46 protein-coding genes (1 of these 46 running past the window's edge) are annotated in these 57,671 nt (G+C 38.7%); 27 read left to right on the top strand and 19 right to left on the bottom strand.

Going from position 1 to position 57,671, the window contains the following annotated elements; translation table 11 throughout:
* The 10 genes from G626_RS0103420 to G626_RS17230 all read right to left on the bottom strand — a co-directional run.
* Window positions 1-130, bottom strand: the 5' portion of a protein-coding gene (locus G626_RS0103420) for a DUF4163 domain-containing protein (protein ID WP_022931397.1). The gene continues 587 nt to the left of window position 1, outside the view; 130 of the gene's 717 nt are visible here — the first part of the coding sequence; its start codon is at window positions 128-130; its stop codon lies beyond the left edge, outside the window.
* A gap of 7 nt (window positions 131-137) precedes the next feature.
* Window positions 138-1,562, bottom strand: a complete 1,425-nt coding sequence (locus G626_RS0103415) for an MFS transporter (RefSeq protein WP_022931396.1) — start codon at window positions 1,560-1,562, stop codon at window positions 138-140.
* Complete coding sequence (locus G626_RS0103410) at window positions 1,559-2,221, bottom strand: TetR/AcrR family transcriptional regulator (RefSeq protein ID WP_022931395.1); 663 nt, start codon at window positions 2,219-2,221, stop codon at window positions 1,559-1,561. The genes G626_RS0103415 and G626_RS0103410 overlap by 4 nt, the downstream gene beginning before the upstream one ends.
* The gene (locus G626_RS0103405; protein WP_022931394.1) at window positions 2,221-3,711 is read right to left on the bottom strand and encodes a DUF6937 domain-containing protein; all 1,491 of its coding nucleotides are present in this window, start codon (window positions 3,709-3,711) and stop codon (window positions 2,221-2,223) included. Before G626_RS0103405 ends, G626_RS0103410 begins: the two co-directional genes overlap by 1 nt.
* A gap of 17 nt (window positions 3,712-3,728) precedes the next feature.
* Window positions 3,729-5,375, bottom strand: coding sequence for a glycoside hydrolase family 36 protein (locus G626_RS15280; protein WP_022931393.1), 1,647 nt, complete (start codon window positions 5,373-5,375; stop codon window positions 3,729-3,731).
* A 116-nt stretch (window positions 5,376-5,491) separates the two neighbouring features.
* The gene (gene rlmN / locus G626_RS0103395; RefSeq protein WP_022931392.1) at window positions 5,492-6,511 is read right to left on the bottom strand and encodes a dual-specificity RNA methyltransferase RlmN; all 1,020 of its coding nucleotides are present in this window, start codon (window positions 6,509-6,511) and stop codon (window positions 5,492-5,494) included.
* Between the two features lie 14 nt (window positions 6,512-6,525).
* Window positions 6,526-7,689, bottom strand: coding sequence for a tetratricopeptide repeat protein (locus G626_RS0103390; protein WP_022931391.1), 1,164 nt, complete (start codon window positions 7,687-7,689; stop codon window positions 6,526-6,528).
* Between the two features lie 32 nt (window positions 7,690-7,721).
* Window positions 7,722-8,078, bottom strand: coding sequence for a hypothetical protein (locus G626_RS0103385; protein ID WP_022931390.1), 357 nt, complete (start codon window positions 8,076-8,078; stop codon window positions 7,722-7,724).
* 161 nt (window positions 8,079-8,239) lie between these two features.
* The gene (rsmD, locus tag G626_RS0103380; RefSeq protein ID WP_022931389.1) at window positions 8,240-8,782 is read right to left on the bottom strand and encodes a 16S rRNA (guanine(966)-N(2))-methyltransferase RsmD; all 543 of its coding nucleotides are present in this window, start codon (window positions 8,780-8,782) and stop codon (window positions 8,240-8,242) included.
* 7 nt (window positions 8,783-8,789) lie between these two features.
* Window positions 8,790-9,926: an ankyrin repeat domain-containing protein gene (locus G626_RS17230; RefSeq protein ID WP_156003156.1), complete on the bottom strand. Its 1,137-nt coding sequence runs from the start codon at window positions 9,924-9,926 to the stop codon at window positions 8,790-8,792.
* A gap of 258 nt (window positions 9,927-10,184) precedes the next feature.
* On the opposite strand from G626_RS17230, the gene rpsF reads away from it, so the two are divergent.
* From rpsF to dnaB, 5 genes are all read left to right on the top strand, one after another.
* A complete protein-coding gene (gene rpsF, locus G626_RS0103370) occupies window positions 10,185-10,478 on the top strand; it encodes a 30S ribosomal protein S6 (protein ID WP_022931387.1) in 294 nt (97 codons plus the stop codon).
* A 32-nt stretch (window positions 10,479-10,510) separates the two neighbouring features.
* Window positions 10,511-11,002, top strand: a complete 492-nt coding sequence (locus G626_RS0103365; protein WP_022931386.1) for a single-stranded DNA-binding protein — start codon at window positions 10,511-10,513, stop codon at window positions 11,000-11,002.
* 24 nt (window positions 11,003-11,026) lie between these two features.
* Window positions 11,027-11,353: a 30S ribosomal protein S18 gene (rpsR, locus tag G626_RS0103360; RefSeq protein ID WP_022931385.1), complete on the top strand. Its 327-nt coding sequence runs from the start codon at window positions 11,027-11,029 to the stop codon at window positions 11,351-11,353.
* A 136-nt stretch (window positions 11,354-11,489) separates the two neighbouring features.
* Entirely contained in the window at window positions 11,490-12,032 is a 543-nt protein-coding gene (gene rplI, locus G626_RS0103355; RefSeq protein WP_022931384.1) for a 50S ribosomal protein L9, read from the top strand.
* 91 nt (window positions 12,033-12,123) lie between these two features.
* Entirely contained in the window at window positions 12,124-13,449 is a 1,326-nt protein-coding gene (dnaB, locus tag G626_RS0103350) for a replicative DNA helicase (protein ID WP_022931383.1), read from the top strand.
* A gap of 30 nt (window positions 13,450-13,479) precedes the next feature.
* Here the strand turns inward: dnaB and G626_RS0103345 are convergent, their stop codons facing one another.
* The 3 genes from G626_RS0103345 to G626_RS0103335 form a co-directional block, all read right to left on the bottom strand.
* A complete protein-coding gene (locus G626_RS0103345) occupies window positions 13,480-15,096 on the bottom strand; it encodes a P83/100 family protein (protein ID WP_022931382.1) in 1,617 nt (538 codons plus the stop codon).
* Between the two features lie 153 nt (window positions 15,097-15,249).
* Window positions 15,250-17,022 carry an outer membrane protein assembly factor BamB family protein gene (locus G626_RS0103340; RefSeq protein ID WP_022931381.1) on the bottom strand — a complete coding sequence of 591 codons (1,773 nt, stop codon included), beginning with the start codon at window positions 17,020-17,022 and terminating at the stop codon, window positions 15,250-15,252.
* 14 nt (window positions 17,023-17,036) lie between these two features.
* A complete protein-coding gene (locus G626_RS0103335) occupies window positions 17,037-18,257 on the bottom strand; it encodes a class I SAM-dependent RNA methyltransferase (protein ID WP_022931380.1) in 1,221 nt (406 codons plus the stop codon).
* Window positions 18,258-18,312: 55 nt separating this feature from the next.
* On the opposite strand from G626_RS0103335, the gene G626_RS0103330 reads away from it, so the two are divergent.
* Both G626_RS0103330 and pcnB read left to right on the top strand, forming a co-directional pair.
* Window positions 18,313-19,257, top strand: a complete 945-nt coding sequence (locus G626_RS0103330; protein WP_022931379.1) for an alpha/beta fold hydrolase — start codon at window positions 18,313-18,315, stop codon at window positions 19,255-19,257.
* Between the two features lie 23 nt (window positions 19,258-19,280).
* Complete coding sequence (gene pcnB, locus G626_RS0103325; RefSeq protein ID WP_022931378.1) at window positions 19,281-20,423, top strand: polynucleotide adenylyltransferase PcnB; 1,143 nt, start codon at window positions 19,281-19,283, stop codon at window positions 20,421-20,423.
* Between the two features lie 100 nt (window positions 20,424-20,523).
* Here pcnB and G626_RS0103320 read toward each other — a convergent pair whose 3' ends face one another.
* A complete protein-coding gene (locus tag G626_RS0103320; protein WP_022931377.1) occupies window positions 20,524-21,414 on the bottom strand; it encodes a P-loop nucleotide/nucleoside kinase family protein in 891 nt (296 codons plus the stop codon).
* 9 nt (window positions 21,415-21,423) lie between these two features.
* Entirely contained in the window at window positions 21,424-22,392 is a 969-nt protein-coding gene (locus G626_RS15270) for a pseudouridine synthase (protein ID WP_022931376.1), read from the bottom strand.
* 97 nt (window positions 22,393-22,489) lie between these two features.
* On the opposite strand from G626_RS15270, the gene G626_RS0103310 reads away from it, so the two are divergent.
* The 9 genes from G626_RS0103310 to G626_RS0103270 all read left to right on the top strand — a co-directional run bounded on the left by G626_RS0103310 (window position 22,490) and on the right by G626_RS0103270 (window position 31,156).
* Window positions 22,490-22,981, top strand: coding sequence for a divergent PAP2 family protein (locus tag G626_RS0103310; protein WP_022931375.1), 492 nt, complete (start codon window positions 22,490-22,492; stop codon window positions 22,979-22,981).
* Between the two features lie 12 nt (window positions 22,982-22,993).
* Entirely contained in the window at window positions 22,994-24,379 is a 1,386-nt protein-coding gene (locus tag G626_RS0103305; protein ID WP_022931374.1) for a hypothetical protein, read from the top strand.
* Window positions 24,376-25,680, top strand: a complete 1,305-nt coding sequence (locus G626_RS0103300; protein ID WP_022931373.1) for a 4Fe-4S dicluster domain-containing protein — start codon at window positions 24,376-24,378, stop codon at window positions 25,678-25,680. The genes G626_RS0103305 and G626_RS0103300 overlap by 4 nt, the downstream gene beginning before the upstream one ends.
* Before the next feature lie 11 nt (window positions 25,681-25,691).
* The gene (locus tag G626_RS17225) at window positions 25,692-26,789 is read left to right on the top strand and encodes an RnfABCDGE type electron transport complex subunit D (RefSeq protein WP_022931372.1); all 1,098 of its coding nucleotides are present in this window, start codon (window positions 25,692-25,694) and stop codon (window positions 26,787-26,789) included.
* Window positions 26,786-27,259, top strand: a complete 474-nt coding sequence (locus tag G626_RS0103290; RefSeq protein ID WP_022931371.1) for a hypothetical protein — start codon at window positions 26,786-26,788, stop codon at window positions 27,257-27,259. The genes G626_RS17225 and G626_RS0103290 overlap by 4 nt, the downstream gene beginning before the upstream one ends.
* A gap of 3 nt (window positions 27,260-27,262) precedes the next feature.
* Window positions 27,263-27,880, top strand: coding sequence for a hypothetical protein (locus G626_RS0103285; RefSeq protein ID WP_022931370.1), 618 nt, complete (start codon window positions 27,263-27,265; stop codon window positions 27,878-27,880).
* On the top strand, window positions 27,877-28,440 hold the full coding sequence (locus G626_RS0103280) for a hypothetical protein (protein WP_022931369.1): 564 nt from the start codon (window positions 27,877-27,879) through the stop codon (window positions 28,438-28,440). The genes G626_RS0103285 and G626_RS0103280 overlap by 4 nt, the downstream gene beginning before the upstream one ends.
* A complete protein-coding gene (locus G626_RS17220) occupies window positions 28,437-29,042 on the top strand; it encodes a 4Fe-4S binding protein (protein ID WP_022931368.1) in 606 nt (201 codons plus the stop codon). The genes G626_RS0103280 and G626_RS17220 overlap by 4 nt, the downstream gene beginning before the upstream one ends.
* A 116-nt stretch (window positions 29,043-29,158) precedes the next feature.
* Entirely contained in the window at window positions 29,159-31,156 is a 1,998-nt protein-coding gene (locus G626_RS0103270; RefSeq protein ID WP_022931367.1) for an alpha-amylase/4-alpha-glucanotransferase domain-containing protein, read from the top strand.
* Window positions 31,157-31,259: 103 nt separating this feature from the next.
* Here G626_RS0103270 and G626_RS15255 read toward each other — a convergent pair whose 3' ends face one another.
* Both G626_RS15255 and G626_RS0103260 read right to left on the bottom strand, forming a co-directional pair.
* Complete coding sequence (locus G626_RS15255; RefSeq protein ID WP_022931366.1) at window positions 31,260-32,726, bottom strand: pyridoxal phosphate-dependent decarboxylase family protein; 1,467 nt, start codon at window positions 32,724-32,726, stop codon at window positions 31,260-31,262.
* A gap of 195 nt (window positions 32,727-32,921) precedes the next feature.
* Window positions 32,922-34,271 (bottom strand): diaminobutyrate--2-oxoglutarate transaminase family protein, encoded by a 1,350-nt coding sequence (locus G626_RS0103260; RefSeq protein WP_022931365.1) that lies wholly within the window; start codon window positions 34,269-34,271, stop codon window positions 32,922-32,924.
* A 284-nt stretch (window positions 34,272-34,555) separates the two neighbouring features.
* Between G626_RS0103260 and G626_RS0103255 the strand changes: the two genes are divergently transcribed.
* On the top strand, window positions 34,556-43,009 hold the full coding sequence (locus G626_RS0103255; RefSeq protein ID WP_156003152.1) for a hypothetical protein: 8,454 nt from the start codon (window positions 34,556-34,558) through the stop codon (window positions 43,007-43,009).
* Window positions 43,010-43,081: 72 nt separating this feature from the next.
* On the opposite strand, the gene G626_RS15250 is transcribed toward G626_RS0103255, so the two are convergent.
* A complete protein-coding gene (locus tag G626_RS15250; protein ID WP_022931363.1) occupies window positions 43,082-43,594 on the bottom strand; it encodes a hypothetical protein in 513 nt (170 codons plus the stop codon).
* Between the two features lie 206 nt (window positions 43,595-43,800).
* Window positions 43,801-44,808 (bottom strand): Rpn family recombination-promoting nuclease/putative transposase, encoded by a 1,008-nt coding sequence (locus G626_RS0103245; RefSeq protein ID WP_022931362.1) that lies wholly within the window; start codon window positions 44,806-44,808, stop codon window positions 43,801-43,803.
* Between the two features lie 171 nt (window positions 44,809-44,979).
* Here G626_RS0103245 and G626_RS0103240 point away from each other — a divergent pair, with 171 nt between their 5' ends.
* The 10 genes from G626_RS0103240 (at window position 44,980) to G626_RS0103195 (ending at window position 57,558) form a co-directional block, all read left to right on the top strand.
* Window positions 44,980-45,621, top strand: coding sequence for a lactate utilization protein (locus G626_RS0103240; RefSeq protein ID WP_022931361.1), 642 nt, complete (start codon window positions 44,980-44,982; stop codon window positions 45,619-45,621).
* Entirely contained in the window at window positions 45,622-47,142 is a 1,521-nt protein-coding gene (locus G626_RS0103235) for an OmpA family protein (protein WP_022931360.1), read from the top strand.
* Window positions 47,143-47,152: 10 nt separating this feature from the next.
* Window positions 47,153-47,860, top strand: coding sequence for a hypothetical protein (locus G626_RS17215; protein WP_022931359.1), 708 nt, complete (start codon window positions 47,153-47,155; stop codon window positions 47,858-47,860).
* Between the two features lie 8 nt (window positions 47,861-47,868).
* Window positions 47,869-48,780 carry a hypothetical protein gene (locus tag G626_RS0103225; RefSeq protein ID WP_022931358.1) on the top strand — a complete coding sequence of 304 codons (912 nt, stop codon included), beginning with the start codon at window positions 47,869-47,871 and terminating at the stop codon, window positions 48,778-48,780.
* A gap of 74 nt (window positions 48,781-48,854) precedes the next feature.
* Window positions 48,855-52,199 (top strand): type I restriction-modification system endonuclease, encoded by a 3,345-nt coding sequence (gene hsdR, locus G626_RS0103220; protein WP_022931357.1) that lies wholly within the window; start codon window positions 48,855-48,857, stop codon window positions 52,197-52,199.
* A gap of 9 nt (window positions 52,200-52,208) precedes the next feature.
* Window positions 52,209-53,738, top strand: coding sequence for an ATP-binding protein (locus tag G626_RS0103215; protein WP_022931356.1), 1,530 nt, complete (start codon window positions 52,209-52,211; stop codon window positions 53,736-53,738).
* 12 nt (window positions 53,739-53,750) lie between these two features.
* Window positions 53,751-55,166, top strand: a complete 1,416-nt coding sequence (locus tag G626_RS0103210) for a class I SAM-dependent DNA methyltransferase (RefSeq protein ID WP_022931355.1) — start codon at window positions 53,751-53,753, stop codon at window positions 55,164-55,166.
* A 3-nt stretch (window positions 55,167-55,169) separates the two neighbouring features.
* A complete protein-coding gene (locus G626_RS17210) occupies window positions 55,170-56,399 on the top strand; it encodes a restriction endonuclease subunit S (RefSeq protein WP_022931354.1) in 1,230 nt (409 codons plus the stop codon).
* A gap of 1 nt (window position 56,400) precedes the next feature.
* Window positions 56,401-57,117 carry a hypothetical protein gene (locus tag G626_RS0103200; protein WP_022931353.1) on the top strand — a complete coding sequence of 239 codons (717 nt, stop codon included), beginning with the start codon at window positions 56,401-56,403 and terminating at the stop codon, window positions 57,115-57,117.
* A 201-nt stretch (window positions 57,118-57,318) separates the two neighbouring features.
* The gene (locus G626_RS0103195; protein ID WP_022931352.1) at window positions 57,319-57,558 is read left to right on the top strand and encodes a hypothetical protein; all 240 of its coding nucleotides are present in this window, start codon (window positions 57,319-57,321) and stop codon (window positions 57,556-57,558) included.
* Window positions 57,559-57,671: the final 113 nt, after the last annotated feature.

The following is a 57,671-nucleotide window of genomic DNA, read 5'->3' as shown; positions in this document are numbered from 1 at the left end:
CTGTAATTTCAACTGTTTTATAGGCATATGTAACTTTCCCAGAATCCTTATTGCCAGGAAGACTGGCACAAGAAATAAATAAGTAAGACAACAATAAAGTAAAAAGCCCATAAAACAGTTTATTTTTCATTCTTTAATTATACTCCACTTTCAACTTTTGCGATAGTAGACATTACTTTCTTTTCATTAAAGAATGCCATAATAATACCACCGATAATACAGCAGACAGAAGCAACAAGTGCAACAACACGATAACCAAGAGTAGAACCGGCAGCAGTTTCTTTTGTTGCTGCGGCAGCTTGTCTGAATGCGGCCTCAGAAACACCAATTGTTGCAAGTGAAGTAAACATCAGCATGGCAAGAGACTGTCCAAGCTTCATGGCAAAGGTACGCGCAGCATAGAACATTCCGCTTCTTGATTCGCCTGTTTCAATTTCATCTTCAAGGGCAATATCAGCAACTATAGTCTGTGGAATGATTCCAAAGATTGCCTGTGGGAATGAACCAAGAACTACAATAATTACAGCCTGAACTGCAACAGGGATGAAGGCAAGTTTTTCTCCGGATATAGCTGTGAAGCCAAAGGTCAGAATAAAACCGATAAAAGCGGCAATCAAAAGCTTTTTCTTTCCCCATTTTGCAGCCATTTTTGTTACAAACGGATAGTAGGCAAGTGAAAGAAGGGTAAGACCACCAAACATAATTGTTGTCATACTTTCAGGCAGCTGAAGAAGACTTGTTACAAAGAATGGTAAACCTGTCTGGAACATAGCAAGACCAAAGAAGTAAATGATATCCTGTCCAACAAAGATTCTGAAATCTTTATTCTTAAAAGTCTTTCCAAGAGAAGAAATCATGTTTGAACTTGATGGAGTAGCCTCGCAATAATCTTTTTCATTAATACCAAAGGCAGGAACCAGCATAAAGATTGTTGCGATAACAGAAAGAATAGCAAATGTAATTCTCATTGCAGGAATTCTTGCCATTCCGCCATTAATTAAAATTCCCCAGATTACAGGTGCAGTATAACCAATACAGGTACCAACAATAAATGTAAGGGAAATACACATTGAAAGGTTAAGCTTTTCTTCCTGATTATGAGGAAGTTCAGCAAGCAGGGAAGTATAAGGGGTACAATAACAGGTAATCAAAAAGTAATAAGCAAGTACGGTTACAAAAAGCCACACTGTATTGACTGCGCTTATATGAGAAACCGGTGCACAGAAAACAAGAACGAATACCAGTCCAAGTGGAATTGCGGCCCAGCGCATAAAAGGAATACGACGACCAAGCTTATGATTACAGCTGTCAGACCAGTTTCCTACAAGAGGATCTGTTACTGCATCAAATATACGTCCAACTGCAGTTACAAGACCAATAAATGTCAGAATACCAAGAACGACTCTTCCCTGAGGAATAAGAGAAATCATACCATCGTTAATGGCTTCCTGATTTGGCTGATAAAAATATACCAGCCATGAACCGATTAATCCGCTGATGATAGACCAGCCTAACTGACCTATTGCATAGCACCACATTTTGCCTTTTGTTAAAGTTTTCATTTTATGCCCCCTAATAATATCTGGCCCAGAAGCTTAAGCTGCTGGACCCCATCATTACTTTCATCCATTTTCAGCATTTTACCGCTGAGACTTAATTTCTGAGAAACTGAAAAGAAGGTATGCATCAAAGAAAAATAAAGCTGATTTTCACAATCTTTAAATTGCTTTGAAATAGAACCATCTTCCAGTCCCTTGTGAATTGCATTTCCAATAACTTTTTGAACGGACTGAATTATCTTTTGATACGCTTCGAGCCTGTCCGGAGATATTTTCTGACAAACAATATAAGCATCAAAAAAGTAAATATAACGGAAAAAGTCTGGTTCATTCTGATAAAGCTTACAGAATAAATCGAAAATCTGTGAAAGCTGTTCCCTTCCTGATTTTGAAAAATAATTACTTCCATTCAAAATTGGTAAAATCAGATTTTCCTGACTTTCCCAGGCCCAGATTGCCGTTCTTATAGCAATTTCATCTTTTGTTTCAAAATAGCGGTATAGAGAAGCAACACCTATTTCTGCTTCCTTAGCAATATCTGTCATTGCAATTGCATCAAATCCCTTGTGTGAAAAAAGAGAAAAAGCAGCTAAAAGAATTCTTTCAATACGAGCATTCTTCTGACCGTCTCTTTCTTCTGCAAGTTTTTCCTGAGCTGTCATTATAAGTCTCTCCCTGATTTAATTCCTGCTGCAATTTTTACAGCTTTATAAGCTCCGTCATAAGTTCCAATTTTTTTCTGTGCAATAATGTTGTTACACATACCTTCAATAAGACTTGGCTGTTCAATCAGCATTTTTACCATAGCCGAAGCATATTCTGGAGTTTCACATTCCTGAGTACCGTCACCAAGTTCTGCAGAATGTATAGCTCCCCACATTTCATGACCGCCAATTCGGCGAATAAATAATTTTGGAACAGGATAGAAGGCAAGTTCACTTGGCTTTGTAATAAGAACATCACTTGCACGCATTAAAAGATTTGTGATATAAACAGCCCCAAAAATATCTTTATTACAGAAGGCATGAATACCAGAACCGCTTTCTGTCTCAAGTCCTTCAATAGCAGAATTGGCGAATTCAAGTTCCTCCTTCCAGTCATTAAAATGTTTTGTTACAGGAAGTGAACCATCAGCAAATTCCGGAATCATCTTCTGCAGCATGTTCCATACATTTTCATAATCTCCACAGTTGAGATATATGCAGGCCTTATTTTTCTTTACATAAGGAATAAGAGTTTTTATGATAGAAGCAAAGAATTCTCCCTGAGCTCCGGCACCACCAATGGTGAAGAGGAAACGAAGAGGTTTTCCTTCTTTTGTTCTAGTAATTCTGTTGGCACAATCAGCTTCGATATTGCTTACAAGCTCATGGTCAATATAATGTCCAATCCAGATAAGGTCACCGTCTCCCATAGGATTTAAAATCTTTCCATCTTCAAATCCATTGAGCATTCTATAACCCCAGTATGAATTAAAAGTCTGTACAGTATGAATTGCCCCTTCGCTAAGATGTAAAGCCATAGGCCAGTTATCTGGAATTGCATTTACAACATTTTTCATTCCAGCATGAATTGCAGCCTGACTAGGCCATACATGAGTTGCAATAAAAGGAGTTTCCTTTGGAATTTCGCGGAAGAGAGGAGTCATAAGTTCTGCAGTTTTCTGGTCTCCTGCGTTATATGAAAGTTTTTTAAAACCTTCGTAATTCATTGGTTCCCAGAAAAGTTTATTAAAGAGAGAGAACTTTTGAGACAAACGGCTTCCCATTGAATATAAATTATTCTGATATGAAATGATTTTTGTACAGGTTGTTTCAGGGAAAGAGTTTAAGTCAAACCAGAGAGGAGTGTAGCCGAGAGATTTCGCTGCACTGGCCATTGCCATAGAGATTCTATAGTGTCCAAAGCCCATACGGATGTTACCGATAATAAGAGGCTTTTCAGGAAGCTTTTCTGCAAAAGAATCAGTACCAGCAGTCTTGTCTGTTACAATTGTCTTGCAGCCAAAGGGTGGAGTAAGAACTTCATTATCTACAAGAGAAAGATGATATTCTGTATTTCTGTCATCACCAAATTTTCTTATGAATTTCTTTTGTGTTTTTACGGCTTTATTGTAAACACTCTCTTTTATATCATTGTTAAAAATCTGCATTAAAATACCTCCAGAATTTATTCTTTAATGCTTATCGCAACTTCATCATTTTTAAGATTTATAAAACCTGTATATTTACCAGATTTTGTATAAAACTCGTAGAAATCTTCTTTGATCTTTGTTAAACCGTATTCTTCATTTTCAAATTTTTCTGAATAATCAAGAAATAATTTTGTCATTTCTTTTTCTTCATCACCAGCAAGCCCCGGATCATCAGAATACATAAGCTGACTTCCAAACATGCCGCCAACTCCGGCAATAAGGAATTTTTGATTATCTGTAAGACTACAATTTTCCTTACGAATGAAAATTACGTCAGGATCATTTAAGAAAATTGTTTTATTCCATAAAGCATGTCCCAGTGTATCTACAACGTTAAGGTATGCTTCATTTCTACCGTTCCAGTTAATAAGATGCATTAGTGGATTTTTCCATTTTTCGTATGTGTCACAACCAATTCTTGAAAGCGGCAGATTTTTGAAAGAGAGCTCAAAAGGAACACCACAACCAAGATAAGCAACAGGGCTGCCGTCTTTTGTATTTGTAATTGTTGTAAGTGTTTTGATTGCTCTTGAGTAAATTTTATATGAAGCAGTTTTTTGACTGTAATTTCCCCAGAGCATTCCAGCATACAAAAAATCAAGCTTAATATATCTGAAGCCCCATTTATTGATTATTGTTTCCATTAAGGAATTGAGGTGTTCAATTACATCATCTCGGCTTAAATCTAAACAGTAGAAAGTTCCATTTTTTCCCCAGAGAGGATTATAACCTGCAGGTACCAGTTTTCCATTTTCATCGTGTAAAAGCCAGTCGGGATGCTGGCCGGCTGTTTTACTTCTTGAATCAATAATGAATGGCGCAATCCACAGACCTGGTATATATCCTGATGCTTCAATATCTGAAACAATTTTATTAAAGCCATCCGGGAATCTGTCCTGGCGCACCTGCCAGTCTCCCAGAGCCTCTTCCCAGCCGTCATCTATCTGGAATATTTTTGAAGTATTTAATTCGTTATTAACAATATTTGAGGATTTAGTAAGATTTTTTAAATCTTCATAAATCAATGTTTCATTTATATCTGTGTAATGATTATACCAGCTTTCCCAGCCGGCAGGTTTTGTTCCCAGAAATTTAACAGATTTGAAATGGTCATTTCCAAAAATTGAAGCAAGCTTTTCCTTACAGTCAAAAAAAGAATCTGCGGTAAATATTTCTATCCTGGCAGTAATATCGTCTTTTTTCCAGTTATTACCTTTATCGCAAATTTCAATACTTACAGTGTTTTCTTTACGATTAAAAATAAACTGAACAGGAGGTAATAAGCCTGTAGCATTTCCAACAGAAGCAAAAACAAGATAAAAATTTTCCCAGCGGAGGTAACTTACAAATTGTCCTAAAACAAGGTTTTTTGAAGGTTTAAATTTTGTCTGGGGAAAGACAAGATATGAATTCCACTGATGAATAAAATGACAGGTGAGTGAAGGCTGCTTTTTTCCGGGAAGAACATCTGTAGAAGGGTTCCAGCTCTGCCAGCCTCCGATATTTATGAAAGCATTATCAACACGATATTTTGCTGCATCTACAAAGTTTTCAAGATTTAATACATCAATAATTGAATTTTCATTTGCATAATAATCTTCATGAACTGTATAGGTTTTCATATTCCCACCTCATGTTATAAATATTCGTTCACTCAATGTGATAGTGTTACTATCATATTGATATAATAATAACATAAGAAATGGAAATGTCAAACGTTTTTTATAAGAACTTTTTCTTATTTTGTTTTTCCTAACTGACCGCAGGCTCCGCCGATTTTTCTCCCTCTCTTTGTTCTGAGGGTTACGTTTAAGCCAGCTTTTTCAAGTTTTTCTACAAAGCGGAAAACTTCATTTTTTGATGGCTCTTCAAATGGAAGACTTGAAACAGGATTCCAGGGAATAAGATTTATATTTACATCAATACCGCGTGCAAAGCTAATCATATTCTGAGCACTTTCTTCATCTGTATTTTTATCATGAAGAAGGGCCGCTTCAAGAGTAACACGTCTGCCGGATTTTTCGGCATAATAGGAAATTGCTTTTCTTAATTCCTGCAGATTATTGTCTTCTCCACGGGCAACCGGCATGAGTTCTTTTCGTAAATCTTCATTTGCTGTAGTCAAAGAAACTGCGAGTCTTATAGCAGGTCCATTATCAGCTAAATCATAAATACCTTTTACGATTCCACAGGTACTCAAAGTTATGCGTTTAGAAGAAAGGGCCCGGCCGTCCTTATGACAGAGGATTTCTATAGCACGACGGATTGCACCAAGATTCTGCATTGGTTCACCCATACCCATAAAGACTATGTTATCAAGTTTTCCGGCAATGCTTTCGAGGTATAAAAACTCTTCTACAATTTCGCCGGCTTCAAGATTGCGGGCAAGTCCCAGAGTTCCTGTCTGACAAAAGGCACACTTCATGGCACAACCGGCCTGGCAGGAAACGCAGGCAGTTTTACGGCCTTCGCGGTCTGTGAGTAAAACAGTTTCTACGGCATTTCCGTCATGTAAAGTAATCTGGAGTTTTATTGTTCCATCAGGATCTTTTAATACGTTACTTACAGTTGAAGAACGGAGAAGGGCTTTTTCTTTAAGACTGGCTCTGAGATCTGCGCAAAGATTTGTCATAGCATCAAAGTCAGTTACACCGCTGCCAATCCATTTAAAGATTTGAAGTCCCCGGAATTTTTGCTGCAGCTCAATCTGCTGGCAAATTTCAGCGGGGAGAAGTCCTGTTAAAACAATCTGATTCATAGGAAGGAATCTTATTAGTTTCTCTGCAGTTTTTCAAGAGTGTTACGAACCGCAGTATTTCTGCTGTCCATCTTCATATAATCGCTGAGAACTTTAATAGCATCCTGTTTGCGGTTCATTGAAGTATAACATTCAGCAAGGTCAACATAGAGACGACCATTGCGAGGGTCATTCTTAATAAGATTTTCAAAGCGCTTTGCAGCCTCTTCGTTATTACCTTCACCTTTACAGATAAGGGCAAGACCAATTGCTGCATAAATATCAAAATCAATTTCAAGAGCTTTGTTGTAGTAAGTTTTAGCTTCCTCGTAGTTTCCGGTTGTACGGTAAGCATCACCGGCACGAGTAAGAATTACCTTGTTTTTAGGATCAATCTCGAGAATCTTGTTCCAGTAGAAAATTGATTTAAACTGCTGGTTCATTCCACGATAGCAGTCTGCAAGACCAAAGAGGGCGTAGAAGTTTGCTGGTTCTCTTTCGAGGGCCATTTCAAAATACTTTGTTCCTTCTTGGAAAGTCTTGAGTTTTCTGTGGCAGTTACCAATTGCGGTAAGAACACGAATATCTACTGTATCTTTATTGTTAAGTTCGTAAATGCGGGTCCAGTAATAAAGGGCTTCTTTATATTCCTTAAAGTCGTAGTTCAAATGTCCAAGACCAATAAGAGCATAAGCATTGTCTTTTTCCATTTCAAGAACTTTAAGGTAAAGATCCTTTGATTTTCTAAAGTCATGAATCTTGCGATAAGCATCTGCAACTCGGGTAATTACAGTAATGTTTTTATCATCATGAACAAGATATTGCTGCCAGATATCAATTGCCTTAGCATACTGATTTAATGCTTTATAACAGTCTGCAAGACCAAAGAGGGCATAGTTATTAGCAGGGTAGAATTCAAGACATTTTTTGTAGTAAGAAATTGCATCATTAAAATGATTTAATTTTCTTTCTGTATCTCCAAGACCAACAAGTGCATAGTTGTTATTCTCTTCGATTTCCAGAATTTCATTAAAAGCTTTTTTAGCTCCCTGAATGTCGTTTTCCTTTATAAGCTGATAACCCTTTTTTGAAAGATCTGAAATTTTATTTGTAATTTCATCAGGCTTACTGTCAGGACTTGAAGATTCTGTGAATGATTCGGGCATCATAATGTCTTCTGTCTGATTGAACTTATCCATTTTTAAACTCCATTTTACGTTCGTTTTTTTTCTCAATCATTTATTAATGTAGAGATTACTTTTGCCAGATTTTCATAAATCGGTTCAGCGTCTCTTTTATTATGTGCAAGATAGTAAGCTTTTAAGGCTTTTAGACTTTCGTTTTTGTTCATATAATAATCACCCACACGGGTAAGTCCGTCTGAGTAACCTGTTGTAATGTAGATTCTTCTGGCATCTTCTACATTACCATTATTGAACATCATGTTAGCTTTGCGGTTTAGAATAACTTTCTGTTCTGAATTAAGACCTTCAACCGGATTGTCGGTTACTTTTATGAAACCATCCGGTATCTTTTGTTCTTGAACTGCATCAGTAAATTTTTTTTCTAAACTTTTTCTATCTTTCATAATTTCAAAAATTTATATATAAAATTATAACACATAAATTTGATATGTCAAAGTAATTAAATTTAAGGGAAACCTCTTATTTCATTCAGAAAAATAACAAAAAGTTATAAAAAAATGAGTCAAGACTTTAAGCGAAGTTTGCCTTGACTCGACTCATTTCATTATTCATATTTATAAAAATCCACAATAGAACGTCCATATACACGCTGGTCAATTCTTTTTAAGCGGCCAATAGTATCCGGCATAAAATGTTCTGCCGGGCGGTGAACAAGAATAGTACCTGTCTGATTTAACATATTATTCTGGTCGCATTGAAGGACCAGCTGTTCATGAAATTTGTAAGGGAAGGGCGGATCAAAAAATATAAAATCGAATGAACGTTTACAGCGCTTTATATAATATTCAACCGGCATAAAATGACATTTGATTTTTACACCGCAATCTTTTTCTGTAACTGAAACATTTTCCAAAACTGTTCCAACTTTGATTTTATCTTTTTCGCAGAGTTCAACATCTTTTGAACCTCGTGAAACAGCTTCAATTGCAATTGTTCCTGAACCGGAAAATAAATCAAGCCAGGATTTTCCGTTTAAGTCTCCAATTATTGAAAACACAGATTCTCTCATTCTGTCCATGGCAGGGCGGATTACTCCGTCCGGACATTTAATTATTCTTCCTTTTAATTTTCCACCAGTGATTCTCATTATTTACCTATTTTGTATTCAATGCCCAGTAAGCATCATCATGTATAAGTGCTTTATTGGCTGAAGCATAATCAAAAGCTGTTTTTCCTTCTGAAGAACGAATGGTTACAGACGCATCGTATTCAAGAAGTTTTCTTATTACTTTTGTTGAATTACCATAAGCTGCAGCATACATTAAAGGAGTTTTTCCTTCAAATAAAATATTTACAGGAAGTCCTGTATCAAGAAGAATTTCAAGTTTTGAAAGAAGTGAATCTTCTGAATTATTATTTTCCGAAAGTAATAAAACAAGGGCACGTAAAACTTCTTTATCTGAAGGTTTATATGTGCTTAAAAGCTTTGTAAGTATTTTTGGATTATTATTGTAATTTGCAGCAAGAGCAAGAGCTGTTAAACCATAATTATTTATAATCTTTACATCAGAACCAGCATTTAAAAGAAGTTCAACACACTCTAATCCTTCGTTATATCTTACTGCATACATCAGTGCAGTCCAGCCGTCATTATCTGTAAGGTTTACAGAAGCGCCTGCTTCAAGCAGTCTTTTTATCTGCCATTCATTTCCGGATTTTGCAGCTTTCATTAACTGAGTTCTACCAAATACATCAGTCTGGTCAGGATTCTTAATTGCAGAATACTCAACTTCAGCTGATTCTTCTATTTCTTCAATATCCTGAACTATATAATCGCTTAGATATTCTTTTGTTTTTTTGGATTCTTTTGCTTTCTGTTCTTCTTTTTCAAGGGCAAGCTGCATCTGTTGAGCAAGCAAAGCCTGTCGTTCAGCTTCCAGTCTTTCCTGTTCTTTCTTTTCGTTTTCTATCTTTTCTGCTTCAAGTCGCTCTGCCTCAAGCCGTTCTTCTTCAAGTCTTCTTTTTTCAGCTTCTTCTGCTTCAAGTTTTTCTCTTTCAAGTCTTTCAGCTTCAAGACGTTCTGCTTCGATTCTTTCCGCTTCTTCGCGTTCCATCTGTTCTCTTCGAGCAGCAATATCTGCTTCTGCTTTTGCACGTTTTTCCATTAATTCCTGCTGTCTTTCTAATGCTGCATCATCGTCTACAACCTTTTTGCGGGAAGAGAAGGCGGTAAGAGGGAATAAAAATGATAATGATATTATAAAAAGCAATAATGATTTTCTATAAAACATATAATAATTATAAAGTAATGCCCCTAAATCTACAAGTATTTTCATAATTGACTGTATTTTACATTTTTGTTATATTATCAGAACACCCCTTGGGAATCTGAAATATGATTCTCTTTATCCATAAGGAGGAACAAGACTCTTATCGGCTTTCGCCAGCCACGTCTTGTTTTACAGTCTGAAATCGTTGATGACATGATTGTATTACTGCCTCCTGAAAACTCTGCTATACGCAGAGATTATTTTTTTGAGGAGATACTTATGAAAAAGTATGAACTTATGACTATTTATCCACTCGAAGATGAAAAGTCAAAAAAAGGTGCTGAAGATGTAAAAAGCACACTCGCAAAATTCGGCGCTGAAATCACAGAAGAAAAACCATTTGGCGACCGCGATCTTACTTACCAGATTCAGAAGCAGAAGAAGGGACGTTTTGTTCTTTACACTATGAAGCTTAATCCTTCTAAAATTACTGAAATTGATAAAGAATTCAAAATTAACATGAATCTTTTGAAGTATCAGTTTGTAAGACTTGACGAAAAAGAATCTAAGTAGAAAATACCGCTAAAAGCGGAAAGGAGCTTTGAATGACAGACTTAAATCATGTAGTTCTTATTGGCCGTCTCACACAGGATCTTGGTTCTGATGAGCGTAGTTTCGGTTATGTCGGAAACGGACAAGCCAGAGCGAATGTGAGCATTGCTGTCAACAGAAGCAAAAAGAACGGTGACCAGTGGGTAGAAGAAGTAAACTACTTCAATATCACAATCTGGGGAAAAACCGCAGAAAACTTAAAACCATATCTTACAAAGGGAAAGCAGATTTGTGTTGAAGGACACCTTAAGCAGGACCGATGGGAAAAAGATGGACAGAAGCAGAGCAGAGTAACAATTGTTGCTGATCAGGTACAGCTGCTCGGCGGACGCGGAGATAACAGCCAGAGCTCAGGCTCGGCAGGGGGTGCTCCAAGATTCCAGCCGGCTAGTAATGCAGGTCAGAACAGTGGTTTCGGAGGCGGCTATTCATCAGAACCATACGGTGACACAGGAAGTGATTTCCCGGAAGATATCCCATTCTAATTGACTAATTGAGAGGTAATAATTATGTCTGAAGAAAATACACAGGAAATGGAAGAAAAACAGACACAGGAAGCTGCAATGGCTGAAGCTTCTGCTTCTGAAGGTCGCGAAGAAGATCGTGACGGACGCGCTAAAGGTAAAACATACTTCCGCAAGAAGGTTTGCCGCTTCTGCGCTAACAAAGCAAAGATTGATTACAAGGATGCAGATGCACTCCGCCGTTATATGACAGAACGTGGTAAGATTCTTCCACGCCGCATTACAGGAACTTGTGCAAAGCACCAGCGTGAAGTTGCAAAGGCTATCAAGCGCGCACGCTCAATCTGTTTGCTTCCTTACGTTGCAGATTAAGTAAAAGAAAGATTATCGGGTCAAGCCCGATAATGACATGATTGTCATTGCCGGGCTTGACCCGGCAATCTAAAATCGGATTATCTTATACTCCGAGGTAATCTTAGAAAAAATACAGGAGCTCGAGGAAATACAAATGAAAGTAATTCTTAACGTAGACGTTAAATCACTTGGTGAAGAGGGAGACGTAAAGAACGTTGCTAACGGATATGCACGCAACTTCCTTCTTCCACGTAATCTTGCTGTACCTTACAATGAAGCTACAGTAGCAATTTTCGAAGGCCGCAAGGCAGAAATCGAAGCACGCAAAGAGCAGAAGAGAAAGGATTCTGCAAGCCTCAAGGAAAAACTCGAAGCTGCAGCAATCGAACTCAACATGCCAGCTGCTGCAAACGGAAAGCTTTACGCTGCTGTTACAGCAAACGTTGTTGCTGAAGCACTCAACAAGCTTGGATTTGAAATTGAACGCAAGAGAATCGAAATTCCTGGTTCAACAATCAAGTCTGTTGGAAACTTCAAAGCTACAATCAAACTTTACGAATCACAGACTGCAGAAGTACATGTTGCTGTAAAGGCACAGACTGTAGAGGGAAGCGCTCCAGCTGAAACAAAGAAGGCTGAAAAGAAAGCAGAACCTGCAAAGGAAGAAGCTCCAGCAGCAGAAGAAAAAGCTGAATAATTTCTGATTTTTCTTTGATTTTATTAAGGGCCGGTAGTACACTGTATTTACCGGCTTTTTTTATCGATTTTTATTAAGGGAGAATTTAAAAATGGATGTATCATTAAACGACAAAGTTCCACCACACAATATTGAAGCTGAACAGGCTGTTCTTGGAGCACTTCTCTTAAACTGGGGAGCAATGTCAGAAGTAGTTTCTATCTTACGTCCAGACCGTTTTTATTCCCTTCAGAACCAGGTCATTTACGAAGCAATGCAGAAATTGTTTTCCAAAAATGCAACTGGTGACACTATTTCACTCATAAACGAACTTACCGTTGAAAATAAACTTGAACAGGCAGGTGGGGCTGCATATATTGCATCTTTAACAGATACAGTTCCTTCAGCTGCCAATATTGATTATTACGCCAGGATGGTTTTAGACCGTGCTGCCCGTAGAGATTTAATTCATATTTCAGGTGATCTTAAAACATCTTCTTTCAACTTACAAAAAGACAGTAAGGCTCTTTTAGACGAAGCCGAACAAAAGATTTTTGCTCTTGCAGAACACAATGAAACTACTCAGGTTTATTCTGCAAAAGAAATTATGTTCAAGGAAATTGAACTTATTGAAGCACGCTATAAGAGCAAGAATCAGTTTACCGGTGTTCCAACCGGTTTTGCAAAACTCGATACCTATACTTCTGGTTTCCAGAAGTCTGAACTTATAATCATCGGTGCCCGACCTTCTATCGGTAAAACAGCACTGGCACTTTCTATGATTCAGAATATTGCCTGTGAAAAACGTATTCCATGCGGCTTCTTTTCACTTGAAATGCCTTATGAATCAATCGGTATGCGTCTTTTAGCCCAGGAAGCAAGAGTTCCTATGCAGAAAATACGTTCGGGTATGCTTAAGGTTGATGATGTAAAGAAAATTCAGGATGCAGCAGGCCGCTGGTTTGAAGCACCTCTTTACACCGTTGATACTCCAAACATGAAACTTATTGACCTTCGTGCTGTTGCCCGCCGAATGGTAAAGAACAATAAAGTTGAAGTTATTTTTATAGACTATATCGGTTTGATTTCAACAGAAGATCCAACAGCTCCGGTATTTGAGCAGGTATCTTTAATATCAAAATCTCTTAAAGCCCTTGCCCGTGAACTTCAGATTCCAATTGTAGCTCTTTGTCAGGTAGCCCGTGATGCAGAAGGGCAGGAACCAAACCTTGCACAGCTCAGAGGTTCTGGTTCTATTGAACAGGATGCCGATGTTGTAATGTTCCTTCACCGTGACCGTATTAAAGACGGAGATGCTATTGCAGCCCAGGATGCTAAGATTATTCTTGCTAAGCAGCGAAACGGTGCAACAGGTGATATTGATATCATATTCCTGCCGTCTTACTCTAAATTTGAAAATAAAGCAGATGAAGGCTAAAATAAAAAAGGGGCCTTAGCCCCTTTTTTATCATTTAGCATCCGCTTCGTTTGTATTTGATATCACTGACAGGTCTTTTTTATCCAGAAGTCGCAGGCGGCCATTGCTGTCTGTTACTACAATTCCGCTGTCTGTTACAGTTACTGGAGTTCCAGACTTAACCTGAATCTGAGACTTGAGTTTAAGTCCTAAATCTCCGCCAAACTTAGCAAGATAGAACTTTCCGCCGTCGCTTACAACGCAGTAATATTCACTGCCATCCTGTACGAGAACAGAATCTTCTGCAATTTCATTTTCACTTTCTGCAGAAATCTCAAGTGTATCAGGTGAAATTGTTACAAGCTTTACGGCACCTTTCTTTGAGTTTTCTCCGGCAATTGCAATAAACTCATCGCCTTCTTTGTAAACTGTACGGTTACGAATCTGTGCAACAGGGGAGTTCTTAATAACTTCTCCGTTTTCAATATTGAACTTAACAAGGCGGGAAAGCATATTTGCTTCATCAGAAAGAATAATACCGAATTCAGTTGTCATGCGGGCTTCAGCAGCTTCTTTCTGCTGAACTTCTGCCTGATCTTTAGCAATTTCTTTACGTTCGTTCTGAGCTTCTGTTTCTTTCTTGTCTGCACGGGCCTGCTGTTCCTTAGCTTCTTCTTTAGCCTCGTCAGTCTTAGCCTGCTGCTCGTCCTGCTTTTTCTGCTGTTCTTCTGCAGCTTCTTTCTTTTCTTCAGCTTCCTTCTTTGCTTCTTTAGCTTCTTCCTGTGCCTTCTTGTCATCAGGATTTTCATCAGCTACTTTCTGCTTTTCTTCTGCTTTCTTTTCGGCTTCTTTAGCTTCTTTCTTAGTTTCTTCAGTTTTCTTCTTTTCTTCGTCCAGCTTCTTCTGTTCGTTTACAGCCTGCTTCTGAGCTTCCTTTGCCTTTTCGCTGGCCTGATCAGCTTCGCGTTCCTTGATGTCTACCATTTCCTTACGGCTTTCAACATTCTTGTCATCATCTTCCTTCATTGAATCAACAACAGAAGAATCGCTGATAACAGAAGTTTCTACAGTAGAAAGACCACCATTTTTAATATCATAAAGAGGAATTACAATTTCTGATTTTCCCGGCCAGTCCTTATAGTTTACGGAAAGACCACAATTTTCAGAAGAAAGATTATCAATTACGATATTTTTATATTTTGATTTGAAAGTATCAATTTTTCCGCGGTATACGGCATTGTAAACAGTAATGAAAACTGCAATTGTATCTGCATCCTTTTCACTATAGCCGTAGGCCGAAACAAGATAAGCAGAAATAATTCTTCTAAGGTTATTGATATGGTCAACAGTCGCATCGGCACCGATGAAAAGAATATCTGCATCGAGTTTTCCGCTTTCATTTTCGTCTATTGCGTGTACTACCCAGTATTTTGCATTTTTGTTTGTATTTGCAGATTTTGTCGGATCTACGGCAATCTGATTTCCCAGTCCGCTACCAATTGAACGGATTGCAGAAATAGAATCAATTACTTTGTGAGGTCCTGTATAGTTGATGAATTCAATCGTTGTTTCGTCTGCAGTTTTAAGTTCCTTTTCATTTACTTCAAGAGCAAAAAGACTGGCAGAAAGTAAAAGGATTATAGTTAGTAAAGACAAAGATTTTTTCATAAATAAGCCACCTATAAATATTTAGATTTAATTATTTTAACATAGGAAATCAAATTTAGCCAATAAATTATTAAATAGATTGCCACGTCGCTGCGCTCCTCGCAATGACGTCATTGCGAGCCGAAGGCGAAGCAATCCATATTTGCGGGATATTTACAATTCCAGAGAGATGATTTTCTTTAAAGTGTCGCGGGCATACATACGGGTATTCGACGGATAATTTGCGCCCATAAAGCGTTTTATTATGTCTTTTCCCTGCTTATTGTAGGCAGGACGGCCCATAAAAAGACAGATTGAATAGACCGCGTCGCAGATAGTATTGCAGTAAACAGAATCTTTTGTACCTGCCAGTTCAGCATTTTTTTCAATTGCAGTAAGCAGTTTGCCATCCGGATCATAACCATAAATATTTGCCATAATAGCCCGGCAAAGAAACTTATTATTACTGCGGGAAATTATATCCGCACAGGCAGCCTGTGTATTATCAGTACAGAGCAGGGCAAGCTGAACAAGAATTGTTTCAAGACCAGCCGAATCGGTGCTGAAAACTGATTTTTCTATATGAATTCCAAAGTCTGATGAAGTTGAATCCAGGTAGTAAAGTCTTGCAATAGAAAGAGTCTGGCTGAGCCATTCCTTTTCTGCTTTGCCGTAACTTCCCTTTTTTATCGCTGCTTCCCGGTCCGGATTTTTTAACTGAGAATAAAAGCCCCCCTGTGAATAATAATTTATTTCAGATAAATCGAGCGGAGCAAAAGAAGAATAATCAGACTGTATATTTTTTTGAACAGTTTGATCAGAAATAAACTTTGAAGTGCTTTGGCTTGTGTGGTAGGCATTCATTGACCAGTTTTTAGAGCAAAATACCAGATAGTTATCATTAAGATAGATTATCTGGTTTACACTTTTGTTTCTTACATTTTCCGGCATTCTGGCAGCCCACAGTTCTTTTCCTTCGGAATCAATTAAAATTGCTTTTTGAGAATCTGCTAAAAAAATACCGGTATCTGAAAAATCACTTTTTACAAGAGCGTTTCCGTTAATTCCGCTGATTTTCCAGCTGGCTGTTTCACTTCCATCTTCAGTATTAATCTGATAAATTGTAAGGTCTGACTGGGAAAGAGAAAGAAGACGGAAATCCTTTCTGTTATGATTTATGAGAAACATAGGATTTCCGGCTTTTATTGAGGTAACCCAGCGGCTTTGCGTTAAGCCTTCGGAAATAGAAAAAAGACCGGCACTGCCGTCTGTAAAAATCAAAAGAATACCCTGGCTGCAGGTAAAGGCATATTTAATGCTTGCTGCAAAGGTGATGTCTTCAAGTTCTTCTCCAAAAGGCGAAAGTCTTAAGCCCTTTGTTTTTCCATCCTGATCAGCTAAGAAAACAACTATTGAACCATCCGGCAGTTCCTGAAGAGCTAAGTCTTTTTGCTGACCTGTTTTTATACTCCATCTGATAATTCCATTGATTCCATAACAGACAACTTTTCCCTCGCCATGAATAAAAAACCGCCCGTCACGGCCGGCAAAAGGTTTCGCAGCTGGCTTAAAATCAAGAGATTTAGACCAGATTTCACTTCCGCTTGGATTAAAGAGTTTTATGATGTTTGAGTTCTGGTCATGAAAAAGAATGAAGTCTCCCCGTAAGGCTGTCAGAGAAATTTTTCTTACCCGACCTATGTTTTTTTCCCAGAGAAGTTTTCCGTTAGAAGAAAAGCCCATAAGATTTCTGGCATCTGTTGCAAGACAAAAACCGTAGGATGTAACCTCCGGCTCGCACAGGACACTTCCGGGTAAAACTGCCGTCCAGCTTGTATTGTAATTTGAAAGAGTTTCAAGCCCGGTATCCTGTGAAAAAAGAAATGAAATTTTTGCAGAACAAAATATAAGTGAAGCAAGAATGATTTTCTTTATTTCTTTTTTCATAAAATTAAAGCCTCTTAAGAATCAAGTTCAAGCAGACACAGACTTTCAATATGGCTTGTGTTAGGGTAAAAATCCAGAAGATAAGCCTGTTTAAGAGAGTAACCTGCCTCAATCAGGCGGGCACAGTCGCGGGCATGTGTTGCCGGGTCACAGGAAAGCGAAAGAATTAAAGGGATTTTTGATTTACAAAGCCATTCACACACTTCCTTTTCCATGCCGGAACGGGGCGGGTCAATTGTACAGGCATCAAACTGGGGCATACTGGCTGCACAAGTTTTTACAAAATTTGCTCCACTTAAACCGTAGCTCACATGTTTTTTTCCTGCAAGATTCTGCTCTGCAAATACAAGGGCATCGCGATTATGTTCTACCAGAACTACGTTTTCGTACTTTTCTGTCAGAAATGTTGAAATAGAACCGCAGCCTGAATACATATCGAGAATGTTTTTACCGCCCGGCAAAATGTCTGTTATGAGACGGCAGACTTTTTCAAATACAAAAAGATTTGACTGAAAAAAGCCCCTTACATCAAAAGAAAGCTTGTGGTCTCCAAGCTGCACCGACATTGTATTTTCAGGAGAAGCCAGAGTACCTGAAAAATAGCGGTTTTCTTTGACTTTAAGCTTTTTATTTTTCTGACCGCCGCCTGTAATTTTTGTTTTAGGATTACGAATTGGCTCTTCGGCTGCTATCTTAAGATCTTCTGTTGAAAAAGAGCTTCCAAAAAGATGGCTGCGTCCCTTAGGTCTGGAGTCTGAATCTTCTGCAGTATTCTTAAGATATTCATTTACTTTTTTTTCTGCGCAAAGGCATTCTTCAACTTTAATAACTACATTTGATTTTCTCTGAGAAAGTCCGCCGTCATTAAGCTGGAAGCGGCAGCGGTAATTATAATCCGGACCATCAACAATTTGTGTTTTACCTGTAATATCGATTCCGTTCTGGCGAAAAATATCTGTAAGTATACTTTTGCGGATTTCTTTTTGATATGACGGCTCTATATGCATCATATTACAACCGCCGCACTTACCGTAATAATGGCAGGGTGGAATAATGCGGTGAGGGGAGCTTTCTATAATTGATACAGCCTCAGCATTATCATAATCTTTATTTTCTTCTGTTATATTTATTTCGATTTTTTCGCCTGGAATGGTGTAGGGAACGAATACATTCTTTCCATCAATTTTTCCTAAACATTTTCCCCCAAAAACCATTTTATCTGTTATAATAGTCATATAACAGAATATTAACAGAACTATATTATTGTTACAATAAAAAAGGAGAAACATTATGTTGATGAAGAGTTTTACTTTGAAAATGGACGACGGCTATGAGCTTTGCTGTAATCGCTGGCAGCCAGATACAGAAGAAGAAATAAAAGGAGTAATTCAGCTTCATCACGGACTTGCAGAACATTCGCTTCGCTATGACCGCTTTGGTTCTATTCTTGCAGAAAATGGTTTTGTTCTTAATGCTTATGATATGAGAGGACATGGCCGTTCTGCAGAAACTGCAGATAAAAATGGAACAGGTATGTTCGGTAAACTTGCTGACAAAAAGGGCTTTGACCGCGCCGTAGCAGACCTTAAAGCCGTAACTGATAATCTTAAAAAAGATTTCCCTGATAAAAAGACAATTCTTATGGGCCACTCATTTGGTTCTTTTGTAGCCCAGGGCTTTATTGAAGAGCATGGAAATGATATAGATGCCTGTATTCTCTGTGGAACAGCAGGTCCACGTCCGGCTCTTATTGCTTTTGGAAAACTTGCTGCTCATGTAATAACTTTCTTTACCGGCAAAAATAAATGTCTTAAGATTATGGATCAGCTTTCCTTTGGATCTTATAATGCAAAAGTAGAAAATCCAAAAACTCCATTTGACTGGCTTTCTAAAAATGAACTCAATGTTGAAATGTATAAGATGGATAACTGGTGCGGCTTCCCGCTCACAAATTCCTTCTTCTGCAGCATGACAGAAGGTCTTTCAAAGATTCATAAAACAAAAAACATCAATAAGATTCCAAACAATCTTCCTGTATTCTTTATCTGGGGTAGTGATGACCCGGTTGGAAGCTACGGCGAAACAATCAAAAAGCTTATAGATATCTATAAAGCCAAAGGCATGGAAAAAATCGACCAGAAAGAATATCCGGGAGACCGCCACGAAATCCTCAACGAAGACAACAAAGAAGAAGTAGAGAAGGATATTATTAATTGGATATTGACTATTAATTAAAAATATCAATAATATCAGTAATCGTGTTAATTAGATATGGTACCGATGGTCAAGGACGCCCTGTAAAAAAGGCAGTCGTTTACACGCAAACGGAACATCTGATATCAAATAAAAACATAGATCCTGATGCGCTTCAGATTATCAACAGACTTAGAGACGCAGGTTTTACTGCTTATATTGTTGGCGGAGCTGTAAGAGATTTAATAGTTGGAAACAAACCAAAAGACTTTGATATTGTCACCGATGCCACACCATCTAAGATAAAAAGAATATTCAGAAATTCTCGCATAATAGGCCGCCGTTTCAGGCTGGTCCATGTTGTATTTGGTACCAAAATTTTTGAAGTTTCTACTTTCCGTTCAAATGCAGAAGGCTCTGTAGGCAACGACTTTGGTACAATCGAAGAAGATGTTCAGCGCCGCGACTTTACAATGAATGCCCTTTATTACGATCCTCTACAACAGCAGGTAATTGATTATGTAGGCGGCATGAGGGATATCAAAAAGCATATACTGAGACCTGTAATTGCCTTAGATAAAATCTTTGTTGAAGACCCTGTTCGAATGCTCCGCGCCATCAAGTATTCAGCAACTACACATGCAAAAATGCCGCATTCACTAAGACATAAAATCCGGAGCTCTGCAAGCCTGCTTTCTCAGGTTTCACCATCCCGCCTTACAGAAGAGCTTTTGAAAATCATTAACAATGTTTATGCCTACGAAATTGTTCAGGAAGCTTTGGATACAGATCTTTTTATATATCTTCAGCCTTCTGCAACAGGTTTGATTTATGAAAGCCGTGACTTTGAAAGTAAATACATGGAAAGTGTAAAAAAACTTGGTCAATTAAATACAATTGAACCGGATGCAAGACTTGGTAAAAAGCTTCTGTTACTTATTAAAGATTTTGTCGGCACCCTTACAGACTGGGAAAAAGAAACTGCAGGTAAATATTCATATACTGAACTCTATGGAAAAACCTGGACAGAATGCCGCAATTTCGTTTTACCAATGAACCCGGTTAGAAAAGAGCTGGAATTTGCAGTAAAAGCAGCCTTGAATGAATGTGGAGTAAAGGCTCATCAGCCTAAGAAAGCTCCTGTAAAACAGGCGCCTAAACAGACTTCTAAAAAGAATGGATCGCCACGCTCTTCGGGCTCGCGATGACGTTTTAGCTTCGGGCTCGCGATGACGTTATAGTTTGCAGGCTCGCGATGACGAAACATAACACGTCATTGCGAGGAGCGCAAGCGACGTGGCAATCTATTTATTTCATACTGGCTGGTTTCGAGATTTTATCAATAACAATACTTACTTCTTCAATTAGAATACCTGTAAAGGACTCAATTTTGTCTATGATATACTGCTGAAGCTTGTGAACCTTGCCGGTAAGTTGAGTACCAAAGGGAACATCTATAGTTACAATAAGTCTGTAACCACGATTATCGGTTTTTATAGAAATCTTTTTTATTTTTACATCAGGATCGCATTCGCTTACGCAGTGCATAACCATCTGGGTTAGGGCAGCTTCTGAAATTTCAATACGGCCTTTTTTAGAAAATTCAGGCTGAACAATTGATTTTTCAATCATCTTACCGGTAAGGTTTTTACCTGCCTTTTTGAAAAGCTTGTTTTTATTGAAAAAGTCATGCATGGAGGTAGAGAAAATCTGAGAATAATTCTTTTTTACCTCGATTGAAGGAACAGGTATTACATGCTTTCCTTCTACCTGACGTGATTTAATAGCCTTTTCTATATCTTCTTTTGAGGCAATTTCTTCGATGTGAATAATTTTCTGAGGCTGTGGAAGCTGAAGACGCATGGCAATTTTACTTACCATTTTTTCAGAAGTTCCAAGGAGAAGAATCTTTTTGATATGAGTTTTGCGGAGTACGCGGGCAACAGAATCACGGTGTTCTTTATCATCAAAAAGGGCAGCACGAACGGCACCCATATAAGTTTTTTCGCGTTTTGCAGAACGGCCTGCTACAATTTTTTCATCCTGAATTAAAAGACCATCGTCAATAATGGCATGAATCCCATATTCTTCTGCAAGAAGCTTTGAACGGAAAGATTTTCCGGTTCCACTTTCGCCAACAAGTGCATAAACCTGAACACGCTGAAACATATTTAAAATATCAGAAAAATTCTTGCCCATATAAAACTATTATAACTCAGGATTTTTAATTTCACAACATTCTAATAAGTGTATAAAGTCATCCGGGAGAGGGCATTTTATTATTTGAGGAAGTTCAAGAGGATTATCAGCTGGAAAAGTAAGGCTGCAGGCATGCAGATAGTATTCTCTTTTAAGTTCCTGGCACTGCTTTCCGCCATAAGACCTGTCTCCTGCCAGAGAATGGCCGTGAAGGCTGCTTTGGGCGCGAATCTGATGTTTTCTTCCGGTTTTTATTGAATATTCTACCAGAGTAATATCCCTGCCATTAAGTTTTCCATGGGCGAGGGGTCTTGCAGTGGTTATGGCCAGACTGCCTTTTTCGCTTTTCGAAACGGTATAAAAGCCCCCGTCTCTTTCTTCTGAATCTGCAAGCTTATCTTCCCAGTTTTCTGTGTCCGTAAGATTTCCTTCTGCAATACCTGTGTATTTTTTTCTGATTGTATGATTTTTTATACAATCAGAAAACCATTGAGCGCCTTCAAGACTCTTAGAAAAAGCCAGAAGGCCGGTAGTATTTCTATCCAGTCGGTGCAGAGGTCCCGGCTTAAAGGAAAGTGATTTTTCATCAGTCTTTTCATTTTTTGCCTGGAGATAGGCTGAAACTTCTTTTTCAAGACTAATCTGATTTTCATTCTGACAGCCGTGAACTGAATATCCATAAGGTTTATCAATTATTAAAAGGTGCTGGTTTTCGAATATGATATTAAGTTTGATTTTTGATTCAGGGATTTTTTTTTCTGACTTTTCTGAATCAAATAAAAAGGCCGCAATTGAAATAAGGTCTCCTTCTGCTACATGAGAATCTGCTTTTGTTTTTTTCTGATTTACTTTTATGAGCCCCTTGCGGATAAGTTTATAAATTTCATTCAGGCTTTTTTCTTTAAGAAAAATCCGGAGAACTCTGTCTAATCTTCTGCCATCATCATCTTTGCCTGCTGTAAAATCCCTGAATTCCATACTTTTTAAGTATATCTATTTTTTTAAAATCTACTAGTAAATTTAGCCTTTCAATGATAAAATATATTAATATTTATTTGATTATATCTGGAAAATTATGGCAGAATCATATTCAATTACGCAGCAATTTATACTGTTTTTACATAATCCAATTTTGCTTTCCTGCGTATTCAGCTGGATTGGTGCACAATTCATAAAAGCAGCCATAAAACTTATCTACGGACGAATCCATTCTTTAGGCGAACTTATTGAAGTTATGTTCTGGCGTACAGGCGGTATGCCTTCCAGCCATTCTGCACTTGTTACTTCTTTGTGTGTAACAATCGGAATACGCCATGGCCTTCATTCAGATCTCTTTATTTTTGCATTATGCTTTTTTCTGGTTGTTATCAGAGATGCTTTTGGTGTTCGCCGTTCAAGCGGAATGCAGGCTAAAAAACTAAATGAAATCGGAAATGAACTAAAGGGTAAAGAAATCATTAATAATTATAAATCATTAAAAGAAGTTGATGGACATACACCTATGGAAGTTTTATGCGGCTGTCTCTTAGGATTTTTAGTAGGTCTTTCATTTTCATTATTAAAGTAATAGTAGTTTATTATGAATAAGTATGTAAAAATCAGCTCACCTTTTATTTTTCTTCTTTCACTTATACTTATTCTGGTTTTTAAAACAGTTCCTTCCGGAAAATTATGGAAAAACTATACTGTTATTTGTGTCCCTGTAAATACTGATGATTCTACCGTCGTAAAGGCAATAAATGATTGTGGAATAAAAAATGCCGTATTCCAGTCGGGCCAATATCTGCCGATTCCACTTGCAGAAAATTCAGTTGAGCTTTCAATGCTTAAACTGAATTATAATAATCCGGAATATTCATATTTTAATAAACGCAATGCAATGTTTTTTGATAAAGCAAATGCATACCGCTTGTATTACATACCTTCAAAATATAACTCAGAAAGCAGCGCTTTAATAAGACAGCTTAAGGGGCAGGGAATTGACTGCATAAAAGATTCTTCTGCAGAATACCCCTGGCTCTTACCACTAATCGGAATATTGCTTTCTGCCATGCTTTTTATTTTTTCAAAAAACAAAATTCCATTTTTATGCGGTTCCCTTATACCGCTTTTGTATCTTTACGGAAATCCTTTTTATCCTGTTGCAACTGCTACCTGCCTCACAATGTTATGCATCTTTTTTATTTCAAACTTATGGCGCAGAAAAAACATGATAATAACACTCTTAAGCAGATACTCAATTCCGGCCATGCTTGGTGTTGCCTTTATTGCAGCTTTTTCAAGTTCACTTTCTTCTGGCTTTTTATTTCTTATTGCCTTCATAGGAACAGGCTCTGCTCTTACAGCCTGTTATTTTGTAGAAGATTATTTCAGAAATAAAAAAGCCTTTGTACCGGTTTATATCAGGTCTTCAAAAAGAGTTTCTCTATTTGCAGGTAAAGTATTTGCATCAATGAATATTGTTACCGGAGCAGCCCTTTTATTTATTGTCCTGATTTTTGTTACCTCAACTGATACAATAAAAACACCTTCTGGAAAAATTCTCTTTCCGGCAAAGTCTCATATTAATGACAGCAATCTACCGCAGTTTGAAGATTTTTACAGATTATACTGGAATGTAAAAACATATCCTTACAAATCACTGAATGAAAATGAAGGGCAGAAAGATATAGTTCAGTATTCCAGTTTTATAGAAAATGCAGAAAATGGAATAATTACAGAGCAGATTAACACACTTAAATATGATTCATCATTTAAAAAAGATGTATATGATGGTATTGATAATCTTCAATTCGATTCTGTAGAAAAAGTAATGAAATCCGAAGGCGAAGACTTTTGCGGAGGTTATACTGCAACATCTTCTTATCAGATAAATATATTTGGTATAATTATGTGCTTTATTTGTCTTTTTATATTACTTTTTATCTATTTTTCCATTATTATAAGAAAAGGTATACGTAAATGAAATCAAATAATCCTGTAGTTTCATCGATTATAAAAAATTACAATACTTCGCAAAAAGCATTTCTTCCAAAAATAGTAAATATTCCTTTGTCTCAGGAAAGCGAGTCTTGTTATAAAGCAATTGTAAAGCCTGGGGATATGGTAAAAGAAGGTGATGTAATTGCTCAGTCTGAGTTTTCAAAAGGCTGGACATCTTCTCTCCATTCATCAGTGCCTGGTAAAATACTTTCGATTGATCCTTGTGTTTCTCCGAACGGCCACCAGGAATTTGCCGTAAAAATTAAATTTGGCGGTGCACTTTCATACTTAGGAAAAATTCCACATGAAAAGACACCTGATTCATATACTCAGAAAGAAATTGCAACAACCCTGATTAAAAACGGCGTTATAAATACCTTTAAAACTGCCATACCTGAAAATCTTGGAATTCAGATTGAACAGATAAACGCCATTCAGGAAAGACATAATCTGGTAGTAAGACTTTTTGATGAAGACCCTTACCGCATAACAGATTCATTAATGTATAAATTTTATTTTGCAGAAATAGTGAAGGGTGCCAGATTCATAGCAAAGGCAATTAATGCAAAAGGAATCATTTTTGCAATAGATACAAAATCTCATGAAAAAAATTATTTTGATAATCCGGATTATAAAGATATCTATGCTCTTGAAATGAAAATTCAAAGATATCCATGCGGAACTCCAAGAGAAATTGTTTCTGCCTTTGTAAGAGGACCTCTTAATAAAATCTGTAATTTTACACTTACAAAAAGAGATCTCTTTACAGACTCTTCGACAATCTACGAAGCTTACAAAGCACTTGCTCTTTCAACACCTTGTGTAGACCGTATGGTTCATTTTTCCGGCAATTGTCTTAACGCTTCCTGCCTGCTGGATGTAAAACTTGGAACAAGCATAAGAGACATTGTTCCCCAGATAGGCGGCTTTACAAAAGAACCTGCTCACATAATTATAAACGGAATGCTCTGCGGCTATTCCGTTAAGAGCTTAGACATTCCAATTACAAAATACGTTAAATCTGTTGAATTCCTTTCAAAAAAGAAAAATACAGACGAACAGATTTACACATGTATTAACTGCGGAAACTGCCGTTTTGCATGCCCTGTAAAACTTTCTCCAGACATACTTTATAACCATACAGTAAACTTTAAATTACTTAAGGACACCTACGCCGCATCAGCTTTAGCCTGTATCGAGTGCGGACTTTGTAACACAGTTTGTCCGGCACGTTTGCCTCTCTGCCAGACAATTAAAGTTCTTAAGAATAAGATTACAGAATAACTGAGGATTTTATGAAAAATAAAATAAAGGAAAATAAACTTAAAAATTCAAAAATCTCTGTAAAACCCTATGTATATAGCATACCTTCAATATCTTCTGTATCTATAAGACTTCTTATTCTTATGAGCATACAGGTATTAATGCTGCTTTTTACAAAAAGCTATAATGCTTTTTTTGTAGTTATAACTTCTCTTGCTGCTTCAATTTTTGCTTCTGTTATTAACTATTATGTAAGCAAAGAACCTTTTTATAATATAATGAACATTGCATTACAGGGAATTGTTATAGGACTGCTGCTTCCGGAAACATATCCTCTCCCTATGGTTTTTGTAATTTCATTTGCGACAATTCTTGTTTCCAGAGTGATTGTTTTTAAGGGAATAAACAGCTGGATCAACATTCCGGCTATTTCAGTAATTATAGCCTGGTATATTGGAAATATTTTCTTTCCACATTTTGCATTAACTTCAGAATTGCTTACAGTAAGAAATACATCTGTATATCTTATTCAAAGCGGATATTTTCCGATTTACTCTTTTGACACTCCAATAACAGCCTTTTTGAATAAATATGTTTTCAGCATAACAAACGTAACAATTCCAGAAGGATTTGTTTCATTATTCTGGGACAGCCATTCCTTGATTCCTGCTTTCAGATTTAATCTTATAACACTTATTTCATCCATAATTTTATTTTCAGACAATTCATTTTCATTAATTATTCCTTCATGCTTTATTGCAGTTTACGCAGTACTAGTAAGACTATTTGTTCCATATCTTTTTGGAGGAACAATAAACCAGGGAGATATGCTTCTTGCATTACTCACAAGCGGAATACTTTTCAGCGCCTTTTTCCTACTGCAATGGTACGGAACAATTCCTGTGAGCGTATCCGGAAAAGTAATTCTTGGAATAATCAGCGGAATAATTGCCTTTGTAATTGTTGGCTGTGGAACTTCTCCTGTTGGAATGGCATATACAATCATTCTTTCCAACATTATCTGTATGATAATCCGTATATTCGAAGAAAAGAAAAATGATCTTTCTACGGGAAAAGTAATTATGAAGTATTCTGAAAAAATTGCCGCCGAAACAGGAGATAAAAAATGAAACAGCAGATTTCCTATAAAAACTTTTTTATCAATTATGCAATTTTCATTCTGATTACATCCTTTGTTTTTTGTATATTAGTTTACATTGTAAAAGTTTCTCAAAAGTCCTGGGACTCGAATCTTAAGGCTGTTATTGAAAATACTCTTTCAGAAACAGTACCCGATACCTGGGAAATAGGGAACAAGGTAAGAATTAATAATCCTCTCAGTTCAAGTGCAGCTGCTTATGATGCCAGAAATAAAAAGAATGGCGAAAACTATAAGATTGCAATAATCAGATTACAGACTTTTTACGGACCTCAAGCCGGAATTTATATTATTGATAAAGAATCTAAAGTGACTTTCCACGGATATGCTTCTTTACACGGAAGGTGTGCCGACCAGCTTACAAACTCTGTTACCGGAAGACGTGTTGAGTACTGGAAGCTTCGTCTCGAAGAAATCTTTAAACAGGAAAGAGGTAATTAATAAATGAAACAGAAAAAATCCTTTATGTATATTGCGTCTTTTCTGGCGCTCACGATTGCCCCTACAGGCCGATTCGTTTTTGGTCTTACTCTTATTATTGAACTTGTCTTACTTGAAATACTTGGAATTCTCATCAATTCCCTTGTTACAAAACTTAAGTTCGAACAGATAAGAACATATTTTGTAATGTTCTTCATGATTGCAATCACTGTTTTGTACAGACAGATTCTTGTTTTAACATATACCGAAGTTGCCTTAATTCTTGGTTTCTATCTGTATTTTCCACCAGTTTCAGTTTTCCTTACACATACACTTTTTACAGGAAACGAAGAAACTCTGGAAGTAAGACTAAAGAACAATCTTTTACAGACACTGGTATTTTCAGTAATAATTCTTTTATTCTATCTTTTCAGAGATATTGCAGGTTATGGAACCTTTACCTTCTTTGGTAAAAATCACAGGATTTTTGAAAAGGTATTATTCAATCCGAATAAGGTTGGTATTTTTACCTTCTTTGCAACAATACCTGGAGCTCTTGTTCTTACTGGTTTAATAATTTATTTATTTCTTTTCTTAAAAAATAAATTCAGAATTATTTCAAGTAAAGGAGGGGCAAAATGATTTATTATTATACTTTCCTTTATTACACCTTAGTTTCTTCTGTAGTACTCATTTATGGAATTGGATTAAATAAAGTAGCTGAAATTGGAATTGTTAAATTCAAGGAAACAATCTTTTATGTAAAATGTGCAATTTCAATCGTTTCTTCAGCAGTAATTTCCTGGCTCATAACTTATTATCTCTTAGTGCCGCTGAAAATCACAGAGCTCTTTCCGCTGGTCTGCTTTATCGTATATGCAGCAATAAGCACTTTCCTTGGAGGAATTGTCCATCTCACAACCGGACGTTCAACAACCGAGTTTGCAATTTCATATCTGGTAATTCTTCTTTCAATTGCAGAAAGCTCTTCTTTGCTTTTTACACTTTTCATAAGCCTGTGCAGTCTCTTATCCATGCTGATAATCATACCTTTCAGTCTCACATTCCGCAGAAGAGTATGTTCTAACGGCCGTCTTTTAGACGAGAAATATTACAGTCTTTATTTCTTATTCCTTTCTGTATTGATTCTTTTACTTTCTGTATGGGATATTGTCTGGCTTAATCCGGAGGTAATAAAGTGATTCTCAAAACAATACTGCTTATTCTTTTTTTACTTTTACTGACTCTTCTTTCATTTTTTACTTTGTATATCCTTATTCCTTCAATTACAAAAGGAGACTCAAAAAAGGATGACCCGCTTATTCCTATGTCTCTTTCTCCTGTAATTTTGCCTGAAGAAAAAAAATATGTTCCGTCAGATAAAAAGGCCTTTGTCTTCTGTTCCTGCCATAAAGAATGCAAACTCAATCGTTCTTTATTCAATGAAAAATACACATGTACAATGGCCAAAACAGTTTTTGGTTCCGCACTGGACTGTAAGATTGCCTGCTTTGGTCTTGGAGACTGTGTAAAAATCTGTCCGCAGGAAGCAATCAGAATTGAAAACATGACAGCTGTAATTACAGACAACTGCTGTGGCTGCGGAAAATGCGTTTCAATCTGTCCACAGAATATTATTGATTTAATTCCTGCAGACACAAAAAGAACTGTGATTTGTGCAAATAATTCAGATGAAAGAACTTCCTGTACAAAGTTAAAATCTGAAGAAAATATTAGCTGGAATGCTAAAAAAGACTTTAAAATATGGGAATATTGTTATAGAATGTTAAAACGTTTTAAGTGATGCAGGGAACTTTTTTTTCATCGCTAAACGTAATACCTTTGGGGAAGGGTATTATAAAAAAATCTATTTAATAAGGAGAGATAATCGGCTTTTGGTGGGATGCCGTATAAAGAATAATGGGTTCAATATACGTCAGCTTTATCGTAAAGTCAGTTTCTGTTAATTCAGAAAACAGCGAGCTTTTTGAAAAAAGTTACCAGTCTGTTTATAAGCCGATTCTTAAATTCCTTTATTCACATCCGTCTTTTCCACTTTCTTTTAAATTTACCGGTCCTCAATTACAATTTTATAAAAAAAGAAAAAATGAAATTATAACTCTTGTCCGTGAACTTACAGACCGTAAGCAGATTGAAGTTCTAGGCGGCGCTTATCATGATGCTCTGCTTCCTCTTTTGAATTCCATTGACCGAAACGGCCAGATAGACGAACTGACCTCAGAACTTAGACAGACCTTTGGTAAACGCCCTCGTGGTATGACACTTTTTCAGGACTGCTGGGATTCTTCTTTAGTAAATAATATTCATAACTGTGGAATTGAATACCTTGTTCTTTCAAGCGCCCTTATTCAGGAGGGCAAAAAAAACTTCCTTCCGATTTTCATGTCTGATCTTGGAAAAAGTATAGATATTTTTGCCGCTTATGATGAGTTTATACCTGATTCTCAGATGCTTGCAGAAGAGTTCATCTGGAATATAGAAAAGGCAGTTCTTAAGGCAGAAAAAAAGGATTCATATTTACAGCTCGATGCAGACCGCATTGTAGTTATTAATCTTGAAGCAGAAACCGCTCTGAATCTTACAAATACAAAATGGTTTGAACAGCTTGATAAATATATACAGTCTACACCAGATTGTAAGATTAAACTAACAACTCCTAACGACTTCAGGACTCACAATGTAAAAACAAAACTCCAGTCCTATATTCCTGTTGGAATAAGCACAGAGATTTCTAATGTAATTCAAAATGATAAGGGAGAAAAAAACAGATTACCTTATTCAATTTACGATTTTCTTTATACCTATAGTGCAGCACAAAAATTATATAACCGCATTCTTTATGTCGGACTTCTGGTAAATCAATATAAAACAGATAAAATGCGAAAGAAGGCTGCACGTGAAAAACTCTGGTTTGCTCAAAATGGTGCAAATATTCTTTGTACTGCAAAAGATGCTGTAGAAAATACAATAAACCGCCAGCAGGCCTATAAGTACCTTAACGAAGCAGAAAAGATGCTGCGTGCAGAAGGTAATTTTGTTGAATCAGTTACCAGCTTTGATTACGATAATGATGGTATTTCGGAATATGTCTGCCGCATGGAACAGTATTTTGCCTATATTTCTTTAAACGGTGGAGCTGTTCGTGAACTTGATGTTATGAAGAACCTCTGTAACTATGCAGATAATCTTAAACGCCGTGCTGTTTTTGATGGTTTTGATGATGATTACGAAAGAGGCATTTTCATTGATCATCTTTTTACAAGTGAACAGTTTAGAAACTATTCTGGTGGAGAACCTGCAGGTGACGGAGTATTCTCCCGCATTCAGTACAGCGAATTAAAGTATTCTCAGTCTCACAGAGAAATACAGCTTTGTGCAAGAGCAGTATGGAAGCCTACAGGACAGACTGTTTACCTGCGCAAAAAATATGTAATTAATTCTACCGGAATGTATGTTCAGTACATCATCAAAAACGAAAGCGAGAAAACTCTTGGGGCAAAATTTGCAGTAGAAGCAAACCTTGTTAATATCTTCTTCAGAAACGATGACAAAACCGGCTTTAATATTGAAGCTGTTGATAATGGTGAGATTTTTGTTATTAATCCTAAAAAGTCAACTAAAGATATTAATGCAGGAAATAAACTGAAAAACATTCAGCTTGTCAGAATGTCTGATAAGGCAAACGGTATTTCCTTTGTTTTTGAACCAAATGAAAAATGCGGTTACTGCATGAATCCTATAGTATTTAACCGCCAGAATATGCAGTGCGAAGAGGCAAAGCCGGTAAGCATGACTTATGAGTCTACCTTATACTGGGACATCAATATTGGGCCGGGTATGGAGACTGAAAAGAGTATTAATTTTACGATTATTCCTGTGAAGAAAATTAAACAATAACTGTCTTCTTCTGGCTTAATATTACTGTCATCCTCCGGCTTGACCGGAGGATCTAGAAAATACAGTCCTATCTAGATTGTCCGGTCAAGCCGGACAATGACATTTAATTCGAAGCAGACAATGACAAAATCAGAGATTTTAATTCATCGAGTTTTCTATGAGTGATACGAGGATTTAAGAGAGTGAATTTTAAACATACTCTACCATCACTTACTGTCTGGCCAATAATGGTTCCATATTTGTGAATGAGGGTGCGGCGAACCTTTTTATTGATTTCGTCGAGTTCTTCTCCAGATCGAGTGTCATTCTTTCCGCAATATCTGAATACAACAGAAGAGATTTCCGGCTCAGTTACTACTGCAAAGTCCGGGTCGGCCTTAAGCTGGTTGTAAAAATACCGTGCATTTTCCATGCTGGTCTCTATCAGCTTGCTCCAGCCGTCGCGGCCACGCACCTGAAAACTGGTCCATACTTTAAGGGCATCAAAACGGCGGGTTGTTTGAAGTGATTTATCAACTAGGTTAGTGTAGCCGTCTTCTTCGTCTTCCTCGCGGTTGAGATAGTCTGCGTGGATTGTGAGAGCATCAAAGGTTGAGCCGTCTTTTAAGAGAACTGCGGAGCAGGAAATTGGCATAAGGAACATTTTGTGGAAGTCTACAGTGATTGAGTCGCAGAGTTTAAGGGCTGCAACGCGGTCACGGTATTTTTCGCTCATAATAACACCAGAGCCGTAAGCGGCATCTGCGTGGAGCCACATATTGTGTTCGCGTGCAAGGGCAGCTAAATCTTTCAGCGGATCAATACTGCCAAAATCAGTTGTACCAACAGTTCCAACAATAAGGAATGGAATGTTTCCGGCTTTTATGTCTGCATCAATGAGAGAGCGGAGGGCAGTTATGTCCATGCGTTTGCGGTTGTCTACCGGAACCTTTACAACAGACTGATATCCAAGGCCAAGTATGTGGGCTGATTTTTCCATAGAGAAATGTGAAATTTCACTTGTGTACATTCTGAGCTTAGAACATTTCTCATTGAGTCCAAATTTTTTAACATCATATTTTAAGATTTCGTTACAAAACCAGTCGCGTGCAAGTATGATTGCAGTCTGATTAGACTGGCTGCCTCCGCTTGTGAAAACTCCGTCTGCTTGGGCCGGGTCGTAACCGTAGAGCTTGCAGAGATGGCGGATAGTTTCAACTTCAATTTCTGTGGCTACAGGAGACTGGTCCCAGCTGTCCATAGACTGATTAAAAGTAGAAATAATCAGCTCGGAAGAAATTGTTTCTAAAAGGGATGGCCCATGAAGGTGAGGCATATACTCTGTTGAAGGAGTTCGGAGAAGATTTGGAAGAACCTTTTCTTTTGTGAGTGCAAAAACCTTATCCCAGCCAAGACCGTGCTCGGGCAGAATTGAGTCCTGAGCTACAATTTTTTTGAGTTCGTCCGGGGTCGGACCGGAGTAGGCAGACTCGTTTACAAAGGCGTCGGCAATTGCAGAGGCTGTTTGCTTTATGAGTTTTTTGTAGGTCTTTTTATTTGATTTCTCGCAGGTTAGAAAGAGGTCTTGCATGTTAGTTTCCTATTTATGGTGGTTTCGATACGGCCTGCGGCCTACTCAACCACCGTTTATGCCGGGATCTTTTTTACCCGGTGGTTGAGTAGCCGCGAAGTGTCGTATCGAAACCACCGTTTATGCCAGGGTCTTTTTATCCGGTGGTTGAGTAGCCACGAAGTGGCGTATCGAAACCACTGGGTAGACGTTTAATTATCTGTATTTTTTATCAATCTCAAGTACACACTTCTCAAAGATCTTCCATGCTTTACCAAGATCTTCGTCTGTAATGTTGAGGGCGCAGAGACAGCGCATAACTGCACCGTTGCGGCCACCTTTTTCAACAATCAGTCCGTTTTCAAAGCAGAGCTTTTGAACAGCGCCGGCAATTTCACCGCTGGCAGGCAGAGAGCCGATACAGTCCGGAGTTCCCTTCGGATCTACAAACTCGGTACCAACCATAAGGCCTTTGCCGCGAACATCACCGATAATGCTTACGCGCTTCTGAAGGTCGCGGAGGTTAGCACGAATCAGGTCTCCCTTACGAACTACATCAGCAAGGAAATCAGGCTGAGAAACACGTTTCAAAGTAATTGTTCCGGCCTTCATAGCAAGCTGGTTTCCGCGGAAGGTACCAGCGTGTGCACCTGCAGTCCACTTATCAAGTTCTTTTTTATAAACTACAACTGCCATTGGCTGTGAGCCGCCGATTGCTTTAGAAAGCAAAAGTACATCCGGCACAATATCAGCATATTCAAAAGCAAAGAGCTTACCGCTGCGGCCCATACCGCACTGAATCTCATCTACAATAAGAGGAATGTCCAGTTCTTTAGTTACACGGCGAACAGTCTGCAAAAACTCTACAGGGGCAGGAATAACTCCGCCTTCGCCCTGAATTGGCTCTAAGATTACGCAGGCCGGCTTTGTAATTCCGCTTTCAGGGTCTTTAAGTGTACGCTCAAAAAAGTTGCAGGCAGCCTTTACTCCTTCTTCTCCGCCAAGTCCAAAAGGATCGCGGTAAGCATAAGGGTAAGGGAAGCTGTGAACATCCGGCATAAGGCCGTTTACAGTTGACTTTGCATGAAGATTTCCCATGCAGGCAAGAGGGCCTTGTCCCATTCCGTGGTAACCGCCGGCAAAGGAGATTACGGCAGAACGGCCGGTTGCAGTTTTACAGAGCTTGATTGCGGCGTCTGTTGCATCCGTTCCAGATGGTGAGCAGAATTGAATTTTCGCATTATTTCCTAATTCAGAAGGAAGATGGCGAAGTATCGTTTCAACGAATTCATCTTTTACAGGGGTGGTTAAATCAAGGGTGTGAAGGGGAGCATCAGATGTGATGAGCTCTACCATCGCCTTGTTTACTTCGTCATCATTGTGGCCGAGTGCTAAAGTTCCCGCACCACACAAAAAATCCAGATATTTGTTTCCTTCTACGTCCTCAACCCATGAGCCTTTGGCTTTAGCAATTGCGAATGGAAATTTTCGCGGGTAGCTACGGGCATTAGATTCTGTGGAATCCTGTCTGGTAATGTAATACTGATTTGTGCCTTTTTCCGACATAAACGTTCTCCACTACGAAACAGCGAATTCGCTGTGTGATAAATATAATAAAGTAAGATAGTTTACCCTAAATACCGCCTAATAACAATAGAATTACAGAAAATAATAAAAAAATCGATATAGACAAAATCGCTTACGAATTATTAAAATAATTCAATATATAGAATAAATATAGCAAAATATCAAAAATATGATATAATTTTATGACATAAATTGTCTTATTATGGGAATTGAGTATGAAAAAGACATTTTTTCAAATTGCTAAACATTTCAAAATAGGCCGGATGTTTTCAGTATTATTTCTGACTTTTCTATTTATTGTCCTGTCCTGTTCTAATGTTGTTGATAACGAATCTGCAGCTTCATATGAGCAAAAGAAAAAAGAACACACTACAGTTTCAAATACAGAAACGGCTGTAGAAACAAAAAGCAATACTCCTGCTGCTCCTGTAAAAAAATACGCAACGATAAGTGGCGACCTTGAACTTAATGGTGCCTACCCTGTAAGCGTAATAAACAGAATTGAAAATGATGACCCTGCGAGACCAGAAAGTGATTATACAGAAGATCAGGGACGTTCAGCGCTTCCGGTTGTTCCAGCAAATTCATGGTATTTTATTAAGGCTACTTGCAACGGAACTGATTATGTATATGGTGAAGTGATTCAAGCAACTCGGGCCTATTCAATTCAACTTGAACTAGGCTACACCTGGACAATCATTGCAGGAATCAGAGCTAGCGAAACCGATGTTAATTCTGCTGTTTTTCTTCAGGACTCTTATCCCCTTGAAATAACCGAAAATTCTATTTCTGACACAGACCATACATTTTTCCTTAAACCACTTACATCTGGTGGTAACGGAATAATTGATTTAAAGATGGATATTCCCGATGACGATACAATCGGATATGTAAAAGCAACCTGTCTTTCTGATAATAAAGATAACTGGAAAAATGGTGATGTTGCACCTCTTGTTGAGCTCGCAAATGATGCCACAGATGGAAAGGTAGCTAAGCTTAATATTCCAGCAATAAAAAGCGGTTCTTACGAAGTCTTATTTACTTTTCACAGTTCTGCCACAGAAACATTTCCTCTCTTTACGACAGTTCAAATCATCAACGTTTTTGAAAACATGACAACCAGCACCTGGGCCGACAATGGTAATGCGAGTGTAATCAATAATGAAACTAAATCTTTTAAGATTGATACAAACGTACTTAAAAAATACAGCCTTACCCAGATTTACGTGGGAAGTTACCCCGGAACTTATGGCGACGGCCTTCCTGGAAAAGCGCCTTCAGATTCAAACGAGGGAACTCCATATTCTCCATTTTCTTCATTAAATAAAGCTCTTTCTATAATTGATACTCAGAATCAGCCTGCAAATAATTACACAATTCACATCACCGGTGAAACAACTGACACAGCAAACAATACAATTTCAACAGACAGGGCCGCTTCAATTACACTGGCAGGAGTTAACAGCTCAACCTCAATTATTCGCGGTCATGGTACTTCATCTCCGGTTCTTTCAATCACTACATCAAAACCTGTTACTTTCAAAAATATTCAGATTACAGGCGGTAATAACTCAAGCGGTAACGGTGGTGCCCTTTACCTGGCAGATAACACAAATGTAACACTTGCGGACGGCGCAGTCATTTCAGGTAACACTGCAGCCAAGGGTGGTGCAGTTTATGTAAGCCCTCAGGCAGATTTCAAAATCAAAGGCAGTGCTAAACTTCAGTTCGCAGCTTCAGATGCTGCCGGCCGCAATGATGTTTATCTTGCCAAAGATGATTCTCATAAAGCAAAAATTACAGTAGCAGGTTCACTCACACAGTCGGCTGTCGCTTTAATCACTCCTGAAGACTGGAGCCGTGGTACACAGATTATTCAGACCTTAGGGGCTGCCGTAGATACAGTCCTTTCCAAATTTACAATTTCTGACAGAGACTTTTCTGCAAAGAAACTAAACTCAAATGTAACTACCGGAATTATAGATGCTCCGATTTTTATTGCAAGTCAGGCAAATTCTACTTACGGAATTGGTAATCCAGCTGATACTGAAGACTCTCATGGTTCAAAATCTTCTCCATTTGCCTCAATTGAATATGCTTTAAAGGAATTAACAAATCCTGATTTTGATTTTACTTTTACAATTTATGGAAATGTTTGTGGCAATCAGATAATTCAAAACATAACTACCGAAAACAATGCCGCAAGTCTTACACTGGAAGGCTTTAAGCCTGCAGGTAGTACAACGAGTGATGCAAGCCTTTCTGGCGACGGCAGCTCAACACTTACTGTAGATAGCGGTGTTCCTGTAATCATTAAGAATCTTAAAATTACTGGCGGTGAAGGAACTGGCAACGGTAGTAATAATAAGGGCGGTGGAATTTATCTTACAAACGGAACCGTAAAACTTGCAGATGGTGCTCATATTACCGGAAACACCGCATACAGAGGGGGCGGTGTATATGTAGAAGATGGTGCCAGATTATTTATGTATGGCTCTTCTCTTATTGGAGATTTAAAAAGTACAACAATAACTTCTGCTCCGGAAGATGAAGATGATGCCTCTAATTCTGCCCGTGATGGCGGAGGTCTTTACAATAATGGAGAAGTATATCTTGGTTACGAAGACTGGACGAACGAATCAAATAATGTAATTCATGCGCTCGATGCCGGATATGGAATAAGCCATAATTATTCCAGCTCTGACGCTGGTGGAATTATGAATGGTAAGATTATCCGAATGGCGAGCGGAACCATTGGCTTAAACCGAGGTGTAGCCGGTGGCGGAATTATGAATGATAATAGTGACATAGCAGGTAATATCTTTTCCGGCGGAACAATTGAAGATAATATTGCAGAAAGTGGCGGAGGAATTTATAGTAATAATTCTCTAACGCTGAATGGAACATTTACAATACAAAATAATGAAGCATCTGATGCTGGTGGAGCGGTTTACGCTGTTTCTATTACTCTATGCGATTCAGTTTCTATTCCATACGGTGTAAATAATACAAAAGCAGAAAAGAAGAATGATGTTAATTGCTGGGGAAGTACCCCTGTTTCTATTGGAACAAATTTAGCAGCACATGATTCAGATTCTCCAATTTTTATAACTCCAAATGCCTGGACCAGAGAAACTACCGTTTTAGGAGCAGCAAATGCAAGTCTCCTTACCAGTAATATATCTTGTTTTGCTACAACAGACGAAGATTTTACAATTCAGCAAAAAGGCACAACAACAGAAGGTGTTCTTAAAGCCGATATTTTCGTGGCTGGAAGTGCAGATTCTTCTTACAAAATTGGAAGTCCAGCAGATACAACTACTACCCGAGGTACAAAAAAATATCCATTTGCAAGCCTTAAATATGCTCTCGAGCAAATATGTACTGACAGTAATACTGATTATACAATTAAAATGTTTGGCACTCTTCGTAACACAGAGATTCCTGATAGTGGCTTCAGTGCTAAGTCGCTTACAATAGAGGGAATCCGTGGCTGGACTGAAGGAATGTACAATACAATAACTGGAGATTTATTTAAAGGCACAACAACTAGTGGTTCTGAAAAATCTGCATTAGTAATAAATTCTACAGTTCCTGTAACATTAAAAAAACTTGGTATATATGATGGAGGCGGAACAGTAGAGTCTGAAAAACATTACGGCGGTGGTTTATATATAAAAAAAAGTGGTGCATATGTTACACTTGCTGATGGAATAGGTATTACTGGTAATCAACTTGATAAATCAGGTGAAACCTACGGTGGTGGTGTTTACATTGCAGAAGGTGCTAACTGTTATATATGTAAAGATGCACTTATAGGAACCACAAAAAACAAAAATGGGCAAACTAATACAGAGCGAAATGCTTATAACGCATTCCGTAATGTAGCTCATAAAGGGGCTGGCATTTACAATGCCGGAAATCTTTATTTAGGTTATAAATATGAGAATGGAAGCAGAGTAGAAGAAGAATGTACATCAGGTATTAGAGGAAATGGTGATGTTCAGGTTAATGGGGGAGGATTATATACAACCGGAACATTTTTAATGAAAAGCGGTATTATTTCTTCTAATGAAGCCTGGTATGGAGCTGGTATTTATTCTGAGGCTGCTTCAAAAGATAATGCAATTTTTGAAGGTGGTTCAATATCATCTAATACAGCAACTTACCAAGGTTCTGGTATTAATATTGCTGCTGGTAAGTATTTTTATATAAAAGATGGAACCATTCAATCAAACAATAACCGATATGAAGACAGATTAGGTGGAGCAGTTTATTGTGCCGGAACTTTAGCAATTGGAGGAAATGCATATTTCCAGAATGGAACGGTTGCTGAAAGCAAAAATGATATAGCTGTGGCTAACACAGGAAAAATCGAAGTAGAAAGTGCGCTTGAAAAAGAAGGTATTATTGCAACACTTACAATGGCAGAATGGACCCGTGGTTATGAAGTTCTTATTCCGGGTTCATCTCTTACAAGCGGAATTACGGATGCAATAAAAAATAAATTTGTTACAATCGACGAAGACTTTACTTTTGCTTTAAAAGGTACAGGAGCTGCAACAACTGGTGCCCTTAATGCGCCAATCTACGTTGCAAGTACAGCTACTACTGATGAGACTCGTATTGGAAATGCAGGTGTTACTTCAGGGGCCCGCGGTACAAAAGCAAAGCCTTATGCTTCTATTACTGCTGGAATAGCGGCTTGTACAGACAGTAGCCTTCCTTTCACAATTTATGTTGATGGAACTGTAAAAAGTGCTCATAAGATAGTTTCTACGGAAGCAGCTCCTGTAAATGCAAAATCAATTACAATCACAAAACATCCGGAAGCTACAGGGGGTACATATAAGGCTGTACTTAGCGGAACTACCAATAACAGAACTCTGGAAATAAACGCTCCTTCAAATGATTTTGAAATCACCATGACAAACATCTTAATTACGGGTGGTGCACCAACTAACGGAAATGGTGGCGGTATTCTGCTTACAAAAGGAACTCTTAAGTTGGGTGAAGGCGTACAGGTAACGGGTAACTATGCTCCTGGAAATGGAGGCGGAATATCTGTTGGGGCTAATGGTACGTTATTCATGTATGACGATGCAATTGTTGGAGATACTACAGAAGCAATTGCAGAATATAGTGATACAGATTCAACAAAATATGCTAACAGGGCTCAGAATCTTGGAGGTGGAATTTATTCAGCAGGAAATGTTTACATTGGTTATAGCGGAATTAATTCAACTACACATGTACCTATTCCTTCTCCAATGACAACTGGTGGAGTTAGAAGAAATTTCAATAATGCAAATGGTGGTGGTGGTATTTATGTATATGATGGACTTGTTGAAATAGGCAGCGGTAATGTTTCATATAATCAGACAGGAAACTGTGGAGGCGGAATTCATGTTCAAAAAGGAACTGTAAATCTTGATGCAGTTTGTATGACATCTAATAAATCTCAAAATCTTGGTGGTGCTATCTATACTCACAGTTCATATACTTGTAATGTAAATATAAACGGTACATCGGAAATTATTAAAAATTCTGCATATGGCTCAGGTGGCGCAATCTATATTAGTTCAACTGGTAGCCTTACAATGACTGCAGGTACAATCGGAGGAAGCAATTCTAGTGATGCAAATATTGCCGACAGTGATTCAGATGGAACTGGTGATGGTGGTGCTATCTACAATGCAGGAACCTTCAATGTAAGCGGCTCGGCTTATGTTTCATCTGGAACCTTGAAAATAAATGATGTTTACTTGCCAAGCAACAAAAAAGTTACTATTGACAGCACTTGGAGCGGTTCGCAGGCTTCTAATAAAATGACACTCACTCCATCAACCTGGGCGCGCGGAAGTCAAGTTCTTGCCGGAACTAAAGCCGCTGATTATTACACTTACTTTAATACCAGCGACTCAGAATGGTCTGTTGGCTACAAGGAAAGCTCATGGACATTAACCGATGACTTAAAGACTCGAATCGGTGCGGACATTTATGTTGCGGGTTCTGAAAATCGCGCGTCAGGAATTAGCGCACCTTCAGAAACTGCAAGTGAACGTATTGGTACAAAGTTAAAGCCATTCAATTCAATTGAGGAAGGAGTAAAAGCCTGCTGGATCACAACGCTTCCATTTACTGTTAAATTTTCTGGAACTATTACCGGAACAGCCCAGACAATTCCTGCTGGCTCAACTTCAACAGGCGGCCTTGCCAGTGCTATCACGATTGAAGGCGTTCAGGGAAATTCAAAAGATATAATAAACAGAAACTTATCAACCGCGACAGATTCTGGAACAGCCCTTACAATTAATACAGCAACTCCTGTTACAATAAAGAAAATTAAGATAACGGGCGGTTACAATAAAAATGCCAGTGGTGGTGGAATTCGCGCCAACGTGGCCGGCGCCAGCCTCACGCTTGGAGAGGGAGCCCTTGTTACTGCTAATTACTTGTCCGTAAACGATACAGAATATTCTGGCGGCGGAGTCTATGTTGAGGGAACCAGCGAAAGCCCTGCAACCCTTATAATGGAGTCGGACGCAACGATAAGCGGCAACGACTCGGATCAGGGCAAGGGCGGTGGTGTTGGCCTTAAATACGCGACCCTCTGCATGACAGGTACAGCGCTTATTGGAGACAAAGACGCAACTTCCGCCGCTACAGGGGATTCTGGAAAACATTCAAACTCCGCGCAGAGTGGCGGCGGCGTTTACGTTGGAACAGGCTCTAAGCTTCGTCTTGGCTACGCGACTCCGACCGCGACAACAGGAACCTCACTGGACGCCGCTTATGGAATCCGCTACAACTACGTTTACAACGCAGGTGGCGGCGTTCTTGTCGCTTCGGGCAGCAGCGTTGAGATTGCAAGTGGCTCTATTTCATGTAACGGCACTATCGCAAACGCGGCATACAAGAACGGCGGCGGAATCTATCTTAATGAGACCGCAACGCTTACAATGAGCGGCGGAACAATCGCAAAAAACAAGGCTTACGACGGCGGCGGCGTTTATCTTTTCGGTAACACGTCATCCGGAAGTTCTATTGTGATGAGCGGCGGAACGATTGGAGACAGCTCAAGCGGCGTAACCTCTGCTGCGACAGGCGCGGACGAAAAATTTTCAAATTACGCGGTCCATGACGGCGGCGGCATTTACGCCGCTACAGCAAAGAATACTGTAGACCTTAACGCCGGAAATGTTTCTTACAATTATTCTGCCGGACAAGGCGGCGGAATTTGGACTGCGGCAACCACCTATTTCAATCTTGCAAACGCAAAATATAACGGCGCCGTATCTGGCGGCGGTGTTTACACTAACGGAACGTTCACTATGGACAACGCTAATGGCGCGATTTCAAGCAACAAAGCTTCCAGCAAAGGCGGCGGCGTTTATGTTGAGGGAGGAACGTTCACGATGTCCGCCGGAACAATCGGCGACAAAAACGCTACTGACGCGGCGGAAAGCGACGCCAGCAAACATTCCAACAGCGCTGGAACTTACGGCGGAGGAGGAATCTATGTCAACGACGGAACCGTAAGCCTTAATGGCGGCACTGTGGCTTATAATTACTGCGCCACCGCATCGGGAGGCGGCATTTACTTTAATGGCGGAACGCTCACAGTAAAGAACCAAGTTAAGTACAACTCCGCGTATACTGGCGGCGGAGTTACCGTAAATGCTGACGGCTGCACCCTTGACGGCGCGGTATTTACTAAAAATGTCGCAACAAGCACAGCAGCCACTGGCGGTGGCGGCGGGGCATATGTTAAGTATGGCAAAACATTGAATGTAAAAGGAAGCTTTGCAATGTCAAATCCGGCTAAAAACACGAACGACATCTTCGTTGCATGGTATGCTACAAATTCTCAGTATGGCTGGATTAATGTGTCGGGCTCTCTTAGTGGATCCGGTACCGTGGCAATGATAACGCCTTCTTCATACAACGACAATAAGACTATCGTCAAAGCGGGAAGTGGAGTATCAATCTCTACTGTAAGCCAAAGGTTCAGCGTTCTTCAAGACACAAGCAGTACAAAAACATGGCTTCTTGACACAAGCGGCAACCTTAAGGGAATTTGGGGAACAAAGCTTACTCCTGACAAAGCTGGCGATGTCGTTTACTCAGACGGAAGCGCCATGGACGGCAGCTCGGCAACGATTAAAAATCCTGCTAAGGCCATCGCTGTAATATTCTACAAGTCTGGCAGTACAATGAAAGGCTTGGGCTTGAAGGAGTCGCCCGACAGCGGTACTAAGTTAGGACTTGTCGAGCCTGTCTGTCAGCTTTATTCGAAAGCGGCTACTATGACATCCAGCGCATCAGACGGCAGCGAAAATATGACAAAAGTGAAATCGCTAAGCGACGCAAATACTACTGTGAACTTCCAAACAAACTATCCGGGATTCTATTGGGCAAGCGCATACAGCAGCTCGGCCACCAACCTTGGAGTTACTTACTCATCAGGCTGGTATATTCCTGCCAAAGATGAAATGTCAGCTTTGATATCGAAACTTAATGTTATAAACCCAATTATTGAAAAAATTGGAACAAGCTACGCGACAAAAGTTGAGCCAAGCAACTCTAAACTTTATTGCACTTCTACTTGGGCCTCGAATGGTTGGGTGAATTACGCAAAAAGTACAAGCGGATTGGCAGATGACATGAATGCATTGCAATGGCCGTATCAAATTCGCGCCATAAGGACATTCTAGTCCACATTGCAGTAATATAAAAACAACATAAACAACCAACGGCGGCCTTCCACTCCCGGAGCCCGCCGTTTTTTATGTCCTCTCAGTTTCTGTAAAAGATTCAACCGGAATTTTTAAAAGTGAAGATATTTCATCAGCTGTGTATTTTCCGTCTGCCAAAAGTTTGTGGGCCGTTTCCACGGCTTTCTGCTGTGCGCCTTGTGAAATACCTTCCGTCAATCCATCCTGAAAGGCTTCTTCCTTCTTTACAGCAATATCCATTTTATAACTGTACTGTGCACTGAGCATGTTAATAACCTCCCTGGATTTTCGGTCAAGATAATCCACTAAGATTCCTTCTTCCATAGCCTGTTCAATTGCTTTCTGGAAAGACCTTCTAGGATGCCGCTTATCAAAATTCAATTCTACTATTTCTATAAAGCGGCAATACTCTTTAAGAATATCACAAGATTTTAACAAGGGCAAGAATTTTGAATCCGAGCAGTTTTTGACTTTTACTACGAGTTCAAGTTTACTGCTGTCTTTCTCATAAAAAGCATCTGATAATCTGAGTTCCTGTTCGAGAGGCTGTTCTTTATCACCCATATAAACGACGTAGAAATCTGTTGTGATTTTTTACAGTGATGCGCCCCAAGCGTGGAGCAGTGCCGCAGGCAGCCACCGGACTGAGCGTAGCGAAGGAGGAGTCCGACCGTAAGGGAGCTGTGGAAGGCGCCTTGAACTGAATATTTGGGCTGAAAGAAAAAAAATAACGGCTTGAGAAATCAAGCCGTAAAAAAATTATTTTATGATCACGCAGGTGCGTGGTTTATTTTTTCCTTTAGTTCCTGAACTTTTTCGAGTGTAAGCCCTTGGACCTGGGCGATTTCTTTTTGAGAAAGCTTGTCCATTTTCAAGAGATTAATTGCGGCTTCCTCGGCTTTCTTTTGTGCCCCTTGCTCTAGTCCTTGTTGCAGCCCTTGCTGTAACCCTTCTTGAAGACCTTCTTCGTGGCCTTTTTTTTCTGCATAGTATTCAATTGAATTTCTGTCACACTCGGCTTTGTATCGGGAATTCTGAACAGACCAGTTGTCGTCTGCTTCGCTCATGCGTTTTACAATCTTTTCTGCAATCATAATTCCTTTTTCACTCCTGACAAGTTCGCTGATATAATCAGCATATTTTTTATTGTCTACATAACTGAAAAACAGACCCCATTTTTCGACAGGCATTAGTTTTTCAATCGGTGTGCCTAATTTCTTCCGTATGGTTTCCAAATCAATAAAAATAATGTTTTGTCTATCCGTAAGGCCCGAGCCTGATTGATCTTTCATAGTATACCATGCAAGTTCTTTATTGTCATCTTTAGTATAATGAAAGTTTAGAATGGAAATTTGATATACTTTAGGAGCTACCCAGTTTGCTCCTTTCTTAGCATTATGGGAAAGAAGTCTTGATATCAGAATTTCGGCCCTTACTCTATAGTCATAAACCTGCTTCCAGGCCTGCATCTCAATATCTGATATTTCTCCGTTATCAAATTCGACACTTATATCATAACTCATACCTTTTTCTTCGGAACTCTCTTTAGGCAGTTCATTAGGTTTTAATGTAACACTCTTAACAGTTCGCCCCAGTACTGCAGATATAAAACTTTGCAGTGCCAGTTTTGAATCTTCCGTCTCCTGAGTAAAGATTCCTTTGAAGGTTGAGTCATACAGCGGACTCAAAAGTGCCGTTGGGTTAGGTCTCTGGGTATACAGCTGTGCCGGATACTGAGGTTCAAATTCTTTGTCATCTTCCTTTTTGATTTCTTCCATGAGAAACTCCTGATTTATATAACGAGACATAGTGCCGCACCGCGGCTCTTACAAATCTCTATATATAAATTTGATTTGATATGTCATTTCTGACACTTTTTCGAGAAAAAAAATCAAAAAAAGTGTATAATAATTACTATATTTTATAAGAGTTTTGGGAGGCGACATTTTATGTTGGAACCATTGAAGAAGAGAAATGATCTGGCTGGGCCTAAGGTTGTTGAGGCTTTGAAGAAGAGACACTTTGAGGCTTATTATATTTCTGACAGTAAGGATGTGGCGGCAAAAGTGCTGGAGCTGATTCCTGCTGACCATTCTGTTTCCTGGGGTGGAACTATGACAGTTGATGCCCTTGGAATCAAAAAGGTGCTGGCTGATAAAGGTTATAAAATCATTGACCGTGCAACTGCGAAAAGCCCGGAAGAAAGTGAAGAGCTTATGCATCAGGCTTTGAACTGCGGAACCTTCCTTATGAGCTCTAATGCAATTACAGAAAACGGAGAACTTTTTAATATTGACGGAAAGGGTAACCGCGTGGCAGCGCTTTGCTATGGTCCTAAAAACATTTTGATTATTGCAGGAATGAATAAAATCGTAAAAGATATGGAGGCTGCTTATTCTCGTGTACGTAATTATGCGGCTCCTGTAAATAATATGCGCTTTCCAAATTCTAAGGCGCCTTGTTCACTTACCGGCGAATGTGCAAACTGCTTGAGCCCGGATTCTATATGCTGCCAGTTTGTAGAAACCCGAATGTGTAAGCCTGAGGGCCGAATTAAGGTTATTCTTGTTGGCGAGGATCTTGGTATTTAAATGAAAAAAATCAGATTGTCCCGCATTAAGAAAATCGGGTGTGCACTTTTTACTTTTCTTTCTTTTTCTTTTTTTATGACGGGGCAGTCTGCAATAAATCATCCGCTGGGGGAAGTTTCTGACGGAGCAAGCCAGACCATTTCCTATAAAGGAAGCCGGAACTATAAATTTACAGAACGCAGTGATTTGCGCCTTTATCAAAACGGGCGCTATGTTGGTTTGCAGAGTAAAATAGTTTCGGCTTTTATTATTCCTACCTGGACAGACAAAGGCCTTGTTTACGAAGGTGACTTCTATGTTGACCAGGATACCAATCGTAACAAGTCTCAGGTAGCACTTGGTATTCACGAAGCTATTCCTTCATCATTTATAATTAACAGCGACGGCAATCTTACCATGCTGGTTGATAATGGTTATCCGAGTTTCCGAAGCTTTCCTGCTTTTACCAGCCGTAAAATCAAAAAGGGTGATATCTGGGAAGCAAAGGCAATGAGGGCAGTGGACCCGCTTTCTAAAGGCATCATCACAAAAATGCCTATTTACGTTCGCTACACTTATACAGGGGACGATAACTATAACGGAGAACCTGTCTATCTGATTACCGCTGAATGGGCAACCCGTTACAATATGGGTGGAACTACAATGTATGTTGACTGGGGTGGAGACAAGGAACTTAATTATGCACAGGGCAGTCACAAGGCAACTATTATTGTAAGTAAGGCTACAGGCACTGCTCTTGTTATCCGAGATACGGTTGATGAGACCTTTGTTTATAAAGATGGAAATAAATATCAGTTCAAGGGAACAATTTCTTTGTTTACCGAATATCCGCCAGCCATAGATCGAAGCAGGCTGATTGCAGCCCTTAAGAAAATGGATCTGCTGGATGATGAGGAAGCGGAGAAACTGCTGCAAAGGCCGGTAGCAAAGGATGATGCAGCTACAGCGGGAGGACTTCCGCAGGAGACTGGAAGCGCTGCCGGAAAAGGTAGCCCTGATAATTTTAATGATGATTCCTGGGAACCGATAAACACCAGTGAATGGGTTAGTGGCGGAAATCCGGATAAAGACACAAAATCAAAAACCGACAGACTTAAAAAGAAAATCGAAGATCATCAGGCAAAATCACAACAAGCATCTAAGCCAGCAGCCCCTATATCTGTAGACAACACCGAAGCCGGAATCCGCCTGACAATACAGAATCTTCAGTTTAAGGCCGATAGTGCAGAACTGCTTCCGGGTGAAGAAAAACGTCTGGATCAGATTGCAGAAATACTGCGGCTTGCAGAGGGCGCTCAATTTTTGATTGAAGGACACACTGCAAGCACAGGCTACGAAGCCGGAGAAATGAAGCTTTCTAAAGAACGAGCTGATTCAATTGCGGCTGCACTGAGTACCCGCGGAATTGGCAGCGAACGCTTTATCTGCAAAGGCAGTGGCGGCAAAAAGCCGATTGCCTCGAATGATACTGCAGAAGGCAAAGCATTAAATAGACGAGTAGAAATTACTATTCTTGAGTAGGAGTAAAAAAATGGACACAAACGAAAGACAAGAACTTTACACAGAAGTAAACGAACTTCTCGACATTTACAACGAATTTTCACCATGCCAGCCGGATGGTAAAAGCAATATTGAAGCAGTAAAGCCCTGCATCACAGAAATGATAGATTACATCATGAAGGATGCCACCGAAGCCGCCAGCATGAAAGACTGGCTGGACCACACCGATTTCTGGACAGCCCCGGCTTCAACCCGCTTCCACGGAAATTTCAAGGGTGGACTTTCGCTTCACACCCTAATGGTAATCAAACAGAGTCTTGAGTTTGCCCATACTGTGCTTGAAAACTTTTACACTTCGCCGGAGGCAGGAAAGTACACCGTGCGTGCCTACGACATTTTTGTTGCCGCCCTCTGTCACGACTTCTGCAAAACCGGTTTTTACGGAGTAGAGTACCGCAACACAAAAGACATCACCGGCAACTGGATTAAGCAGCCATTTTATAAGACTCTTAACGACAACCGCAACCTTGGCCACGGAAACGAATCTGTTTTGATGATGATTGAAATTCTACCATCTATTATAAACAACCGCATGGTGATTGAAGCCGTAAGCCGCCACATGGGCTTTTCTGATTTGTCAGACAGCGAGACCTTTAACTATTCAAACTTCCTGCAGAACCCTCTGGTTATTTTGCTTCAGCTGGCAGACCAGACAGCAGCACAGTGGTTCGGAATGTAGGCATCATCGTGACCCCGAAAAAAATCGCGCATTACCATCTTCCCGGGCTTTTTGAGTTTTATGAATTTTATAAAGTCTTTCTGCCGCTTTATCGCCAGCACCGCGACTGGTTTTATGAATGGTGTGACATTGCTTCGATTTATGGCGCACCCGAGGGATGTTTGTGGGGCGGGGGAAGAACTAGTTTAGGTAAGACTGATGCCCACGATGTTCTCGCGCTGATGGACATGTATAACATCTCCGCAAGACTAACCTTCAGTAATTCCTTATTGCGAGAAGAACACCTTGCAGACAAAAAATGCAACGAGCTGTGCAGGCTTTTTGAAGGCGCAAAAATCCCTGCCGGAGTAATTGTCCATTCTGATTTGTTAGTAACTTATCTCAAATTAAAATATCCCGATTTGTATCTGATATCCTCAACAACAAAAGTCCTCACAGATTTTAAAGACCTGCTCACCGAACTGGACAGACCCGATTTCAAATACGTAGTCCCGGACTTCCGCCTGAACAAAAACTTCGATAAACTTTTAAGTCTCACCCAAGAACAAAGAAACAAAGTCGAATTCCTCTGCAACGAATGCTGCGACATCAATTGCCGCTCCCGCAAAGCCTGCTACGAAAACGTAAGCCGCAAAAACCTCGCCAGCTCAGGCGACGAAATCCCCGACCACAAATGCACTGGAAAAGACGGCCAGGGCGGCTACAAGTTTTCCAAAGCCATGAAAAATCCCGCCTTCATCAGCATCCAGGATATCCAGAAAACCTATCTCCCCATGGGCTTTACCAATTTCAAACTGGAAGGCCGCGGCCTCGGTTCTGCTCTTCTTTTAGAGTTTATCCTTTACTACATGACCAAGCCCGAGCACCAGCTTGAAGTCCGCGAAGAAATCTATCTGGATGCTGTGCTGGATTTGTTTTAAGTTTTAAGAATATTTTCAACCTATATAAACAAAATTGTGTTATAATATTAAAATAAAATAATCTGAGAGTAAAAATGGCTTCATCATTTGACTATTTAAAAAAAGAATTTCCAGTACTCGCAAAACTCGGCATATTGGCAGAATCATATTGTGAGACAGATCCAAATGGTGCTTTATATAAAATCAGAAAAATTGGGGAAACCATAACAACTCTTATTTATCAATACGATAATATCATTTGTCCAACAGGTGATGTTAATGATGTAAATCAGGCAACAAGAATAAATACACTCCAAGATTACGGTATCATTAATTCATTACTTGCAAAATCTTTTACCCGTCTTAGGAAAATAGGAAACGAAGCAGTTCATGAGGACTTAGATTCTTCAGTTTTAGTTAGAGAACTTCTTCCAATTGCATACAGCCTTTGTTTGTGGTTTGCAGGAACTTATGGAACAAACAAAAATCCAGAATATAAAGAATATGTAACTCCAGAAAAACTTAATGCACTTGCAAAAAAGAAAATCATTATAAAAATAAAGAAACCTGCAGATTTTACCCCACAAGAAAAACAAGATGATGATACAGAAAATCAGTTATTAGCAGAAGCAACTATCGCCGCTGCACAAGTTCCAAAAATCTTAATTTCAGAACGTAAGAACCGTTCATATAAAGCAAACCGGGCTCGTCCACTTACAGAAGCTGAAACTCGAGAACTTATTGATGACCAGCTCCGCAAAGTTGGCTGGGAATGTGATACAAATATTTTAAATCAAAAACTACACGGTACAAAACCTCAAAAAGGTCACAACATGGCCATTGCCGAATGGCAGACTGATTCAAAAATTTACAATCACGGTTATGCAGATTATGCTCTTTTTATTGGTGAAAAACTTGTTGGAGTAATTGAAGCAAAAGCTGAACACAAAGATATACCTTGTGTAATTGACGGGCAGTGCAAAGAATATGCAAGCCTTATAAAAGATTCAGATAAAGATTACGTTCAGGGAGCCTGGGGTGTAAACAAGGAATACAAAGTTCCTTTTGCCTTTGCAACAAATGGCCGCCCTTATCTTAAGCAGTTGGAAACAAAATCTGGAATCTGGTTCATTAATTTTACAAAACCAACAGAAGCTCCAAAAGCGTTGCAGGGCTGGATGAGTCCGATTGGTATTGAAGAACTACTTGAACGTAATTCCGAAGCATTCAAACAAGAATATGAAAAGCTTGATGATGAAGACTTCTTGCGAAACAAAGATGGCTTGAGTCTTCGCGATTATCAGATAGAAGCAATTCACGCAGTTGATAAAGCATTGGAAGAGGGTAGAAAAAATATTCTTTTAGCTATGGCAACAGGAACCGGAAAAACAAGAACCTTCCTTGCCTTAATTTATCGCTTCTTAAAGACAGGACGTTTTAAGCGAATATTGCTTTTGGTAGACCGTAACTCTCTTGGAAAACAAGCCTTTGATGTATTTAGCGAAGTAAAACTTGATCAGCTTCAGCCACTGACAGACATATACAATATAAAAAATCTAGATGAAAAGATAATTGATAAAGAAACAAAACTTCAGATTTCTACAGTTCAGGGAATGGTTCAGCGCATCTTGTACAATGATGGCGACCGTATGCCAGCTGTTACTGATTTTGATTTAGTAATTATTGACGAAGCTCATCGTGGTTATATTCTTGATAAAGAAATGGCTGAAGAAGAATTGTTCTTCCGGGACCAGCTAGATTATCAGAGTAAGTACCGAAATATAATTGAATATTTTGATGCAGTCAGAATCGGTTTTACAGCAACACCAGCTTTACAGACTACCCAGATTTTTGGAGAGCCTGTTTATACTTATTCATATCGCCGCGCAGTTTACGAAGGTTATCTTTGCGACCATGACGTTCCCTATATTATTTCTACAGATAAAACTCGTAATGGAATTCATTTTGAAGCAGGAACTCTTGTAGATAAATACGACCCGAATAATAAGACTGTTGTTAAAGCAGAAGTAGAGCCCGATGAAGTTGATTACGATGTAGAAAAATTCAACAGAGATATTATTACACGTCCATTCAATGAAGCAGTTTTTTCAGAACTTTTTGAAAACGGATATCTTACACTTGATGCACCAGACACACACGGAAAAACTTTGATATTTGCAGTGAATGATGAACACGCAGATATGATTGTAGATATCATCAAAAAGATTTGCGAGAAAAATGAACTTCCGGAACAGGCTGTAATGAAAATTACAGGAAGCGCCGGCGGTGGAAATCAAAAGAAAATAGAAGACCTTATAAAACAGTTTAAGAATGAAACCTTCCCAAGTGTTGTAGTAACAGTAGATTTGCTTACCACTGGAATTGATGTTCCTTCAATTTCAAATCTTGTATTTATGCGATGTATCAAATCCCGCATTTTATTTGAACAGATGCTAGGACGTGCTACAAGACGCTGCCCGGAAATCAATAAAACTCATTTTAATATTTATGACCCAGCCGGAGTCTATGACCATATCAAAGATAAAATAGATATGCAGCCTGTAGTTCAAAAGCCAAAGATTAAAATGACAGAACTTATTGATGCGATGACTTCAGTACCAGACACTGAACCAAGAATAATTCAATATCAAATTGAACAGCTCTTAGCAAAGGTAAACCGCAAAAAGAATAATCTCACACCTGAAGCAATTTCTAACTTCAAGATTCTGACAAAAGAAACAAGCATAGAAACATATCTCAAGAAGATTGAAGAATTAAATCCTATCGAAGCAAAAAAGCAGATTATTGAAGACAGAAAAGTATTTGAACTGCTGGAAGATGATAAAGCGGAACTGAGAAAAATTATCATAGATAACAAGCAGGATAAAGATGTTCAGATAACCCGCGGATACGGCAAGCACAATCTGCAGCAGCCGGAAGATTACATCGAAGAATTTACAAATTACATAAAAGAAAACCGAAACAAGATTGAAGCCTTAAAAATTGTCTGCACAAGGCCAGCCGACCTTACCCGCCAGGCGCTTAAAAATCTTGCCGTTATTCTTGCAAATGAAGGGTATGATCTTACAAGCCTTAACACAGCATGGAACAAAGTTACCAACGCAGACCTGACAGTAGACATTATCAGTGTAATCAGAACCTGCGCAATTGGTTCGCCAATGCAGAGTCACGAAGACAGAATAAAAAAAGCCGTTGCAAAGCTCAAGGCAAATCATAATTTTAGTCCGGTTGAACTTGGCTGGCTTAACGTAATAGAAGCAAATCTTTTACAGGAAAACGTACTGGAAGAATCTATATTTGATAATGTAGTTATATTCCGCAATAAAGGTGGCTTTAAGCGCATTGATAAAGACTTTAAGTTCCAGCTTCACGCATTGATTGCTGAATTGAATAAATATCTGTATGATGATGCGGCATAAGGAGACTAAATGGCTTTACCTATAAACATAAAAACTTTGCTTACAGGAAATGTTGTTGAGTGGGCAAGAATCGAATTTAAAGAAACCTGGAATCCTGATGCCTCATTAAAAACAATTACAGCCTTTGCAAATGATATAGATAACTGGTCTGGCGGCTATTTAGTTATTGGTGTAGAAGATGATAACGGTCGCCCAAAGTTTCCTCTTAAAGGAGTTCCGGCTGCAGAAGTTGACGATATTCTAAAAGATCTCTTAAACAAATGCAAACTTATTACGCCAGATTATCTGCCGGTTGTTGCTCCAGTAGATTATGATGAAAATACAAAATTAATCATTGTCTGGTGTCCAGGCGGTCAAGTTCGACCGTATAAATCACCAAGTCATTTTACATTTAAAAGCGGCAAGGCTATTCCATCCAGTGAAGCAACATATTTTATTCGTAAAATGAACAGCACAATAAAGCCGTCGAACGAAGAGCTTAATGATTTATTTTCTCTTGCAAACAAAGTTCCTTTTGATGATCGTGTAAACCATCAGGCAGAACTTTCAGATTTAAATATAACACTTATAAAATCTTATCTTCACGAAATTGGAAGCAGCCTTGAATCAGAAGTTGATACAATGAAGTTTGAAGATTTGTGCATGAATATGGAATTATGCAACTCTCAGCCTGAATTCATGAAGCCGAGAAATGTTGCGCTTTTGTTCTTCAGTATGAATCCAGAAAAGTTTATGCCATATTCGCAAATTGATATTGTTGAATTCCCCGATGGTGTTGGTGGCGACAAATTAATTGAAAAAACTTTCAAAGGCCCGATACATCAGCAGCTTAGGGAAGCTTTACAGTATATTCAAAATTCAGTTATCAAGGAAAAAGTTATAAAATATCCCGACAGGGCAGAAGCAGACAGATTTTTTAATTATCCATTTGCGGCAATTGAGGAAGCTCTTGCAAATGCAGTTTATCATAAAGGCTATGATGTTCGAGAGCCTATAGAAGTACGTGTAGAAAATGATAAAATTGAAATTATCAGCCACCCGGGCCCAGACCGTTCTGTAACAATAGAGGGATTGAAAAATTTTAAAGTCACAAACCGCCGCTACAGAAACCGAAGAATTGGAGAGTTCTTAAAAGAACTGCACCTTACAGAAGGCCGTAACACAGGTTTTAAGAAAATCCTGAATGCACTGGAAAAGAACGGTTCTCCTAAGCCAGAATTTGAAACAGACGAAGAACATTCGTATTTCATCAGCAGATTTTTTGTAAGAGATGACTTTTACAACGAATCAGAATCAGTAGCAGAATCCAGCCAGAAAAACTGTGGAGAAAACTGTGGAGAAAACTGTGGAGAAAACTCCCTTACTGCGAACATAATTATTACTGCAATAAAAGAAAATCCTTCTATTACTCAAAAAAAATTAGGAGAAATAACAGGACTAACAAGACGCGGTATAGAATGGCAAATAAAACAACTAAAAGAAAAAGGAATAATCCGTCGCGTTGGAGCAGATAAAGGCGGATATTGGGAAATAATATAAAGGAATAAAAAAATGACAACACAAGAAATCGTAAGCAAACTTTGGAACCTGTGTAATGTACTTCGCGACGATGGAATTACATATCAAAATTATTTAAACGAACTTACATATATCTTATTCTTAAAAATGTGTTCAGAGATACCCGGAGCCGAAGAACAGATACCGGAGAAATATCGCTGGGCCAAGCTTGTAAAGAAAGATGGAATCGCCCTCAAAGATTTTTACAAAGAACTCCTTGACCATCTGGGAACAAAAACAAGTGGCCGTGTACTTGAGATTTACGCCGGTAGTCAAACTTCAATCGACGAACCAAAGAATCTTGAAAAAATCATAAAATCAATAGATGCGCTCGACTGGTTCAGTGCAAAAGACGAAGGACTGGGCGATCTTTACGAAGGCCTGCTCGAGAAAAATGCCACAGAAAAAAAGAGCGGAGCAGGGCAATATTTTACACCGCGAGTTTTAATCGATGTAATGACAGAACTTGTAAAACCTCAGCTTGGCGAAAAATGCAACGACCCGGCCTGTGGAACTTTTGGCTTTATGATCAGCGCCCACAAATATGTACTCGACAACAACAACAACCTCATTCACTGTACAAGTGAGCAGCAGGAGTTTGAAGACAGCCAGGCCTTTACTGGAACAGAACTTGTTCACGACACACATCGTCTAGCCCTTATGAATGCCTATCTTCACGACATAAATGGCAAAATCACACTGGGCGACACCTTAAGTTCAATCGGAATGGAAATGAAAGGCTACGATGTAGTTCTTACAAATCCTCCATTCGGAACTAAAAAAGGCGGTGAACGTGCCCTTCGCACAGACCTTACTTACACTACAAGCAACAAGCAGCTCAATTTTTTGCAGCACATCTACCGCTCATTAAAAGCAGACGGAAAAGCCAGAGCCGCAGTAGTTCTTCCGGATAACGTTCTTTTTGCAGATGGCGACGGCGAAAAAATCCGCGTAGACTTAATGAACAAATGCAATCTGCACACAGTCCTCCGCCTGCCAACCGGAATCTTTTATGCACAGGGCGTAAAAACAAACGTCCTCTTTTTTACCCGCGGAAAAACCGACAAAGACAACACAAAAGAAGTCTGGTTCTACGACCTTCGTACCAACATGCCAAGCTTTGGCAAAACGAATCAACTCAAAAAAGAACACTTTGCCGACTTCATCAAAGCCTACGAAGCCAGTGACCGCACAAAAATAAAAGACGAACGCTGGAACTGCTTTACCCGCGACCAGATTGCCGCAAAAGGAAACAGCCTTGACCTTGGCCTTATCCGCGACGAAAGCATCCTCGACTACGAAGATCTTCCAGACCCAATCGAAAGCGCCCAAGCCTGCATAGACCAGCTTGAAATGGCCGCAGACCTAATCAAAGAAGTTGTCCGCGAACTGCAGAAGACGGAGAAGTAGAAGATGGCAAAGAAAGTTGATTTACCTGAGCCAATAATTCCAAATGCCTCCTGGAAAATTGCTGAGTTAGGTGATTATGTAAAAATACTCAATGGTTATCCATTTGATTCTGGACGATTTACAAATTCTTCTGAAAATGCTTTTCCACTTATAAGAATTCGTGATGTTGTAAGAGGCTATACAGAAACATTTACAGATGAAGATTGTCCTGATGAATATAAAATCAAAAAAGATGAAATACTTATTGGAATGGATGGAGATTTCAATATTTCAAGATGGAAATCAGATTTTGGTTTATTAAATCAACGAGTTTGTAAAATTAAATCAGCTTCAAAAGATTTAGATGATAAATTTTTGTATTATTATTTACCAATTCCATTAAAACAGATCAATGATGCAACTCCAAGTGTTACGGTAAAACATTTATCATCTAATTCTTTATTACAATTACATTTTCCGTTACCACCTCTCACCGAACAACAGCGCATCGTAAACCGCATAGAAACAATGTTCGCAAAACTAGACCAGGCTCAGGAAAAAGCCCAATCAGTACTAGACAGCTTCGAAACCCGCAAAGCCGCCATCCTGCACAAAGCCTTCACCGGACAATTAAAAATTGATGATGAAGAATTGCCGATTGAGGATTGGGAAGATACTACGATTGGAGAATGTTGCAGATTAGGTTCTGGTGGAACTCCGTCAAAAAGTCATTCCGAGTATTATGAAAATGGTGATATTCCATGGTTGAAAACTGGTGAAATTGATTGGAACGACATTTATGATGTTGAAGAAAGAATTACAAATGAAGGTGTAGAAAACAGTTCTGCAAAAATATTTCCAGCTGAATCTGTCGTTGTTGCCATGTATGGAATGGGCGTAACTCGTGGAAAAGCTGCAATAATAAAAATTCCGACAGCAACAAATCAGGCTGTTTGCGTCCTCCAACCAAACGAAAAATTAAATAATCGATTCTTATTCTATTATTTTATGTGTAATTATTGGCAGATTCGTGAACAATCAGTAGGTGGTAATCAATTAAATTTGAGCGGAAAAATTATCGCCAGTTTTCCTATAAAACTGCCTCCTCTCAATTATCAACTGTCAATTGTCAATTTCCTCGACACCGTACTAGAGAAAGAATCCCATGTCAAAGAAGCCACACAAACCGTCCTAGACCAAATCGCCCTGCTAAAAAAATCAATACTGGCAAGGGCGTTTAGAGGAGAATTGTAAGATGACAGATAACGAGAATGCAGATTATGCTGCAACAAATGAACTTATAGAAGCTATAAATTCTAATCTTTTAGAAACAGTATTCGATTTATCACAAATAGATTTGAAAGCCGCTGTTTTGGCGCTAACGGGTAAAGAATCAATCCTGACAGATATTCCAATTCTCAAATGGATGATTTCTGGAGTAAAGATTGCCTCTAATATTTCAACTATCCTTGCTATAAGAAAATTCAATGCTTTTATTATTCCAATTAAAAATAGTGGTATTTTTGATAAGGAAGATTATAAAGAAAGAATTGAAGAAATATGTGGCACTAAAAAAATGTTAGATTTTGTTATGGAACAAACGCTTTTTTCTTTAGATAAATATGAGACAGAAATAAAAGCAAAATGGCTTGCTAAATTATTTGTTACAACTTTTAAAGAAAAGATATTCACTGTAGATGAATATAATGCTATACAGTTTTCAATTGGTTCTTTGAATCCTATTACAAGTATTTCTACTTTGAAAGTGTATTATCAATGCAAAGACAATTCCAGAAAAAAAGAAAACTTTGATAAAGAACTAGAGTTAAAGAGATTAAATACAGATTTTTCACCATTAGTATTATCCGGTTTTCTTCATTTACCAAGCGGAGGCACATTTTGCGGTAATTCTGGAGGGGCTTTTATAAATGATCTTGGAATTAGATTTTATGAAAATGTGATTATAGAATAATGTGTTATATAAAGGATTTTCTGAAACAATAAAAATGGCGTCAATTGAGCATGAATGTATTAAAAAGTTATAAATAGGGGATAGAGTTATGTCCGAAAACTACAGCGTACACGACTACACATTCGAACAAATCTTAAACTTTATCAAATCAAACGAGATTGCAATTTTAGAGAATTATAGGAAATTATAAGTGAGATGCCAATGATTTTCAAATTATTCGGATCAAGTAAAAACCAAGAGACTCAACGAGCTATTGAATTAGCTAAAATTAACTTTCCAGAAATGAAGTTTTATGATATTGAGTCTAATTCAGAAAATCAAAAAGAATACATGGATTCTTGTTTTGGCAACAAAGATGGTTCACCTCGTATAGCTCAATATGAATATAACGAACCATATGTAACAAAAGACTGGGAAAGCTTTCTTAATGGCTTAGATTAATTCACTGGGGGCGTTGCGCAACATCATCAACTTAAGGAACCTACTATTTAAAAATTCTAAAATCTATTAGAATTTCTGTATGGGTGGAAAAAGTATAACAAGATTTAACAGAA

The organism is Treponema bryantii NK4A124 (genome assembly GCF_000421345.1).
Taxonomy (GTDB): Bacteria; Spirochaetota; Spirochaetia; order Treponematales; family Treponemataceae; genus Treponema_D; species Treponema_D bryantii_B.
Note: the sequence above shows the minus strand (reverse complement) of the source record. Positions and strands in the feature narration are given on the sequence as shown.

What these genes read in the sequence shown, in the direction of transcription:
- G626_RS0103415 (WP_022931396.1), bottom strand. Translation starts at nt 1,562, where the DNA reads ATGAAAACTTTAACAAAAGGCAAAATGTGGTGCTATGCAATAGGTCAG.
- G626_RS0103410 (WP_022931395.1), bottom strand. Translation starts at nt 2,221, where the DNA reads ATGACAGCTCAGGAAAAACTTGCAGAAGAAAGAGACGGTCAGAAGAAT.
- G626_RS0103405 (WP_022931394.1), bottom strand. Translation starts at nt 3,711, where the DNA reads ATGCAGATTTTTAACAATGATATAAAAGAGAGTGTTTACAATAAAGCC.
- G626_RS15280 (WP_022931393.1), bottom strand. Translation starts at nt 5,375, where the DNA reads ATGAAAACCTATACAGTTCATGAAGATTATTATGCAAATGAAAATTCA.
- rlmN (WP_022931392.1), bottom strand. Translation starts at nt 6,511, where the DNA reads ATGAATCAGATTGTTTTAACAGGACTTCTCCCCGCTGAAATTTGCCAG.
- G626_RS0103390 (WP_022931391.1), bottom strand. Translation starts at nt 7,689, where the DNA reads ATGGATAAGTTCAATCAGACAGAAGACATTATGATGCCCGAATCATTC.
- G626_RS0103385 (WP_022931390.1), bottom strand. Translation starts at nt 8,078, where the DNA reads ATGAAAGATAGAAAAAGTTTAGAAAAAAAATTTACTGATGCAGTTCAA.
- rsmD (WP_022931389.1), bottom strand. Translation starts at nt 8,782, where the DNA reads ATGAGAATCACTGGTGGAAAATTAAAAGGAAGAATAATTAAATGTCCG.
- G626_RS17230 (WP_156003156.1), bottom strand. Translation starts at nt 9,926, where the DNA reads ATGTTTTATAGAAAATCATTATTGCTTTTTATAATATCATTATCATTT.
- rpsF (WP_022931387.1), top strand. Translation starts at nt 10,185, where the DNA reads ATGAAAAAGTATGAACTTATGACTATTTATCCACTCGAAGATGAAAAG.
- G626_RS0103365 (WP_022931386.1), top strand. Translation starts at nt 10,511, where the DNA reads ATGACAGACTTAAATCATGTAGTTCTTATTGGCCGTCTCACACAGGAT.
- rpsR (WP_022931385.1), top strand. Translation starts at nt 11,027, where the DNA reads ATGTCTGAAGAAAATACACAGGAAATGGAAGAAAAACAGACACAGGAA.
- rplI (WP_022931384.1), top strand. Translation starts at nt 11,490, where the DNA reads ATGAAAGTAATTCTTAACGTAGACGTTAAATCACTTGGTGAAGAGGGA.
- dnaB (WP_022931383.1), top strand. Translation starts at nt 12,124, where the DNA reads ATGGATGTATCATTAAACGACAAAGTTCCACCACACAATATTGAAGCT.
- G626_RS0103345 (WP_022931382.1), bottom strand. Translation starts at nt 15,096, where the DNA reads ATGAAAAAATCTTTGTCTTTACTAACTATAATCCTTTTACTTTCTGCC.
- G626_RS0103340 (WP_022931381.1), bottom strand. Translation starts at nt 17,022, where the DNA reads ATGAAAAAAGAAATAAAGAAAATCATTCTTGCTTCACTTATATTTTGT.
- G626_RS0103335 (WP_022931380.1), bottom strand. Translation starts at nt 18,257, where the DNA reads ATGACTATTATAACAGATAAAATGGTTTTTGGGGGAAAATGTTTAGGA.
- G626_RS0103330 (WP_022931379.1), top strand. Translation starts at nt 18,313, where the DNA reads ATGTTGATGAAGAGTTTTACTTTGAAAATGGACGACGGCTATGAGCTT.
- G626_RS0103320 (WP_022931377.1), bottom strand. Translation starts at nt 21,414, where the DNA reads ATGGGCAAGAATTTTTCTGATATTTTAAATATGTTTCAGCGTGTTCAG.
- G626_RS15270 (WP_022931376.1), bottom strand. Translation starts at nt 22,392, where the DNA reads ATGGAATTCAGGGATTTTACAGCAGGCAAAGATGATGATGGCAGAAGA.
- G626_RS0103310 (WP_022931375.1), top strand. Translation starts at nt 22,490, where the DNA reads ATGGCAGAATCATATTCAATTACGCAGCAATTTATACTGTTTTTACAT.
- G626_RS0103305 (WP_022931374.1), top strand. Translation starts at nt 22,994, where the DNA reads ATGAATAAGTATGTAAAAATCAGCTCACCTTTTATTTTTCTTCTTTCA.
- G626_RS0103300 (WP_022931373.1), top strand. Translation starts at nt 24,376, where the DNA reads ATGAAATCAAATAATCCTGTAGTTTCATCGATTATAAAAAATTACAAT.
- G626_RS17225 (WP_022931372.1), top strand. Translation starts at nt 25,692, where the DNA reads ATGAAAAATAAAATAAAGGAAAATAAACTTAAAAATTCAAAAATCTCT.
- G626_RS0103290 (WP_022931371.1), top strand. Translation starts at nt 26,786, where the DNA reads ATGAAACAGCAGATTTCCTATAAAAACTTTTTTATCAATTATGCAATT.
- G626_RS0103285 (WP_022931370.1), top strand. Translation starts at nt 27,263, where the DNA reads ATGAAACAGAAAAAATCCTTTATGTATATTGCGTCTTTTCTGGCGCTC.
- G626_RS0103280 (WP_022931369.1), top strand. Translation starts at nt 27,877, where the DNA reads ATGATTTATTATTATACTTTCCTTTATTACACCTTAGTTTCTTCTGTA.
- G626_RS0103270 (WP_022931367.1), top strand. Translation starts at nt 29,159, where the DNA reads ATGGGTTCAATATACGTCAGCTTTATCGTAAAGTCAGTTTCTGTTAAT.
- G626_RS15255 (WP_022931366.1), bottom strand. Translation starts at nt 32,726, where the DNA reads ATGCAAGACCTCTTTCTAACCTGCGAGAAATCAAATAAAAAGACCTAC.
- G626_RS0103260 (WP_022931365.1), bottom strand. Translation starts at nt 34,271, where the DNA reads ATGTCGGAAAAAGGCACAAATCAGTATTACATTACCAGACAGGATTCC.
- G626_RS0103255 (WP_156003152.1), top strand. Translation starts at nt 34,556, where the DNA reads ATGTTTTCAGTATTATTTCTGACTTTTCTATTTATTGTCCTGTCCTGT.
- G626_RS15250 (WP_022931363.1), bottom strand. Translation starts at nt 43,594, where the DNA reads ATGGGTGATAAAGAACAGCCTCTCGAACAGGAACTCAGATTATCAGAT.
- G626_RS0103245 (WP_022931362.1), bottom strand. Translation starts at nt 44,808, where the DNA reads ATGGAAGAAATCAAAAAGGAAGATGACAAAGAATTTGAACCTCAGTAT.
- G626_RS0103240 (WP_022931361.1), top strand. Translation starts at nt 44,980, where the DNA reads ATGTTGGAACCATTGAAGAAGAGAAATGATCTGGCTGGGCCTAAGGTT.
- G626_RS0103235 (WP_022931360.1), top strand. Translation starts at nt 45,622, where the DNA reads ATGAAAAAAATCAGATTGTCCCGCATTAAGAAAATCGGGTGTGCACTT.
- G626_RS17215 (WP_022931359.1), top strand. Translation starts at nt 47,153, where the DNA reads ATGGACACAAACGAAAGACAAGAACTTTACACAGAAGTAAACGAACTT.
- hsdR (WP_022931357.1), top strand. Translation starts at nt 48,855, where the DNA reads ATGGCTTCATCATTTGACTATTTAAAAAAAGAATTTCCAGTACTCGCA.
- G626_RS0103215 (WP_022931356.1), top strand. Translation starts at nt 52,209, where the DNA reads ATGGCTTTACCTATAAACATAAAAACTTTGCTTACAGGAAATGTTGTT.
- G626_RS0103210 (WP_022931355.1), top strand. Translation starts at nt 53,751, where the DNA reads ATGACAACACAAGAAATCGTAAGCAAACTTTGGAACCTGTGTAATGTA.
- G626_RS17210 (WP_022931354.1), top strand. Translation starts at nt 55,170, where the DNA reads ATGGCAAAGAAAGTTGATTTACCTGAGCCAATAATTCCAAATGCCTCC.
- G626_RS0103200 (WP_022931353.1), top strand. Translation starts at nt 56,401, where the DNA reads ATGACAGATAACGAGAATGCAGATTATGCTGCAACAAATGAACTTATA.
- G626_RS0103195 (WP_022931352.1), top strand. Translation starts at nt 57,319, where the DNA reads ATGATTTTCAAATTATTCGGATCAAGTAAAAACCAAGAGACTCAACGA.